This is a genomic window from uncultured Pseudoteredinibacter sp. (assembly GCF_947500695.1).
Taxonomy (GTDB): Bacteria; Pseudomonadota; Gammaproteobacteria; order Pseudomonadales; family Cellvibrionaceae; genus Pseudoteredinibacter.
The window spans coordinates 57,672-115,342 of the sequence record NZ_CANMSS010000008.1 but is presented as its reverse complement, the minus strand read 5'-3'; the positions used below and the strand labels follow the sequence as shown (position 1 = coordinate 115,342).

50 protein-coding genes (2 of these 50 cut by a window edge) are annotated in these 57,671 nt (G+C 46.4%); 34 read left to right on the top strand and 16 right to left on the bottom strand.

Going from position 1 to position 57,671, the window contains the following annotated elements; all coding sequences use genetic code 11:
- The 3 genes from Q1A08_RS14850 to cysN form a co-directional block, all read left to right on the top strand.
- Window positions 1-174, top strand: partial view of a bifunctional prephenate dehydrogenase/3-phosphoshikimate 1-carboxyvinyltransferase gene (locus tag Q1A08_RS14850; protein WP_299774280.1) — the 3' end only. The gene continues 2,070 nt to the left of window position 1, outside the view; the window shows 174 of its 2,244 coding nt (coding positions 2,071-2,244); its start codon lies off the left edge, out of view; it ends in the stop codon at window positions 172-174.
- A 129-nt stretch (window positions 175-303) separates the two neighbouring features.
- Window positions 304-1,224, top strand: coding sequence for a sulfate adenylyltransferase subunit CysD (cysD, locus tag Q1A08_RS14845; RefSeq protein WP_299774278.1), 921 nt, complete (start codon window positions 304-306; stop codon window positions 1,222-1,224).
- Window positions 1,224-2,672: a sulfate adenylyltransferase subunit CysN gene (gene cysN, locus Q1A08_RS14840; protein ID WP_299774276.1), complete on the top strand. Its 1,449-nt coding sequence runs from the start codon at window positions 1,224-1,226 to the stop codon at window positions 2,670-2,672. Before cysD ends, cysN begins: the two co-directional genes overlap by 1 nt.
- Before the next feature lie 87 nt (window positions 2,673-2,759).
- Here the strand turns inward: cysN and Q1A08_RS14835 are convergent, their stop codons facing one another.
- Both Q1A08_RS14835 and Q1A08_RS14830 read right to left on the bottom strand, forming a co-directional pair.
- Entirely contained in the window at window positions 2,760-3,341 is a 582-nt protein-coding gene (locus tag Q1A08_RS14835) for a YceI family protein (protein ID WP_299774274.1), read from the bottom strand.
- Window positions 3,342-3,377: 36 nt separating this feature from the next.
- Window positions 3,378-3,920: a cytochrome b gene (locus Q1A08_RS14830; protein ID WP_299774272.1), complete on the bottom strand. Its 543-nt coding sequence runs from the start codon at window positions 3,918-3,920 to the stop codon at window positions 3,378-3,380.
- A 110-nt stretch (window positions 3,921-4,030) separates the two neighbouring features.
- Here Q1A08_RS14830 and Q1A08_RS14825 point away from each other — a divergent pair, with 110 nt between their 5' ends.
- Window positions 4,031-4,957, top strand: a complete 927-nt coding sequence (locus tag Q1A08_RS14825) for a LysR family transcriptional regulator (RefSeq protein WP_299774270.1) — start codon at window positions 4,031-4,033, stop codon at window positions 4,955-4,957.
- A gap of 96 nt (window positions 4,958-5,053) precedes the next feature.
- Here Q1A08_RS14825 and Q1A08_RS14820 read toward each other — a convergent pair whose 3' ends face one another.
- The 4 genes from Q1A08_RS14820 to Q1A08_RS14805 all read right to left on the bottom strand — a co-directional run bounded on the left by Q1A08_RS14820 (window position 5,054) and on the right by Q1A08_RS14805 (window position 7,561).
- Window positions 5,054-5,623, bottom strand: coding sequence for a hypothetical protein (locus Q1A08_RS14820; protein WP_299774269.1), 570 nt, complete (start codon window positions 5,621-5,623; stop codon window positions 5,054-5,056).
- Window positions 5,575-6,357 (bottom strand): sulfite exporter TauE/SafE family protein, encoded by a 783-nt coding sequence (locus Q1A08_RS14815; RefSeq protein WP_299774267.1) that lies wholly within the window; start codon window positions 6,355-6,357, stop codon window positions 5,575-5,577. Before Q1A08_RS14815 ends, Q1A08_RS14820 begins: the two co-directional genes overlap by 49 nt.
- Window positions 6,358-6,360: 3 nt before the next feature.
- Window positions 6,361-6,681 carry a thiosulfate sulfurtransferase GlpE gene (glpE, locus tag Q1A08_RS14810; RefSeq protein ID WP_299774265.1) on the bottom strand — a complete coding sequence of 107 codons (321 nt, stop codon included), beginning with the start codon at window positions 6,679-6,681 and terminating at the stop codon, window positions 6,361-6,363.
- A 172-nt stretch (window positions 6,682-6,853) separates the two neighbouring features.
- On the bottom strand, window positions 6,854-7,561 hold the full coding sequence (locus Q1A08_RS14805) for a hypothetical protein (protein ID WP_299774263.1): 708 nt from the start codon (window positions 7,559-7,561) through the stop codon (window positions 6,854-6,856).
- Between the two features lie 298 nt (window positions 7,562-7,859).
- On the opposite strand from Q1A08_RS14805, the gene Q1A08_RS14800 reads away from it, so the two are divergent.
- Both Q1A08_RS14800 and Q1A08_RS14795 read left to right on the top strand, forming a co-directional pair.
- Window positions 7,860-8,546, top strand: coding sequence for a transglutaminase-like cysteine peptidase (locus Q1A08_RS14800; RefSeq protein WP_299774261.1), 687 nt, complete (start codon window positions 7,860-7,862; stop codon window positions 8,544-8,546).
- A 165-nt stretch (window positions 8,547-8,711) separates the two neighbouring features.
- On the top strand, window positions 8,712-9,131 hold the full coding sequence (locus tag Q1A08_RS14795; protein WP_299774259.1) for a biopolymer transporter ExbD: 420 nt from the start codon (window positions 8,712-8,714) through the stop codon (window positions 9,129-9,131).
- Window positions 9,132-9,227: 96 nt separating this feature from the next.
- Here Q1A08_RS14795 and gltA read toward each other — a convergent pair whose 3' ends face one another.
- A complete protein-coding gene (gene gltA, locus Q1A08_RS14790) occupies window positions 9,228-10,517 on the bottom strand; it encodes a citrate synthase (RefSeq protein WP_299774257.1) in 1,290 nt (429 codons plus the stop codon).
- 615 nt (window positions 10,518-11,132) lie between these two features.
- Here gltA and sdhC point away from each other — a divergent pair.
- The 12 genes from sdhC (at window position 11,133) to Q1A08_RS14730 (ending at window position 26,379) form a co-directional block, all read left to right on the top strand.
- Window positions 11,133-11,507 carry a succinate dehydrogenase, cytochrome b556 subunit gene (gene sdhC / locus Q1A08_RS14785; RefSeq protein WP_299774255.1) on the top strand — a complete coding sequence of 125 codons (375 nt, stop codon included), beginning with the start codon at window positions 11,133-11,135 and terminating at the stop codon, window positions 11,505-11,507.
- A complete protein-coding gene (sdhD, locus tag Q1A08_RS14780; RefSeq protein WP_299774253.1) occupies window positions 11,501-11,869 on the top strand; it encodes a succinate dehydrogenase, hydrophobic membrane anchor protein in 369 nt (122 codons plus the stop codon). Before sdhC ends, sdhD begins: the two co-directional genes overlap by 7 nt.
- Window positions 11,870-11,872: 3 nt before the next feature.
- Window positions 11,873-13,645, top strand: coding sequence for a succinate dehydrogenase flavoprotein subunit (gene sdhA / locus Q1A08_RS14775; protein WP_299774251.1), 1,773 nt, complete (start codon window positions 11,873-11,875; stop codon window positions 13,643-13,645).
- 15 nt (window positions 13,646-13,660) lie between these two features.
- Window positions 13,661-14,365, top strand: coding sequence for a succinate dehydrogenase iron-sulfur subunit (locus tag Q1A08_RS14770; RefSeq protein ID WP_299774249.1), 705 nt, complete (start codon window positions 13,661-13,663; stop codon window positions 14,363-14,365).
- Between the two features lie 972 nt (window positions 14,366-15,337).
- The gene (locus Q1A08_RS14765; RefSeq protein ID WP_299774247.1) at window positions 15,338-18,178 is read left to right on the top strand and encodes a 2-oxoglutarate dehydrogenase E1 component; all 2,841 of its coding nucleotides are present in this window, start codon (window positions 15,338-15,340) and stop codon (window positions 18,176-18,178) included.
- Window positions 18,179-18,261: 83 nt separating this feature from the next.
- Entirely contained in the window at window positions 18,262-19,479 is a 1,218-nt protein-coding gene (gene odhB / locus Q1A08_RS14760) for a 2-oxoglutarate dehydrogenase complex dihydrolipoyllysine-residue succinyltransferase (RefSeq protein WP_299774245.1), read from the top strand.
- A 91-nt stretch (window positions 19,480-19,570) separates the two neighbouring features.
- The gene (gene lpdA / locus Q1A08_RS14755) at window positions 19,571-21,013 is read left to right on the top strand and encodes a dihydrolipoyl dehydrogenase (protein ID WP_299774244.1); all 1,443 of its coding nucleotides are present in this window, start codon (window positions 19,571-19,573) and stop codon (window positions 21,011-21,013) included.
- A 265-nt stretch (window positions 21,014-21,278) separates the two neighbouring features.
- Window positions 21,279-22,445: an ADP-forming succinate--CoA ligase subunit beta gene (gene sucC, locus Q1A08_RS14750; protein ID WP_299774242.1), complete on the top strand. Its 1,167-nt coding sequence runs from the start codon at window positions 21,279-21,281 to the stop codon at window positions 22,443-22,445.
- Window positions 22,446-23,318, top strand: a complete 873-nt coding sequence (gene sucD, locus Q1A08_RS14745; RefSeq protein WP_299774240.1) for a succinate--CoA ligase subunit alpha — start codon at window positions 22,446-22,448, stop codon at window positions 23,316-23,318. It begins immediately after the preceding gene.
- Between the two features lie 163 nt (window positions 23,319-23,481).
- Entirely contained in the window at window positions 23,482-24,504 is a 1,023-nt protein-coding gene (locus Q1A08_RS14740) for a hypothetical protein (protein ID WP_299774238.1), read from the top strand.
- A gap of 64 nt (window positions 24,505-24,568) precedes the next feature.
- On the top strand, window positions 24,569-24,916 hold the full coding sequence (locus Q1A08_RS14735; RefSeq protein ID WP_299774236.1) for a rhodanese-like domain-containing protein: 348 nt from the start codon (window positions 24,569-24,571) through the stop codon (window positions 24,914-24,916).
- Between the two features lie 128 nt (window positions 24,917-25,044).
- A complete protein-coding gene (locus tag Q1A08_RS14730) occupies window positions 25,045-26,379 on the top strand; it encodes a class II 3-deoxy-7-phosphoheptulonate synthase (RefSeq protein ID WP_299774234.1) in 1,335 nt (444 codons plus the stop codon).
- Between the two features lie 57 nt (window positions 26,380-26,436).
- Here Q1A08_RS14730 and Q1A08_RS14725 read toward each other — a convergent pair whose 3' ends face one another.
- From Q1A08_RS14725 to Q1A08_RS14715, 3 genes are all read right to left on the bottom strand, one after another.
- Window positions 26,437-28,173, bottom strand: a complete 1,737-nt coding sequence (locus Q1A08_RS14725) for a bifunctional diguanylate cyclase/phosphodiesterase (protein ID WP_299774232.1) — start codon at window positions 28,171-28,173, stop codon at window positions 26,437-26,439.
- 234 nt (window positions 28,174-28,407) lie between these two features.
- A complete protein-coding gene (locus tag Q1A08_RS14720) occupies window positions 28,408-29,349 on the bottom strand; it encodes an MBL fold metallo-hydrolase (protein ID WP_299774230.1) in 942 nt (313 codons plus the stop codon).
- A gap of 13 nt (window positions 29,350-29,362) precedes the next feature.
- Window positions 29,363-30,172 (bottom strand): SDR family oxidoreductase, encoded by an 810-nt coding sequence (locus tag Q1A08_RS14715; RefSeq protein WP_299774228.1) that lies wholly within the window; start codon window positions 30,170-30,172, stop codon window positions 29,363-29,365.
- A gap of 358 nt (window positions 30,173-30,530) precedes the next feature.
- Between Q1A08_RS14715 and fadB the strand changes: the two genes are divergently transcribed.
- Window positions 30,531-32,681: a fatty acid oxidation complex subunit alpha FadB gene (gene fadB, locus Q1A08_RS14710; protein WP_299774226.1), complete on the top strand. Its 2,151-nt coding sequence runs from the start codon at window positions 30,531-30,533 to the stop codon at window positions 32,679-32,681.
- Window positions 32,682-32,753: 72 nt separating this feature from the next.
- Window positions 32,754-33,929, top strand: a complete 1,176-nt coding sequence (gene fadA, locus Q1A08_RS14705) for an acetyl-CoA C-acyltransferase FadA (RefSeq protein ID WP_299774224.1) — start codon at window positions 32,754-32,756, stop codon at window positions 33,927-33,929.
- Window positions 33,930-33,975: 46 nt separating this feature from the next.
- Here the strand turns inward: fadA and Q1A08_RS14700 are convergent, their stop codons facing one another.
- Genes Q1A08_RS14700 through Q1A08_RS14685 form a run of 4 tightly spaced genes read right to left on the bottom strand, consistent with a single transcriptional unit; the run spans window position 33,976 to window position 39,613 of the window.
- Window positions 33,976-35,187, bottom strand: a complete 1,212-nt coding sequence (locus Q1A08_RS14700) for a hybrid sensor histidine kinase/response regulator (protein ID WP_299774222.1) — start codon at window positions 35,185-35,187, stop codon at window positions 33,976-33,978.
- A 45-nt stretch (window positions 35,188-35,232) separates the two neighbouring features.
- Window positions 35,233-37,446 (bottom strand): PAS domain-containing hybrid sensor histidine kinase/response regulator, encoded by a 2,214-nt coding sequence (locus tag Q1A08_RS14695; protein ID WP_299774220.1) that lies wholly within the window; start codon window positions 37,444-37,446, stop codon window positions 35,233-35,235.
- A gap of 17 nt (window positions 37,447-37,463) precedes the next feature.
- On the bottom strand, window positions 37,464-38,495 hold the full coding sequence (locus tag Q1A08_RS14690) for an alcohol dehydrogenase catalytic domain-containing protein (RefSeq protein ID WP_299774218.1): 1,032 nt from the start codon (window positions 38,493-38,495) through the stop codon (window positions 37,464-37,466).
- 41 nt (window positions 38,496-38,536) lie between these two features.
- Window positions 38,537-39,613, bottom strand: a complete 1,077-nt coding sequence (locus Q1A08_RS14685) for a zinc-binding dehydrogenase (protein WP_299774216.1) — start codon at window positions 39,611-39,613, stop codon at window positions 38,537-38,539.
- Between the two features lie 503 nt (window positions 39,614-40,116).
- Here Q1A08_RS14685 and Q1A08_RS14680 point away from each other — a divergent pair.
- Window positions 40,117-41,175, top strand: coding sequence for an alpha/beta hydrolase-fold protein (locus Q1A08_RS14680; RefSeq protein ID WP_299774214.1), 1,059 nt, complete (start codon window positions 40,117-40,119; stop codon window positions 41,173-41,175).
- A gap of 204 nt (window positions 41,176-41,379) precedes the next feature.
- Window positions 41,380-42,222 carry a penicillin-binding transpeptidase domain-containing protein gene (locus Q1A08_RS14675; protein ID WP_299774212.1) on the top strand — a complete coding sequence of 281 codons (843 nt, stop codon included), beginning with the start codon at window positions 41,380-41,382 and terminating at the stop codon, window positions 42,220-42,222.
- Here the strand turns inward: Q1A08_RS14675 and Q1A08_RS14670 are convergent.
- Complete coding sequence (locus tag Q1A08_RS14670) at window positions 42,217-42,705, bottom strand: hypothetical protein (RefSeq protein WP_299774210.1); 489 nt, start codon at window positions 42,703-42,705, stop codon at window positions 42,217-42,219. The genes Q1A08_RS14675 and Q1A08_RS14670 overlap by 6 nt on opposite strands.
- Before the next feature lie 169 nt (window positions 42,706-42,874).
- Here Q1A08_RS14670 and Q1A08_RS14665 point away from each other — a divergent pair, with 169 nt between their 5' ends.
- The 9 genes from Q1A08_RS14665 to Q1A08_RS14625 all read left to right on the top strand — a co-directional run bounded on the left by Q1A08_RS14665 (window position 42,875) and on the right by Q1A08_RS14625 (window position 52,245).
- Window positions 42,875-43,378 (top strand): PaaI family thioesterase, encoded by a 504-nt coding sequence (locus Q1A08_RS14665; protein WP_299774208.1) that lies wholly within the window; start codon window positions 42,875-42,877, stop codon window positions 43,376-43,378.
- The gene (locus Q1A08_RS14660) at window positions 43,375-43,809 is read left to right on the top strand and encodes a PaaI family thioesterase (RefSeq protein ID WP_299774206.1); all 435 of its coding nucleotides are present in this window, start codon (window positions 43,375-43,377) and stop codon (window positions 43,807-43,809) included. The genes Q1A08_RS14665 and Q1A08_RS14660 overlap by 4 nt, the downstream gene beginning before the upstream one ends.
- Window positions 43,810-43,982: 173 nt before the next feature.
- Window positions 43,983-45,905, top strand: a complete 1,923-nt coding sequence (htpG, locus tag Q1A08_RS14655; protein WP_299774204.1) for a molecular chaperone HtpG — start codon at window positions 43,983-43,985, stop codon at window positions 45,903-45,905.
- A gap of 197 nt (window positions 45,906-46,102) precedes the next feature.
- Window positions 46,103-47,125: an NAD(P)H-dependent glycerol-3-phosphate dehydrogenase gene (locus tag Q1A08_RS14650; protein WP_299774202.1), complete on the top strand. Its 1,023-nt coding sequence runs from the start codon at window positions 46,103-46,105 to the stop codon at window positions 47,123-47,125.
- 74 nt (window positions 47,126-47,199) lie between these two features.
- A complete protein-coding gene (locus tag Q1A08_RS14645) occupies window positions 47,200-47,481 on the top strand; it encodes a DUF4389 domain-containing protein (RefSeq protein ID WP_299774200.1) in 282 nt (93 codons plus the stop codon).
- Between the two features lie 85 nt (window positions 47,482-47,566).
- On the top strand, window positions 47,567-48,055 hold the full coding sequence (sixA, locus tag Q1A08_RS14640) for a phosphohistidine phosphatase SixA (protein ID WP_299774198.1): 489 nt from the start codon (window positions 47,567-47,569) through the stop codon (window positions 48,053-48,055).
- Between the two features lie 29 nt (window positions 48,056-48,084).
- On the top strand, window positions 48,085-48,951 hold the full coding sequence (locus Q1A08_RS14635; protein ID WP_299774196.1) for an alpha/beta fold hydrolase: 867 nt from the start codon (window positions 48,085-48,087) through the stop codon (window positions 48,949-48,951).
- Window positions 48,952-49,032: 81 nt separating this feature from the next.
- The gene (locus Q1A08_RS14630) at window positions 49,033-49,974 is read left to right on the top strand and encodes a DUF4892 domain-containing protein (protein ID WP_299774194.1); all 942 of its coding nucleotides are present in this window, start codon (window positions 49,033-49,035) and stop codon (window positions 49,972-49,974) included.
- 180 nt (window positions 49,975-50,154) lie between these two features.
- Window positions 50,155-52,245: a prolyl oligopeptidase family serine peptidase gene (locus tag Q1A08_RS14625; protein ID WP_299774192.1), complete on the top strand. Its 2,091-nt coding sequence runs from the start codon at window positions 50,155-50,157 to the stop codon at window positions 52,243-52,245.
- Window positions 52,246-52,350: 105 nt separating this feature from the next.
- Here Q1A08_RS14625 and Q1A08_RS14620 read toward each other — a convergent pair whose 3' ends face one another.
- Window positions 52,351-54,597 (bottom strand): methyl-accepting chemotaxis protein, encoded by a 2,247-nt coding sequence (locus tag Q1A08_RS14620; RefSeq protein WP_299774190.1) that lies wholly within the window; start codon window positions 54,595-54,597, stop codon window positions 52,351-52,353.
- Window positions 54,598-54,982: 385 nt separating this feature from the next.
- Here Q1A08_RS14620 and prmB point away from each other — a divergent pair, with 385 nt between their 5' ends.
- The 3 genes from prmB to Q1A08_RS14605 form a co-directional block, all read left to right on the top strand.
- Complete coding sequence (prmB, locus tag Q1A08_RS14615) at window positions 54,983-55,873, top strand: 50S ribosomal protein L3 N(5)-glutamine methyltransferase (RefSeq protein ID WP_299774188.1); 891 nt, start codon at window positions 54,983-54,985, stop codon at window positions 55,871-55,873.
- 102 nt (window positions 55,874-55,975) lie between these two features.
- Window positions 55,976-57,067 carry a chorismate synthase gene (aroC, locus tag Q1A08_RS14610; RefSeq protein ID WP_299774186.1) on the top strand — a complete coding sequence of 364 codons (1,092 nt, stop codon included), beginning with the start codon at window positions 55,976-55,978 and terminating at the stop codon, window positions 57,065-57,067.
- Between the two features lie 15 nt (window positions 57,068-57,082).
- A protein-coding gene (locus tag Q1A08_RS14605) for an MFS transporter (RefSeq protein ID WP_299774184.1) crosses the window boundary here: on the top strand, window positions 57,083-57,671 show its beginning. 614 nt of this gene lie beyond the right edge of the window; only the first 589 of its 1,203 coding nucleotides appear in the window; the start codon lies at window positions 57,083-57,085; its stop codon lies off the right edge, out of view.

The following is a 57,671-nucleotide window of genomic DNA, read 5'->3' as shown; positions in this document are numbered from 1 at the left end:
GGCGAGGTCGAAAGTCATCACGATCATCGTATCGCCATGTCCTTCACCATTGCTGGCCTGCGCGCTAGCGACACCATCGTGGTGAATGATACCGCGAATGTTGCAACTTCCTTCCCGACTTTTGTCGAATTGGCTCAGACTTCCGGCATAAGCTTAGAAGTAAAGAGTCGTTAACCTTTCGGTAAAAGATTTTCTATAATGTGCCCGCCTAGGTGCGGGTACAGTTCTTTTGTAAGAGCCCCGTCCCAGCTGAAGATTATTCAGCCTGCATAGCATGAAAGATAGCAATTGAAAGAGACGACCATGTCCGAAGCAGCCTCTAAAGCGCAATTGACGCACTTAAAACAGTTAGAAGCGGAGAGTATTCATATTATCCGCGAAGTAGCCGCGGAGTTTGATAACCCCGTAATGCTCTATTCAGTGGGTAAAGATTCCGCTGTAATGATGCACTTGGCGATGAAAGCCTTCTACCCAGGCAAACCGCCGTTTCCATTGATGCATGTGGATACCACCTGGAAATTTCGCGAGATGATTGAGTTTCGCGATCAGCGCGTTAAAGACCTAGGTTGGGATTTGATTGTCCATATCAATCAGGAAGGTGTAGATATGGGAGTGGGCCCCTTCACTCACGGCAGTGCTAAGCATACCGATATTATGAAGACGGCATCTCTAAAGCAGGCCCTCGATAAATACGGTTTCGATGCAGCATTCGGTGGTGCGCGCCGCGACGAGGAAAAGTCCCGCGCAAAAGAACGTGTTTATTCCTTCCGCGATAAACATCACCGCTGGGACCCTAAGAATCAGCGTCCTGAGTTGTGGAATATTTATAACGGCAAAGTTGATAAAGGCGAGAGTATTCGCGTTTTCCCATTGTCGAATTGGACAGAGCTAGATATCTGGCAATATATCCATTTGGAAGGGATTCCAATTGTGCCTTTGTATTTGGCTGAAAAACGTCCTGTGGTTGAGCGCGATGGTGTCTTGATTATGGTTGACGATGATCGCATGCCACTAGAAGAAGGCGAAGAAGTGCAAGAAAAAATGGTGCGCTTCCGTACGCTAGGTTGTTATCCGCTCACAGGTGCGGTGGAATCTGAGGCGAATACCTTGCCTGAAATTATTCAGGAAATGTTATTGACGACGACTTCAGAACGTCAAGGCCGTGTCATCGATCACGACAGCTCAGGCTCGATGGAAAAGAAAAAACAGGAGGGTTATTTCTAATGTCCCACCAATCCGATTTAATTGCAGAAGATATTCACGCCTATCTTGCCCAGCATGAGCGTAAAGAATTGCTTCGTTTTCTAACCTGTGGCTCGGTTGATGATGGTAAGTCGACTTTAATTGGTCGATTGCTACACGACAGCAAAATGATCTATGAAGATCAATTAGAAGCTGTGCAGGCCGATACCTCAAAGCATGGTACAACAGGCGAAAAAATTGATTTAGCTTTGCTAGTCGACGGCCTTCAGGCTGAACGCGAGCAAGGTATTACTATTGATGTGGCCTACCGTTATTTCTCAACCGCCAAACGCAAATACATTATTGCCGATACCCCAGGGCACGAGCAATACACTCGCAATATGGCCACTGGAGCATCTACTTGTGACCTAGCGGTTATTCTTATTGATGCGCGCTATGGGGTGATGCCTCAAACTCGTCGCCACAGTTATATTGCCTCTTTGCTGGGCATTAAGCACTTGGTGGTCGCGGTCAATAAAATGGATCTAAAAGATTTTAGTGAAGATGTTTTTGAATCCATTAAGGGCGATTATCTGGAGTTCTCCAAAGAGCTTGCTGGTATTCAAGGTGAGCAAGGCGCTGATATTCAGTTCATTCCTATGTCGGCTTTGGAAGGCGATAATGTTGTTAACGCCAGTGAGAATACCCCTTGGTATCAAGGCCCAACTTTAATGGAAGTGTTGGAGTCGGTATCTATTGCGGAAGATAAAAACCTCGAAGATTTTCGCTTCCCTGTGCAATATGTAAACCGTCCAAATCTCGATTTTCGTGGCTTCTGCGGTACCGTGGCTTCGGGGCAAGTCGCTGTGGGCGATAGCTTAAAAGCTCTTCCTTCGGGTAAGCAAAGCAAGGTAAAAGAAATCGTGGTGCACGGTGATTCACCAAGCCAAGCCTTCGCCGGTGAAGCGATTACCATTACCCTAGAAGATGAAATTGATATCTCCCGTGGTGATACCCTTGTTAAAGCCGATACTGATGGCGACAGTATTCAAAGCAATCGCTTAAAAGCGCACTTGGTTTGGATGGCAGAAGGTGCACTGCAGCCAGGGCGCGAGTACTTATTTAAATTCGCCAGTAAAGTAAGCCCAGGGAGTATCAGCGATATTGCTCACCGCATTGATGTAAATACCCAAGAGCAGCTTGCTGCCGGTGAGCTTGCCTTAAACGACATCGCCCTAGTTGATGTGCAATTGGAGCAAGCAGTTGTTGCTGATGCCTATCAAGTTAATCGTGCCACTGGCGCTTTTATCGTGATCGATCGCCTTAGTAATATTACCGTAGGCGCAGGCATGGTAACTGAATTGCTAGAAGGCGAGGCAATTTCACAACAACAGGAATTCTCTGAATTCGAGTTGGAATTAAATGCTCTAGTACGAAAGCATTTTCCACATTGGCAAGCGATTGATCTGAGAGCAATTGCAAAGAAATAAATAGGGTGGGGCTCTTTGAGCTCCTTTCTATATTGATACAAAAAAGGCCAGCATATTGCTGGCCTTTTTCATTTTAGCTATAGATTATTACTTACGAATACCTTCAACCAACAACTCTAGCTCAACATGAGTAGAAGCCGGGCCAAGGTTATAAGTCATACCATAGTCGGCCAACTTCAATGTGGTTTTGCCTTCAAAACCAACACGATAACCACCCCAAGGATCTTTACCCTCACCGAGCTTTTCTACAGGAAAGCTGATGGCTTTGCTTACACCGTGTAAGGTTAGGGTGCCAGTTACTGTACCTTCAGTGGCATTGCTAAATTCGATCTTCTCGCTCACAAAGCTCGCTTTAGGGAAGTCTTTAACGTTTAAGAAGTCTTTGCCACGTAAATGCTTGTCGCGCTCAGCGTGGTTTGAATCGATACTTGTGGTGTCGATTTCGATGTTGATTTTGCTGGCGTTAGGTTGATCTTTGTCCCAAGTAAACTGGCCGTCAAAGGTGTTAAAGCGGCCGGTTAGCCAGCTGTAACCAAGATGTTTAATTTTGAAGTTAATAAATGCATGGGCGCCTTTAATATCTACCTGATAGTCAGCGGCGCTAGCTTGAATGCTGGCAACAGCGGTGGCGGCTATAGCAGTAAGTTTAACGAGGTTTTTAATTAACATAATGTTTCCTTAAAATAAGCGTTGGCTAAATGCGGCTTATTGTGGCCGCAGCATGCGCTTTAGGGTGTTATCTTTCAATAAAAAATGATGCTGTAATGCGGCCAAGGCATGTACAGCGACTATAAACATCAGGCTCCAGGCTAATAGCCAGTGAATATAACCGGCAATATCTTCTTGTTGCTCAAAGGCAAATGGCAGCGCTGGCACCGAAAACAAAGCGAAAATCTCAATACTGCGACCGTCCGCGGTCGATATTAAATAACCACTCACCATAATGGCCAGCAATACGAGATAAAGTAGTCCATGAGTGAGTTGAGCTGCGAGCCTTTGCCAGGCTTTATCAGCGATCGGCTCCGGACATTCTTGTTGCAGCTTCCACAATAGTCTTAATACGTAAACAAAGGCCAATACCAAGCCTATGCTTTTGTGTAAATCCATGGATGACCGATACCAGGGGTCGTAATAGCCCAGTTCGACCATGTATAGGCCCAGACCAAACAGACCAAAAATACTTAAAGCCATTAGCCAGTGCAAAAGGATGCTTATCCAGCCATAGCTCTCTATTGTGTTGCGAATCATTCTTACCTCCAGGAAAGGCGTACTTTAACCAGCTTTGGGCTTGAAGGCTATTCAATTATTTATAAAATAGATGTTCATATTTGAACAAGTTATTTGCTGGATAGGTAGAGATGGGTGGGAAGCAAGCAGAAGGTATAGGGCTGAGTCGGCGAGAAATTAGCTGGGATCTCTACCGGGTTGCCTATCAGGTTGCCACATCGGGCTCCTTGAATAAAGCGGCGAGGGCGCTGGGTACCAGTCACGCTACGGTGCTTAGGGATATTAACCGGCTTGAAGAAAGCCTGAACCTAAAACTCTTTCTAAGGCACCAGCGTGGTTATCAATTGAGTGATGCGGGTAGAGTGCTAATGCAGGGCTTGCCAGATATCCAGGAGCTATTTTCCCAGCTCGACAGTCGAATGGAGGCGGTAACAAACGCGGCCAGCGGGAAACTCAAAATTACCTGTTTGCCGGACCATGTCTCCTTAATAACCCCAGCTATCAAAATGATGCGGGAGCGATTTCCGGGCATGAGCATTCGACTGCTAACTACCGAAGATATTATTTCGCCAGCCACGGGTATTACCCATGTGTCATTACGAGCTGGCAGCGAGCCTCAGGGGGCAGACATTATTGCTCGCCGTTTGCTGAATTTCAGAATGGGGCTGTATTGTCATCGTGACTACAGTAATCAGCGAGGCATGCCAGAAACTACAGCCGACTTTGCTGAACATGACTGGCTTTTACCGTCACCCGATAAACATCACATTCCCTTCGTCAAGTATCTCGTGGAACGAGTACCAGCACAGAGTGTTGTGGTGCAAAGCAATCATTTCTCGGATTTGGATTGGTCAATACGTGCTGGAATGGGTATTGGACTAATGGCAGGATTCAAAACTAAAGCTGAAAAGAATTTGTTAGAGATTCCCTATCAGTTGCCAGAATCAGTAAACAGTGATGGCTTGTGGTTTGTCTATCACAAAAACTATATTGGCAATATTAAAATAAAGGCGCTGCAAGAATGTTTGGATATTTGCCTTGAAGAGCTTATTGCTTGAAGTCGCTTAAGTAAAGAATTAAGCAAGCAAAGTAAAACACAGCAAAAAAGGAGCTGGATAGCTCTATTTTGCGGTGTTTTGTTGTGCTGGCCGTGTCTATTTCGCAATACCTATAACAACATCTTTATAACTCTCTTGGCTGCCGTTAGGCGTGAGAGAAAAGCGACCGCTGAAAAAGCCGTCATCATTGCTCACACCAAAGCTAGCGCTGTGCTTTCCTTGTTCGTGTTCGCAGCTGTACTGACCTTCACTGAGTAAGCCAGAAAAGCTAAAGGTGATATCGCCTGAGTAATCGCATCGCCCAAAATTTTCACTGTGTCGCGTCAATTGAAAACTCTGTCGATTAATGTCAAATATAAATTCAGAAGGGTCACGTTCAGCGACTAGAATGTCACCTTGTTTATGGCTTATACCATGGCCTAAAGATGAGCGATTAAATCTGACGACCGTAAAGCCTTCATCTAATGCGTTGCGGAAGCTGCGTTGTGCAGTAAAAGATTGCTTTGCGGTTTCCCATTCCAGCTCTACAATATCTCCTGCTTTAGGGAAATCGTAAACATAGCTAACCGCAGAAAGGCTGCTGGTGAAATCGGTTAGTGCGCCAGGTTTAGTGGTAATTAGAAAAAAGATTGCAGGGCCTGATAGAAGCCAATTAAGCAAATACACAGTAGCGCTAAGCCAATGACCCGGAAAAACATGACGGGCTCAGCTTGCTGAAGGCGGTGATGCAGCTTTAAGCCAATCCAATGCCCCAGTGCAACAGGCGGTAATAGGTAGAGAGCATGCTCCAATTGAAGATCTAGGCCGACCCATATAAATGCGGCCATTTTGATGGAGACCAAAATAACCCATAAGGCAAATAGGGTATCGCGCAATTGGTTTTTATGAACGTGTTTGCTGAAAACCGTAATAATGAGAGGGGCACCAATAAGCGATGTGCCGCTGATATATCCCCCTAATATCAAAAAAGTATTGTCAATCCAGGGGTGCTGACTTCTAAAAGGCTTATTAAAGATATAGCTCAGGGAATAAGCAAAAACGATCACAAATATGATTCCGCTGAGAATATTATTGGGCAAGCTGACCAGACCTAAAACCCCAATAATTTTGGGAACAAGCATAATCCCCATAGCTTTCTTTAAGTAGTTCCAATCAATCGGACTTAAGTGTTCGCTTTGATTATTCTTAAATTTCTGTTGCCCTCGTAGGACGGTAAGGCCGCCAAAGAGTAATAAGTGCACAGAGATAATAGGGAGGTATACTTGGGGGCGGTCATCGATCAGTAATAAGAAGGGCAGGGATAAAACCGCGCCGCCAAAACCGAGCCCGGAGCGAACAATGCCGCTCCAAACAAATACTAGGGCGATTAAGAGATATTGACTTAACTCTAGGCTATCCACTGCTTAAGATTGTTCTACCCGTTGCGGAAACAAACTCCGCCAATGTTCCATTCCGCCATCTAGGCTGTAAACATCGGTAAAATCTTTTTGCGCTAAAAAAGCGGCAGCCTGTTGGCTGCTATTGCCGTGGTAGCAAATTACGATTGTACTTTGATCCGGGTCTGCAGCCATTAAAAATTCATCTAAGTTTTGATCGCTCAAATGAATAGAGCCGGGAATATGACCAAGTTGAAAGGATTGTGGGTCCCTTATGTCTACCAGTTGACACTCTCCTTCTTCTAGGCGAGCAGCAAGGTCTTTGCAATTGATATGGTGGAAATACATTGGCTTGGCCTGTCGATAAATCAGCTTGCTATTGTAGCTTCAAATCTAGGGCGAGGATAGCGAAGGAATTGGGAGGCGTTAAGTTACTGTGCTTGAGCGTGCAAGCGCGGGATGCGTTTGTAGAGGCAGGCTAAAAGAACGCTCTGCCTCAACGTGCTAAGTTTGAACCGTATTAGACGGAAGTGCCGTCAAGTAGCGCGGTTAAGTTTCTGTCTAGATCCTTAGCCCAGCGATTGATCATGCGCTTGGCTTCACCGCGGTTAAATACACTGCTCGCATTGCGAAGCTCGTGGTAGTCGGGGCTCTCTCGGCGAGATTTAATTGTGCCAAGCAATTTCCCGGTAGCGCCATCAATTACTTCTAGGATAAGAGTGGCTTTACCGGCCGAGTAAACCTTAACCTGGCGGCTGGCGCGGCCGTGCTTTAGATCTGGTCCGTTAATCACAAGGTCTACGATCTTGGGTTTCAGAATTAAGGTCTTATTGTCGCTGTTCGAGCTCAGGGCAAAGCGACTGTGCTTTGGTAAGACTTTTGGAAACTCCTCATTAAACAGCTCGGTAGCACTGGTTAGCAGTTTCTCTTCATCCTGCTTGCTGATGTGGTCCATCAAGGAATTTCTGTCTAGGTTGTAATCTCGTCGCCAGTTGCGACGAAATTTAACGCTGGCAGGATGTACTTGAATCTGACTGAATGCGCTGCTGGCCCTTGGGGATTCTTCCAGATCCTTACTGCGGTGAATTTGCAGGCGCGATTGGTCGACGATCAAAGACATCTCTTCGGTTTTGGCGGAAGCTTGTGGCTCGGCAAAACTTAACGGGCTCATCAGCCCAGCTAATGCTGCGCAGCAGATGCTGAGGCATAGAGATTTCATGGGTTTCATAGTTCGACTCCTATCACGAATTAAGCGCCAAATCTCGACAAGTGTATGGCAAAGCAGGCACTGAATGCTTCGACTGCAATCGTTGCCATAAATTCCCTTTGCTAAGGCTAATATTTTGCCCTTATTTAAAGCTCGATTGCTGGTTCTTACAACTGGCTAAGCTTGAGAAATTGAGCTAAACCTAAAACAAGTGGTGGCGCTTTAGATTTGCTTAAATTGGCCGCTACAAAGCTTAAGTATGTCATATGGAAATCCGTATTAGGACGTACTGGATCAAGCATTGTCGAAGAAACCTAGATTGAATCAAGGAGAGGACGTTTTGTCTCGCTTTAAGTACGCAATATGCAGCTTGCCGCTAATCCTGCTGCCCCAGCTGGCTACTGCGCAATATATTGATGGTATCAATGAGCACGTTTTAAATAAGGTCGAGTCGAAATACGGAAATTCAGCCAGGAATAGGGTGGCAGATTGGAAGAAGTTAATGGATCGCAATGCTGACCCGCAAAAAGCCATTAGCGAAAGTAAGAAGCTTAAAAGCTCCAACCGCTTCTTCAATGAGGTGCGCTGGGTCAGTGATCAGCGCCACTGGGGCATGGAAGACTATTGGGCGACTCCGATTGAAATGTTGGGCACCAATGGGGGGGATTGTGAAGACTATTCAATCGCCAAGTACTTTACCCTCAAGGATACCCATGTATCTACTGCGAAGCTTCGTATTACCTATGTTAAAGCGATTGAGTACAACCAGGCGCACATGGTCTTAGCCTATTACGAGACGCCCGATGCCGAGCCGTTGATTATGGATAATATCAATATGCGTATTCTTCCGGCCTCCAAGCGCAATGATCTATTGCCAGTTTATAGTTTTAACGGTGAAAACCTATGGCTAGCAAAGGCTCGCGGGAAGAAATTAAAAGCAAGTAGCCAAAAAAGCCTGCCGCAATGGCGTAAGCTCAACGAGAAATTACTTGCCGAGGTTATGTAGACATAAGTCTAAACTGCCTGTTTTTTGCATAATTGGCTTGTCAATTGACCTGATTCACCTCTATTCTAAATGGGAGCCTTGGTTCTAATTCAGTTGTCACAGCTTAATTACTGTGGGCCATAGAGCCTTGGCTTTAATACATAAAGCAAAGAAAGAGGTGATACGATGATTCGACGTAAACAGTCCTTGCATGATACTGCTGATAAAGCTGAAATCGACTTAACCCCGATGCTTGATGTTGTCTTTATCATGCTGATTTTCTTTATCGTAACGGCGTCCTTTATCAAGGAGGTGGGCATAGCCGTTGATACCCCCGATTCTACCCCTGAAAATAGTAGCAGTACTAATGAACCCATTTTGATTCAGGTGGCTGCCAGTGATGAAATATGGATGGAGGGCCGCCGGGTAGACATACGTGCCGTGCGCGCTAATGTGGCAAGGCTGCATGCCGAGAATCCTAAGGCGCCGCTTGTTATAAAGGCTGATGGAAAATCCAGTGCTAAAACCTATGTGGCTATCGCCGATGCGGCTCGTCAAGCCAATGTTTATCAGATCTCTTTACTGCCAGATATCAAGAGTTTATGAGTAACAGCTGGACCTAAGGCTAAGCAATTTACAAGAGGCAGAAACCAAAAAGCCCGAGCAGTGCTCGGGCTTTTTGGTACGCGGTAATCGCAAAGATTAGCGCTTATCCACTGGCTGGTAGTCGCGAGACTCGTAACCGGTGTACAACTGGCGCGGACGGCCAATTTTGTATGGGTTAGAGATCATTTCGTGCCAGTGTGCAATCCAGCCAACGGTACGACCAGTTGCGAAGATCACAGTGAACATATCGGTTGGAATTCCGATCGCCTTCATGATGATGCCAGAGTAGAAGTCTACGTTTGGATACAGTTTCTTCTCGATGAAGTACTCGTCTTCCAAAGCGATTTCTTCTAGACGTTTGGCGATGGCCAATAGTGGATCGTTTTCCAAACCTAGCTCAGACAATACTTCGTCACAGGTTTCTTTCATTACCTTGGCGCGTGGGTCAAAGTTTTTATAAACACGGTGACCGAAGCCCATCAAGCGGAAAGGATCCTTCTTGTCTTTTGCCTTGGCAACAAACTCATCAATGCGGTCAACGCTGCCGATTTCTTCTAGCATGGTTAGTACAGCTTCGTTCGCACCACCGTGAGCTGGGCCCCACAGAGTAGCGATACCTGCAGCGATACAAGCAAATGGGTTGGCGCCAGAAGAGCCTGCCAAACGAACCGTAGAGGTAGAAGCGTTTTGCTCGTGATCAGCATGCAACAAGAAGATCTTGTCCATAGCGCGCGCCAATACCGGGTTTACCTTTGGCTCATCGCAAGGTGTGCCAAACATCATGTGTAAGAAGTTCTCTGAGTAGCTCAGATCGTTACGTGGGTACATGAATGGCTGGCCGATATGGTGCTTGTAGCACATGGCGGCCAAGGTCGGCATCTTGGCGATTAAGCGGTGCGCAGAAATTTTGCGATGCTCTTCGTCGGTGATGTCTAAAGAGTCGTGGTAGAAAGAGGCTAGTGCACCTACTGCACCACACATAATAGACATTGGGTGAGCGTCGCTGCGGAAGCCGCGGAAAAAGCGAGAAATATTCTCATGCACCATTGTGTGGTGAGTAATGGTGTCTACAAAGCTTTCTTTTTCAGCTTTGCTCGGTAGCTCGCCGTTTAATAAAAGGAAGCAAGTCTCTAAGTAATCAGAGTGCTCGGCTAGCTGATCAATTGGATAACCGCGATGCAATAAAACACCGGCGCCGCCATCGATATAAGTGATTTTAGAATCACATGAAGCGGTGGCCATAAAGCCCGGATCGTAAGTGAAGTAACCTTTTGAAGTTAAGCTGCTAACATCGATCACGTCAGGACCGACGCTGCCAGAGTACATTGGCAGTTCTATGGTTTGCTCTAAACCGTCGACCGAAAGGGTAGCTTTCTTATCAGTCATTACGGGCTCCTATTTCTGCTGTAAATTCTGCTTCAATTTCGCAGTGTATGGCGATGCCATAATTGCTATCCGTACGAGAACAACACTGCACATTTATGCGGCCTTTTTAGTTAAAAATTCGCGAAAATTCTTCACTTTGGCTCTAATTGGGTGGACAACTATAAGCACCGGAGTGTCAAAGTCAATGATCTAAAGCGGATAAACCATGGCTTTTTCGACTTAAGTATAGTCTCTAAATTATTACAGGCTGTCTTAGGGCGCGCTTTTGCTTGCTTTGCTGCGTGTGAAGCGTGAAAACAATTTAAAGCGACAAATTCTGAGCTTTGTTTATTGTTTGTACGAATTTCTGTCTTACATGTGAACTGTTCTCAGTAAGTTCATATTTTTCTTAGACATTTGGCCATATAAACTCCTTTTCATTTGTAATTTTACAGTGTGATCTCTATAATTCCGCGCGATCTTGCAGGGGGGTAGATGGCAATAAGCGTGCTGTTTACCTATGCTAGGGAGGTGGATTCAAACGGCCTTAGGCCTGCTGAACTGTCTCAAACCCGCCCCCGAGTTTAGCGACCATAGCGTGTAGCGAAAACCGGGCATTATAGGTGTGATACAACCGTGAAAAAAAACAGACCTGTCAATCTCGACATTTCAACGATAAAACTACCCATCACCGCCTACGTTTCCATTCTTCACCGTGTTTCTGGTGTGGCCTTGTTTGCCGGCGTAGCCATTTTGCTTTGGATGCTCGATAAGAGCTTATCTTCAGCAGCTGGCTTTGCTGAAATGCAAGACACCCTGAGCAGTCCACTGTGCCAATTCATTATTTGGTTAACGCTGGCTGGACTGATTTATCACATGGTGGCAGGTATTCGACACCTGATTATGGATGCTGGTATTGGTGAAGACCTTGAAGGTGGCCAGAAGGGCGCGAAAATCGCCATTGCCGTCATCGCTGTATTGATTCTACTTGCGGGGGTTTGGGTATGGTAACTGCAGTTACAAGTTTTGGTCGCAGTGGCCTTTACGACTGGATGATTCAACGTGTTAGTGCCGTGGTTATGGCCGCTTACACAATTTTTCTGGCAGCCTTTATTGTGCTAACTCCAGAGTTGACCTACGAGGTTTGGAAAGGCCTGTACTCTACTTTGTGGATGCGTGTTTTCTCCTTAATTACTCTATTTTCAATTGCTGCGCACGCCTGGATTGGTTTGTGGGCGGTATTGACGGATTACTTAACCAACCGATTGATGGGCAACAAGGCGACTATCTTGCGCGTATTGATGCAGATGGTTCTTGGTTTGATCACAGTTACCTATGTCGTTTGGGGCATAGAGATTCTTTGGGGGGTTTAACTCATGGCGAATATGCGCACGATTTCATTTGACGGCATCGTTATTGGCGGTGGCGGTGCAGGCATGCGAGCTGCCCTGCAATTGGCCCAGTCTGGTTATAAGACTGCGGTAATTACCAAAGTATTTCCAACTCGCTCACACACGGTATCAGCGCAGGGTGGTATCACCTGTGCAATCGCTTCGGATGATCCGAATGATGATTGGCGCTGGCACATGTATGACACCGTAAAAGGCTCCGACTATATCGGTGACCAGGATGCTATTGAATATATGTGTTCAGTAGGTCCAGAGGCGGTGTTTGAGCTTGAGCACATGGGCTTGCCATTTTCTCGTACTGAAGAAGGCCGTATTTACCAGCGTCCTTTTGGTGGTCAGTCTAAAGATTTCGGTAAGGGCGGTCAGGCCGCTCGTACCTGTGCAGCTGCGGACCGTACCGGTCACGCGCTATTGCACGCCTTGTACCAAGGTAACGTGAAAAACAACACGGTATTCCTGAATGAGTGGTTCGCGATCGATATCGTGAAAAACCAAGATGGTGCTGTGGTTGGTGTGATCGCCATGAACATCGAAGATGGCGAAGTGGTTTACGTTAAGTCCAAGGCAACCGTATTTGCCACGGGCGGTGCAGGTCGTATTTACGCCTCTACCACTAATGCGCACATCAATACTGGTGACGGTGTTGGTATGGCGCTGCGTGCTGGCTTCCCAGTGCAAGATATCGAGATGTGGCAGTTCCATCCGACCGGTATCGCGGGCGCGGGTGTATTGGTTACAGAGGGTTGTCGCGGTGAAGGTGGCTACCTAATTAACAAAGATGGCGAGCGCTTCATGGAGCGTTATGCGCCGAACGCCAAAGACTTGGCTGGTCGTGATGTTGTTGCGCGTTCAATGGTTCAAGAGATCCTTGAAGGTCGCGGCTGTGGCCCAGAAGGTGATCACGTATTCTTGAAGTTGGATCACTTGGGTGAGGAAACCCTTAACGCCAAGTTGCCAGGTATCCTTGAGTTGAGTCGCACCTTTGCTCACGCAGACCCAGTTAAAGTGCCTATTCCTGTTGTGCCAACCTGTCACTATATGATGGGTGGTATTCCAACCAATATTGATGGTCAGGCGCTGACTGTTGATGCGGAAGGTAACGATCAGATTATTGATGGTTTCTACGCTTGTGGTGAAGTGGCTTGCGTATCGGTACACGGCGCTAACCGTTTAGGTGGTAACTCATTGCTTGATTTGGTGGTATTTGGCCGCTCTTCTGGCTTGTTCATTGAGAAGGCCTTGCGTGAAGGTATTGAGCATCGTGAAGCCACTGACTCCGATTTGGAAGCCGCTTTGTCTCGTCTAGATCGTGTAAATAACAAGAACGACGGCGAGAACGCTTCGGTACTTCGTAAAGAATTGCAGACCGTTATGCAGAATCACTTTGGTGTATTCCGCAAAGGCGAGTTTATGCAAGAAGGTATCAAGAAGTTGGCAGACCTGCGCGAGCGCATTGAAAATGTTAAGTTGGATGATAAGTCCAATGCGTTTAATACCGCCCGTATTGAAGCTCTTGAGCTACAAAACTTGCTAGAAGTTGCAGAAGCGACAGCGATTGCAGCGGAAGAGCGTAAAGAATCTCGTGGTGCGCATGCTCGTGAAGACTTCCAAGATCGTGATGACGAAAACTGGTTGTGTCACTCCATGTACTACCCAGAGGACAAGCGTGTTGGTAAGCGTGCTGTTAACTTTGCGCCGAAAACCATGGACCACTTCGAACCTAAAGTTCGTACCTACTAAACGGGGCTTGGAATCATGTTGAAAGTAGAAGTTTATCGTTACAATCCTGACGTTGACGCTGAGCCATCCATGCAAACTTATGAGGTGGACACTCAGGGTAAAGACCTGATGGTTTTGGATGTGCTTGAGTTGTTGAAGGCTCAGGAGCCGAGCTTGGCATTCCGTCGTTCTTGTCGTGAAGGTGTATGTGGCTCAGATGGCATGAACATCAATGGTAAAAATGGCTTGGCCTGTGTAATGGCTTTGTCCGAGTGTGTGGAAAACAACACCTTGGTGTTGCGTCCGCTACCTGGCTTGCCTGTGATTCGTGATCTTGTGATCGACATGTCTCAGTTTTATGAGCAGTACAAGAAAATCACACCTTACTTGCAGAACAGTGAGCCAGCGCCTGCTATTGAGCGTTTGCAGTCTCCAGAAGATCGTGCCAAGTTGGATGGTTTATACGAGTGCATTTTGTGCGCTTGTTGTTCAACCTCTTGCCCGTCTTTCTGGTGGAATCCAGATAAGTTCATTGGTCCTGCTGGTTTGTTACAGGCATACCGTTTCTTGGCGGATAGTCGTGACACTGCAACTGAAGAGCGTTTGGCAAATCTAGATGACCCGTTCAGTGTATTCCGCTGTCACGGAATTCAGAATTGTGTGTCGGTTTGCCCTAAGGGTTTGAACCCAACCCGCGCGATTGGTCATATTCGTAATATGCTGATCCAAAGCGCCACTTAATTGTGGGCTTTGGCCGTCTGGATTAAGCGGCTTACAAGCGGTTTACAGAAAACCTTGGGGGTTTCGGCCTGCCAAGGTTTTCTTTTGATAGAATATCGTTGTAAAAAAACAACAATGTCTTATCAATTTTCACCCAAATAGGGTTAAAATATCGCGCCTTTGATCGCTGGCTTAGGCTATCGACTAAGGCCCAATAGGGCGAAGTGGTGATTTTGTTCTACACTATTGCTCTAAATGATTAATAAGCGAATGTTTCTGCGCTAGTTTGCGCGAAATTGACGCTGATTTCTGGCGCAAAGCTCGTCTGCCGTGCTGAAGGCATACTCATTGGCGCCAGAAAACTTAAAGATCCGATGAAAAAATATTTCAGCGTAGTCACGGATCGAGTGATAAGAGCTTAAAAAGATCTAAAAGGCGCCACATAAGGTTGTCAATAAAAAAGAGCTCGCTCCTTTGGGAGTTATAAAACAGTGCGGGAACCCAGCTACCCAGCCACCTGCTGCTAATCGGCGAAAGCCAAGGGCAGGGTAGTCAAGTAAAGCCTAGCCTTTAGTGGTATGGCGGACAACGCTCCGGTGATTGTCTAATAGAGTTAAGTGCCTATGGCTATGTAATTAGCCAGGGCGATATGTTGTATCGGCTCATCAAGCCTTGCAGCACCGGGGAAGAACCGGACGAAGTGATGATGGGGGAAGTCCAAAAGACTGAACCTTGGAATAGCAAAAGCTAATGTATGTAGCAGGGGTAATCTGGGCTATGCTCAGACTATCTGTATTAGGTCGATTTATCGGCTTGGGTAACACGCGCATCGATTCGGTTTTCCGAATCAGCGACGGCAAGAACTGACGTGCTGATCGCCTTGGTGCATTACAGCTGTAGTATGGCTGTGGTGGACGATTGTAAACAATCAGAAGTAATCAGTGATCTTGTATCCCGTGCAGATGGGGCGCCCCTTTTAAAGGTGGGCAATAAATGCAAGAAAGCATCATGGAGCTACTGTGGAGCACCTCCCATATTTCTGGGGGCAATGCGGCCTATGTAGAGGAACTCTACGATACATATTTACACGATCCAAATGCTGTGCCGGAAGAGTGGCGCGGTTATTTTGATCAACTGCCTCGAGTTAATGGCGTTGTAACTCAGGATACCCCTCACTCTACGATTCGCCAGCACTTTGAATTGCTGGGTAAAAATCGTGCACGTCCGCTGGCCGCGCCAGGCTCTGGCGGTGTGGATATCGAACACGAAACTAAGCAGATTAGCGTTGTTCAGCTGATCAGTTCTTATCGTTTTCGTGGCCACAAGAAGGCAAAGTTAGATCCCTTAGGCATTATGATTCGTGATGAAGTGCCTGATCTTGCTTTGGGCTTTCATGGCTTAACACCAGCCGATTTAGATACCGTTTTCCAAACGGGTAATCTGTTTATTGGTAAAGATGAGTGCACGCTAAAAGAGATCGTCGACTCTCTTGAGCAAACTTACTGTGGCTCTGTGGGCCCAGAAATTATGCACATCACCGACTTTGCTGAAAAACAATGGCTACAGCAGCGGCTAGAAAGCGTGCGTTCGAAGCCAGTGTTTAGTGAGCAAATCAAAAAAGAAGTTTTAGAGCGTTTAACCGCCGCTGAAGGCCTAGAGCGTCACTTGGATTCTAAGTATCCAGGTACCAAGCGCTTTGGTCTAGAAGGCGCGGAAAGCTTAATCCCTATCTTGGATGGCACGATTAAACGTTGTGGCCACTTCGGTGCAAAAGAAATTGTACTGGGTATGGCACACCGCGGTCGTTTGAATACCTTGGTTAACGTCTTGGGTAAGAACCCATCCGAGCTATTCGAAGAGTTTGAAGGCAAGCGCTTGCTCTCCGATAGCTCTGGTGATGTGAAATATCACCAGGGTTTCTCTTCCAATGTGATGACACCAGGCGGCGAAGTGCACTTGGCCATGGCCTTTAACCCGTCTCACCTAGAGATTGCTTCACCTGTGGTTGAAGGTTCAGTACGAGCTCGCCAAGATCGACGCGATGATAACGAAGGTAACACTGTAGTGCCTATCGTTGTTCACGGTGATGCAGCTTTCGCGGGTCAAGGTGTGGTCATGGAAACTTTCCAGATGTCGCAAACACGCGCCTACGGCACTGGCGGTACTATTCATATTGTACTGAATAACCAGGTTGGCTTTACCACCAGTAAGCGTGAAGACTCGCGTTCAACTGAGTACTGTACTGACGTAGCCAAGATGATCGAATGTCCGATCTTACACGTCAATGGTGATGACCCAGAAGCTGTTGCCTTTGTTACTCAGCTAGCTGCTGACTACCGTAACGAGTTCCACAAAGACGTAGTGATTGATTTGGTTTGTTACCGCCGTCGCGGTCACAACGAAACCGATGAGCCATCAGCGACTCAGCCACTGATGTACCAGGTGATCCGTAAGCACAAGTCGACCCGTACCATTTATGCTGATCAGCTTGTTGCTGAAGGTGTTATGAGTCAGGCCGAAGCTGACGATATGTCGAATGAGTATCGCGCACGTCTTGATCGCGGTGAGCATGTGGCCCACGGTTTGGTCAGTGAGCCAGACTCTTCGATGTTTGTTGATTGGAGTCCATATATTGGCCATAACTGGCTAACAGATGGCAACACCGGCTATGACATGCAAGAACTGCAGGAAGTGGCCAATAAAATTGCCCATGTTCCTGATGGCATTCAAGTTCAGCGACAAGTAAATAAAATTTACGAAGACCGCAGCAAGATGGCCCAAGGTGCTCTTTCTATCAACTGGGGCATGGGTGAAACCCTAGCGTATGCAACATTGCTAGAGCAGGGTTTCCCAATACGAATTACGGGTCAAGATGTAGGCCGGGGTACTTTCTCGCACCGTCATGCGGTGGTTCATAATCAGAAAGATTCGGAAACTTATCTGCCTTTAGAAAACTTATACGCTGATCAGCCTCCTTTTGAGTTGTACGATTCTTATCTTTCAGAAGAAGCTGTGCTGGCATTTGAGTATGGCTATGCCACAACCAGCCCGAAAGGCTTGGTGATTTGGGAAGCGCAGTTTGGTGATTTTGCCAACGGTGCTCAGGTCGTGATCGATCAGTTTATTACCTCCGGTGAGCAAAAGTGGGGCCGCCTATGTGGTCTAACAATGCTGTTGCCGCACGGTTACGAAGGTCAAGGGCCAGAGCACTCATCCGCTCGTTTGGAGCGTTATTTACAGCTGTGTGCTCAACACAATATTCAAGTGTGTATCCCAACCACGCCAGCTCAAGTGTTCCACATGTTGCGTCGCCAGGCGATTCGACCAATGCGTCGCCCGCTGGTGGTGATGTCGCCTAAGTGGATTCTGCGTCACAAATTAGCGACGTCAAGCTTGGAAGAGTTGGCCGAAGGCCAATTCCAGAATGTGATTGGCGATAATCTTGAAGATAAATCTAAGATTAAGCGCGTAGTATTGTGTTCCGGTAAAGTGTATTACCACTTATTGGAAGCACGTATGGAGCGCGGACAAGAAGATGTGGCTCTGGTTCGCTTGGAGCAGTTATATCCGTTCCCAGATGAAGAGCTGAAAAACGAACTGGCCACTTATCCGAACTTGGAGGAAGTGATCTGGTGTCAGGAAGAGCCTAAGAATCAGGGCGCTTGGTACAGCAGTCAGCATCATTTCCGCCGAATTATCGAACAGGTTAATGCAAGCTTGCCATTGAGCTTTGCGGGTCGTCCAGCGTCAGCGGCGCCAGCAGCGGGCTATATGTCACAGCACATTGAAGAGCAAAATCGCTTTATTGACGAAGCGCTTAATCTCGATAAATAACACTCGGATTAAAAACTTAATTAGTAACCCAGATATTGACCGCGCCAGGGCAGGGGCCCTGGCTTAGAAGGAAAAACGACACAATGACTATTGAAATTAAAACTCCTACGTTTCCAGAGTCTGTCCAAGACGGTGAAGTGGCAACCTGGCACAAACAGCCTGGTGAAGCAGTTGCTCGTGACGAGCCCATCGTTGATATTGAAACCGATAAAGTGACCCAAGAAGTGGTTTCTCCGGTTGATGGCGTTTTAAAAGAAATCATGAAGGCCGAAGGCGACACTGTTGTTTCTGAAGATGTACTGGCCATTATTGAAGCCGGCGCGGTTGCGGAAGCACCGGCGGCCGCAGCCGCTCCTGCAGCCGCTGACGAAAGCAGTGATGGTGATGCCATTGCTAGCCCATCTGCTCGCAAGTTGGCTGATGAAAAAGGTATCGACCTGGCTACTGTGAAAGGTACGGGTAAAGACGGTCGCATCACTAAAGAAGATGTTGCTAACCATAGCGCTGCCCCAGCTGCAGCACCGGCGGCTGCTCCAGCCCCAGCTGCGAAAGCGGCAGCCGCTCCAGCTGCTGCGGCGATTAACTTGCCAGCCGGTGAGCGTATCGAGAAGCGTGTACCAATGACGCGTATGCGTAAGCGTATTGCTGAGCGTTTGATGGAAACCACTCAGGGCACTGCCATGTTAACCACCTTTAACGAGGTGAACATGGCGCCAGTGATGGCCTTGCGTTCTAAGTACAAAGATATGTTTGAAAAGAGCCACAACGGTACGCGTCTAGGCTTTATGGGCTTCTTTGTAAAAGCTGCCACTGAAGCTCTACGTCGCTTCCCTGCGGTTAATGCTTCAATCGATGGTGACGATGTGGTTTACCACGGTTATCAAGATGTGAGCGTTGCGGTTTCTACTGATAAAGGCTTGGTTGTTCCGGTATTGCGTAATGCTGAGCACATGAGCTTGGCTGAAGTAGAAAACACGATTCGCGATTTCGGTTTGCGTGCTCGCGAAGGCAAGTTGACCATGGACGAAATGACTGGCGGAACCTTCTCTATCACCAATGGTGGTGTGTTTGGTTCTCTGATGTCTACCCCAATTATTAACCCACCACAAACAGCAATCTTGGGTATGCATAAAATCCAAGAGCGCCCTATGGCGGTTAATGGTGAAGTAAAAATTCTGCCAATGATGTACTTGGCGCTATCTTACGATCACCGTTTGGTGGATGGTAAAGATGCGGTTCAGTTTTTGGTGGCCATCAAGGACATGCTGGAGGACCCAGCGCGTATCTTGTTAGAACTGTAATCTGATTGTAAACACTCTTGCCCAGTGTAAGCAGGCAACGCCTCGCACTGGGCTTTTTCATATTTAGAAAAGAACAAGTTGGGAACCATCTATGTCAGACAAATACGATGTGATTGTCATTGGCTCCGGCCCTGCCGGTTATGTTGCAGCTATTCGAGCTGCTCAATTGGGTCTGAAGACCGCCTGTATTGAAAAGTGGAAAGATAAAAAAGGTGCCGGTGTTAACGGTGGTACTTGCTTGAACGTAGGCTGTATCCCGTCCAAAGCCCTGTTGGATTCTTCGCACAAATATCACGCTGCCAAAGACGACTACCAAGCACACGGTATTGGCACAGGTGAGGTAACCATTGACGTACCTGCTATGATCGCTCGCAAAGAGAAGATTGTTAAGCAGATGTCTGGTGGTATCGCAGGTCTATTTAAATCCAATAAAGTCACTTCTTTGTATGGCAGTGGTAAGCTGCTAGCCGGCCGCCAGGTCGAGCTGACTGACAATGATGGCAATGTATCAATTCTTGATGCTGATAATGTCATTCTTGCATCTGGTTCTGTTCCGGTTGATATTCCTGTGGCTCCTGTTGATGGTGATGTGATCATTGATTCAACTGGCGCGCTAGAATTAACAGAGGTTCCAGAGCGTTTAGGTGTTATTGGTGCAGGCGTTATCGGTTTGGAATTGGGTTCTGTATGGGGCCGCTTGGGTTCTAAAGTGGTTTGCTTAGAGGCTCTAGACAGCTTCTTGGCCAATATGGATCAGCAAATTGCCAAAGAAACCCGAAAGATCTTAACTAAGCAGGGCTTAGATATTCGCACTAGCTGTCGTGTAACTGGTAGTGAAGTTAAGGGTAAAGAAGTTGAGGTTACCTTCACCGATGCTGATGGCAACGAGCAGAAAGAAACTTTCGATAAGTTGATTGTTTGCGTTGGTCGTCGTCCATACACTGAAGGCCTATTAGCTGGCGATAGCGGCGTAAACTTGGATGAGCGTGGTTTCATTTACGTAAACGATCTTTGTTCTACCAGCGCTCCGGGCGTATGGGCTATTGGTGATGTGGTTCGTGGTCCAATGTTGGCGCACAAAGGTTCCGAAGAGGGTGTCATGGTCGCTGAGCGTATTGCTGGCCAGAAGCCTCTGGTAAACTACGATATTATTCCAAGTGTAATCTACACCCACCCAGAAGTGGCGGCTGTGGGTCGCACCGAAGAGCAGATTAAAGCTGACGGCGAAGAGTACAATGTGGGTCTTTTCCCATTTGTTGCTATCGGCCGTGCAGTCGCGGCTGATCAAACTGAAGGTATGGTGAAGATGATTGCCGATGCTAAGACCGATCGCGTCTTGGGTTGCCATATTGTTGGCCCTAATGCGGCGGACTTGGTTCAGCAAGTTGCCTTGGCGATGGAGTTTGGAACCACTGCAGAAGATATTGGCATGACAGTATTTAGTCACCCAACTTTCTCTGAAGCGGTTAAAGAGGCGGCTTTGGCTGTAAATGGCCATGCTATTCATATGCCTAACCGCAAGCGTCGTAAGTAAAATAGACGCAGGAATTAGCTCGTTAAATTAAGTGCACTTGATTAACGGGCAAATGGAATAACAACAAAACAAAAGGATTTGAGGGGCTTGTCCCCGGCTGTATTCGAACTTGGCGGGAAAAGCTAGGCGGTTTTGTTTGCTCAATAGGTGACAGAAATCGCTCGAATATGGCATTTAATTAGGACGTCCTTGGCAATAATGCACAGGCGTTAAGTAAACAGAAATATGCTGTTCGCAGCATTGGATCAATTAACGGAAAAGCATCATGAATTTGCATGAGTATCAGGCCAAACAGTTGTTTGCCGAATACGGTTTGCCGGTTTCCAAAGGTGTCGCTGCAGAGACACCAGCTGAAGCCGCAGGCGCTGCCGCTATTATCGGTGGTGATAAGTGGGTAGTTAAAGCTCAGGTACACGCAGGTGGCCGTGGTAAAGCTGGCGGTGTTAAGCTGGTTGATAACAAAGCGGAAATCGAAGAGTTTGCCAAACAGTGGTTAGGCAACAACCTGGTAACTTACCAGACAGATGAAAATGGTCAGCCTGTTAGCCGTATTTTGGTTGAATCCTGCACCGATATTGACCAGGAATTGTACCTGGGTGCAGTAGTAGACCGTTCTACTCGTCGCATTGTTTTCATGGCCTCCACCGAAGGCGGTGTAGAGATTGAAAAAGTTGCTGAAGAGACTCCAGAGAAAATCTTGAAGGCTGAGATCGATCCATTGGTTGGCGCACAGCCATACCAGGCTCGTGACTTAGCGTTCCAGTTGGGTTTACAGGGCGATCAAATCAAGCAGTTCACTAAGATCTTCTTAGGCTTGGCGCAGATGTTCCAAGACCACGATTTCGCGCTACTAGAAATCAACCCTCTAGTAATCACTGATCAGGGTAACTTGCACTGCTTGGACGGTAAAATCAATATCGATTCTAATGCTTTGTACCGTCAGCCTAAGATCAAAGAAATGCACGATCCTACTCAAGAAGACGAGCGCGAAGCGCATGCGGCTAAGTGGGAGCTAAACTACGTTGCACTAGACGGTAACATCGGTTGCATGGTGAATGGCGCTGGTTTGGCCATGGGTACCATGGACATCGTTAAATTGCACGGTGGTGCACCTGCGAACTTCCTTGACGTAGGTGGCGGCGCAACTAAAGAGCGTGTTGTTGAAGCGTTCAAGATCATCTTGTCTGACGAAAGTGTTGAAGCGGTTTTGATCAACATCTTCGGTGGTATCGTTCGCTGTGACTTGATTGCTGAAGGTGTAATCGGTGCAGTTGAAGAAGTAGGCGTAAAAGTTCCTGTGGTTGTACGTCTAGAAGGTAACAACGCTGAGCTAGGCGCTAAAGTTCTAGCCGACAGCGGTTTGAACATCATTGCGGCAACTAGCTTGACCGATGCTGCTCAGCAGGTTGTAAAAGCTGCGGAGGGCAAATAAATGAGCGTATTAATCGACAAGAACACTAAAGTATTGTGTCAGGGTTTCACTGGCTCTCAGGGTACTTTCCACTCTGAGCAAGCGATTGAGTACGGCACAAATATGGTTGGTGGTGTAACTCCAGGTAAAGGTGGCACGACTCACCTTGGTCTACCGGTATTTAACACCATGCGTGAAGCGGTTGAAGCCACTGGTGCTGATGCCTCTGTAATCTACGTACCTGCGCCATTCTGTAAAGATTCTATCTTGGAAGCGGCTCACTCTGGCGTTAAGTTGATCGTATGTATCACCGAAGGTATTCCTACCCTAGACATGCTTGACGCTAAAGTTAAGTGTGACGAGCTGGGTGTACGTTTGATCGGCCCTAACTGTCCAGGTGTTATCACCCCAGGCGAATGTAAGATTGGTATTATGCCAGGTCACATTCACTTGCCAGGTAAAGTAGGTATCGTATCTCGCTCTGGTACTTTGACTTACGAAGCCGTTAAGCAAACAACTGACTTTGGTTACGGCCAGTCTACCTGTGTTGGTATCGGTGGTGACCCAATCCCAGGTTCTAACTTCATCGACATTTTGGAAATGTTCCAAAACGATGATAAGACCGAAGCGATTGTGATGATTGGTGAAATTGGTGGTACTGCAGAAGAAGAAGCTGCTGCTTACATCAAGGCCAATGTTACTAAGCCCGTTGTATCTTACATTGCAGGTGTTACTGCGCCTCCAGGTAAGCGTATGGGTCACGCCGGTGCAATCATCTCTGGTGGTCAAGGTACTGCTGATGAGAAGTTCGCTGCGCTGCAGGACGCGGGTGTTAAAACCGTTCGTTCTTTGGCGGACATCGGTGAAGCATTGAAAGAAATTACCGGTTGGTAAGCACTTTTATTGCTTAAAAAGGCGGGCTTAGCCCGCCTTTTTTGTTTTTGCTTTACAGGTTAGCGACCTTTGGAACAAACTCTGGTTTGTATAGCGCGCTAGCTATAGAATATTGCCTTGATGTATGGACGCCGGGCTGTCTATAACCTTGAGGAATATCATATTGTTTAGGCAAGTTTCATTTTTTCGGCTGTCTCACTTTATCCTCGCTCTTACACTGAGCGCTGTTTGTGGTTTGTTTGGCTCTGTCGAACTCCACGCCCAAGCCGCTAACTCTTACTCAGCTATATCTCAAACAGGCACGTCCCAAATAGCATCGTCCCAAACCTCAAGTCCACGATCAGAAGTTGTAGATCTTTGGTATTTTCAAACCCACGTACGCCACCAATTCCGTACCGATGCTATGGCCTTAATCTTAAGCTATACAAGTAAAGAGAAGCCCCGTCTGCGTTTACGGCCTTGGACCCAGCCACTAACTCAGCAGCGTGCTGTATCGGTTATCCGCAATAGACAATTTCCGATGTTTGCGACCCTGTCTGAGCACCGCCAATATCAAATCCCAGAGTTGATTCGTACGGATAGTAATTTAGTTGCTGGCTTAATGGGTTTTCGATTGTTGCTGAGCCACCAAAAGAATTTAGCAAAGCTTTCAGCTATTCAATCTATGGGAGACATACAGTCAAAGCTGCGCATCGGCTTTGGTCAGCATTGGCGAGATTACTCCATACTAGAAGCGAACAACTTAACCTTAGTGGGTACGCCGCACTACAGTAATCTGTTTCCAATGTTGGAAGCGGATCGCTTTGATGCTATCCCTAGAGGTTTAAATCAAATTTTTACGGAAGAGCAGTATTGGCAAAGCCGTTTTCCTGATATCCAGGTGTTTGAAGAGTATGCTTGGTATTACCCATATCCCATCTATCTTTATATGCATAAGGATTATCAATGGATAATGGAGCGCATCAATTACGGATTTTACAGAAGCATGCAAGACGGTTCTATGCGAGGCTTGTTTAAAAAGCATTTCCAAGAGGAGATTGATTGGCTTGAAAGAAAACAGCCTAAACTGATCATTTTAAAAAACCCTTTTCTTGAAAGTGAGCCAAGCTTCCACAATCTTTGTTGGTGGGCGCCTCGGGCTCTCATTCAGCAGATCAACGGCAAACCTCCTGCGCATTGTAATTAACGCCTTTGAATTAATATAAGGTTGGGCTAATATAGGGTTTTACGGTTTAGTTTGAGGAAACACTATGTTGCGCCCAATACCTGAATTAGTCAGCGAGGCTAGACAAGAGCTACGCTGCTTAAGTGCTGAGGAAGCTTTTGCCGAGCAAAGTGATAACGATGGTATCGTTATCGATGTGCGCGAAGCCGCCGAAGTTGCCGAGAAGCCAGCGCCAAATTCTGTACATATCCCAAGAGGAGTCTTGGAGATGAAGTTGTCTACAAGCCATCCAGATCCATCCCAAACTATCTACATTCATTGCGCTTCAGGTGCTCGCGCTACCCTTGCCGCAGAGCAACTAAAGCGCTTGGGTTATCAAAACGTAACGGTAATTACTTGCGCAATTGATGCTGTTTGTGAAAATCAAAAGTAGTGCTGAGCTACTTTGGTTCTGAAACGCCTGTAAAGACACTTTATGGGTAAATTAAATAGCACTTTGTTGTAGCTTCGAATGCGGTACAATCCCAGCCTTTGTTTATTTGATTAGCTGGAACCGCATTCATGAATTGGTCCCCGAACAGTTGGCAGCAATTCCCAATTCTGCAACAACCCACATACCCCGACCCCGAAGCTCATAAGGCGGTGCTAGAGCAGATAGCACAGCAGCCACCCTTGGTGTTTGCCAAGGAGTCTGAGCGTTTAAAACAGCAACTAGCCGATGTTGCCAACGGTAAGGCCTTTTTATTGCAAGGCGGTGATTGTGCGGAGTCGTTTCGGGATTTTTCAGCGAATCAAATCCGCGATACTCTGAAGGTTATATTGCAGATGGCCATAGTGCTGACTTATGCCGGGCGTAAGCCAGTGGTTAAAGTAGGGCGCATCGCGGGGCAGTTTGCCAAGCCAAGGTCTTCGGATACGGAACAGCGTGACGGTGTAAGCCTTGATAGTTATCGCGGTGACATTATTAATGCGACGGATTTTACCGTAGGCGCAAGAACGCCAGATCCTGAGCGTTTACTTAAGGCTTACCATCAATCGACAGCAACATTAAATCTGCTTCGCTCTATGGTGCAAGGAGGCATGGCGGATCTTCATCAGGTCAGCCGTTGGAATTTAGATTTTGTTGAAGGCAATGAACAGTGCGCTCGCTATCAGGAATTGGCGGGGCGTATTCAGGATACCTTGGATTTTATGGAGGTTTGTGGAGTTAGCAGTGAAACTCACCCAGCCTTAGCCAGAACCGATCTTTATACGTCCCATGAGGCTTTATTGCTTAATTATGAGCAGGCCTTAACACGACAGGACAGTTTTAGTGGGCAGTGGTACAACTGTGCTGCACATATGCTTTGGATTGGCGAGAGGACTCGCCAACTGGATGGCGCCCATATTGAATATATGAGAGGCATTCAAAACCCTATCGGCATTAAAGTTGGTCCAAGCGTCGAGGGTGATGACTTGATTCGTCTGGTTGATCGATTAAACCCTGAAAATGAACCTGGGAGATTAACCCTAATCACCCGTATGGGGGCCAACAAAATAGCCGAAAAGCTACCAGCCTTAGCAGCTAGAGTTGCCAGCGAAGGGCGGTCAGTAGTGTGGTCCAGCGATCCAATGCATGGTAATACAGTAACCTCTGGGAATGGTTTTAAAACCCGTTCATTTGATGAAATCTTAAAAGAAATCCAAAATTTCTTTCAGGTGCTTGAAGCAGAGGGGCAACATCCTGGTGGCGTACATTTGGAGATGACAGGGGCACATGTTACCGAATGCCTAGGTGGAAGCTACCATGTTAGTGAAGCAGATCTCGAAAACTGCTATCGCTCCCAGTGTGATCCACGCCTAAATGCTCAGCAGGTATTGGAGCTGGCTTTTAATATCGCTGACTGCTTGCGCTGAGCATAATCATAGAGTGATAGGGGGATTGTAAAGAGGTAGTAGCTTATAAATTACCCCTTACAATTGTTGGGCATTTCCCGCTTGATTAAGAACTAGGGAATTGCCCGCCACTTGTTTAGCGGCGGCTTTGAGAGGTGATAGGGCGCTAGATATCTCAAAGGCATTATTGAATTGTTTTGTTTTTACTTCTAAGGCGGCTACAGATATGCTTGTCAAAGGGAAAAAACGAGTTTCATCATAGCGGTCTTTGCATTCAAAGCCTCCAGCTTGAACATGTTCTGACAAATACAAGTCTCGGCTGATATTACTAAAACTCTGACCTACTCGTTTGAGTCGTTCATTCCAGTCCTCGCTGTTCCATAAAACTACAAAATCATCCCCGCCAATATGACCCACGGTATCGCTGGTATTATCGGCGTGACTTTTCAAGCTTTGGCCCAAGGCTAAAATAACTTCATCGCCTTTTGAAAAACCATAAACATCGTTAAACGGTTTAAAGTTATCTATGTCGAAATGGCAAACGACAAAATCACGATGGCCCGCGAGCAGTTGCTCCATGCAATCGTTAATGGGGATTAGTCCGGGTAACTGAGTAAGAGGGTTTGCATGTCGAGCCTGCTTAAGTTGCAGTTCGGTAACCTGTTTGAGCAGATCGATAACATGACCAATACCCAAAAAATTCCCTTGATCACATATTATAAAGTCATCCTCTTGATGGTATCTGGCTCTTGAGGTGACCATGCGGCTAACTTGTTCAATACTAAGCTGTGCATCTACAATCAGTGGAGCTTTTTCCATAACCGAGGATATCAACCGGCTGGCGTAAAGGTCTCGACCAAAAGGTTTGGCGAGTAGGCCTTGCAGTCGACTTCTATTGGCAATGCCTACCACCTTTGTATCTTTTACTACAGCGATCGAGTTAATGCTGGGCCGGTTAAGAAATAGCTGTACCGTTTCCTCAACCGTATTTTCTTCAAAGACATTGATTGAGTGAATTGCAAGATTTCGCGCATAAACTCCATGTCCATTGCGCCTTTCGGAGTGTGAGCGAACGACGCGGCTAAGGCGAATAGTCGTAGGTGGTCGTGCATTGGGTCGGCAGAAAAAGTAGCCTTGTAAATAATCGACTTTTAACTGGCAGAGGTACTCAAACTCTGATTCAGTTTCTACACCTTCAGCAATAACCTTGCAGTGCATGGATTGCGCTATTTCAACAAATGAGCGAACAAACTCCTGTTTGGTAGGATCGGCTTCTATGCCTTCAATAAAATGGCGATCTATTTTGACAAACTCAGGTTTAACCTGCGACCATAGTCGCAATGATGAATAGCCGGCACCAAGGTCATCTAGAGCGATGGCAAAACCCATTTCTTGATAATATTGCAGGGCCTTTATAACAGCGCCTTCGTCGCTGCCCGGATGTTGTTCCGTTAGTTCAATAACAATTTGCTCTGGGCTAATATCGTACTCTGCCAGCAGTTCTAAGGTTCTTCCCTGTTGATGATCAACTTGTTGAATGGTTTGCGGGGAAACATTGAGAAATAGTTTTCCCGGTAAAGACAAATCACAGAATCGTTCAATGGCTCTTTGTCGACATAGGTGCTCGATTGCCGCTAAGAGCCCATGTTGCTGAGCTTGCTCAATCAGTTGGGTAGGGGAGTGTAAAACACTATCTGATGGACCTCGGCTCAATGCCTCATAGGCAAATATTTCGCCACTTGCTTTGTCTATGATCGGTTGGAATAAACTATTTACCGATTTCTCTGCAATAATACTTTGTAACTCGCCACGCATATTGTTAACTCACATCAAATAGCTTCTTGCTACTAGATGGCTTCCTGCCGTCTCGCTAGCATCCAACATTAATATGACAGTTATATTTAATTTCTAATGCATCAGCTGATTGGTAGTCGGATGCATTGCTTTTATCGGCATAAAAAAGAGTACTTGAATGAATTGCTAGAAATTATTTGCTGGGGGAAGGCTGCTGGCGGAGGATAAAACTCCGCCAGCTAAAAGAAGAGTGGTCTAACGACTGCTAACCCAATGGGCAAGGCCTTGGGCGTTGATCTTTTGATCCAGGCCAATAATGCTAAGAATGTCTTGATCGCTTAGCTGGCAGTTCATTGCCCGCAATCTACTGATGCTGTCTTCGCAGATGTCAGTTTCTATTTTCTCCAGTGCTTCGCTTCGCTTTTCGGCATATTCAGCATAACAGTCGATTTGAACTATTAAATCTTCTGCTAGCTTGTTGAGCTGCTCAACCATGCCATAGTGGGTTAGATAAACTCGTTCAGCCTGAAGTGCCATCAATCGTTCAATGCTTTGCTTCCAGACTGGAGGGTCAAAATGTACTGGCGTGCTAGGAGGGAATATAAAATTTCCATCGCAGCTTTGATTAAGTGCCGGGTAGGAAACGCCGAAAGTATCGCCGCTAAAAATTCCACGACTTTCAGCGTCATAAATACAAAAATGATGACGCGCATGTCCAGGAGTATCTAAGAAGGTAAGCTTTCGATTACCAAGCATATGATACTCACCATCATTAACGCTAATGGCACGATCTGCTGGTACCGCAATGAGGTCACCGTAAGTCGCGGAAAATATTTCTTCGCCATAAACCGCAATGGTGGCATTTTTTAATTTATCAGGCTCAACCATATGCCTTTCACCGCGAGGGTGAATTAATAGCGTAGCATTGGGGCATTGTGCCATTAAGGTTCCTGCGCCTCCTGCGTGGTCTAGGTGCACATGGGTGGGGATAATGTAACGTAACTGTGCTAACTCAATTCCCAGTTCCTTAATTGCCGCAATGATGGTGGGGGCACACAGGTGTGTGCCGGTTTCAACAAGCGCTGCTTCGTCACCGTCTACGATTAAATAGCAGCTGGCTAGCCCTGGGCGCCCCATACCGGTATCAATGCAGTATACGCCATAGCCTAGGTGCTCTGTCGCTAATACATTCGCCATCTCGAAAACCCTTTTATTTTAAGTCCTGGCTGCCATCGAGCACATTTTCGGGCATGAGTGCCGCAAATTGCTGTTGCAGTTTCTGCATGCCGCCTAGCCAGCGACCGTAGTCATTGGCTTTATTTTGAAAATACTGCTTAACATTTGGGTGTGGCAGGATTAAGAATTCCTCACTGTCTATACCTTCAAGCACGCAGTCAGCGACAGTTTCGGCAGGCAACATGCCATCAATTCCCGCGACACTGCCATCGGTGCCGGCGGTCATATTGGATTCAACGGCTTGGGGGCATAGTGCTGAAACTTTGATGCCTTGGTGGCCGTGGGTTACTGCCAGCCATTCAGCAATAGAAAGCGCGGCATGTTTACTGACCGAGTAGCTTAGTGAGCCAAGTTGGGTAAGTAATCCTGCAGCAGATGCGGTGATTAAAAAGTAACCGCTGCCGCGCTCTAGCATGCTAGGCAGGGCGGCTCTGGCAGCCCAGATATGAGATTGCACGTTGATATCCCATACTTTTTGGAAGTCGCTTTCGCTGGTGTTTACGCCGCCGAGGCGCAGGATACCCGCGTTGCCGCAAAATAGATCGATATGTCCGTGGTCACTTAAGGTGCTGTTTACCAGCTCTTGTACGCCTTCCTCGGTGCCGATATCACAGACTTTGGCCTCTGCCATTGGCAGGTCTTGGCAGATGGTGTTTAGACTATCGCCATCAATGTCTGCAAGGATCAATCGCTTTGGTGATTCTTGAGCGAATCGTTGTGCCAAGGCCTTACCAATTCCGTTGGCTGCGCCGGTAATGACGATGATTTTATCATTTAGCTTCATGGTGTTCTCAATCGCTTTATTATTTTAGTTCAAAGGTTATGTCATTTTGGGCTGCTGGCAGCCTAATATGAAGGTAATTAGTGGGCTTTAGCATGTCACAGGCTTTGCCTATTCCCAACATATCATGCTGAATGGTAAATGATTCACAGAGATGATAGTTGTAGGGCGTATTATTACTAGTAATGATTCGCTGGGCCAAATGTTGGGTGCTTTTATGTCAGGCAATGTGGTCGGATTTACCATTGGCCGTTTTTGGGCGAATCCTTAACCTTGTTACACCCTAAAGTTGGGCGTGTAGCGTGCCTTTAGGCGCCAAAAGTGTTCAAACTTTATTCCATTCACAAAGTGAGGCTGATAGATGATCTTTTCAGGAAAGGCCATAACAGTAACCCAGCTAGACAACGGGTTTGCTGAGTTGAATTTCAATCTCGAAGGCGATTCAGTTAATAAATTTAATGCCTTGACCACCGATGAGTTGCGTCAAGCTGCGGAAACCTTACGTTCTGCAGATAATGTAAAAGGCCTATTGGTCACCAGTGGTAAAGACGTATTTATCGTCGGTGCAGATATTTCTGAATTTGGTAACAATTTTTCTGAATCCGAAGAAAATATTGCGGCCGGCGTACTAGAAACCAATAAGTCAGTTTTCAATGTTATCGAAGACTTACCTTTCCCAAGTGTTGCCTGTGTAAATGGTTTCGCATTGGGCGGTGGTTTAGAAATGGCTTTGACCTGCGACTACCGTGTCATGTCGACCGCAGCCAAGATCGGTTTGCCAGAAACTAAGTTGGGTATTATCCCGGGCTTTGGTGGTACCGTGCGTTTGCCTCGCGTTATTGGTGCAGATAATGCCATTGAGTGGATCGCTTCTGGTAAAGAACAGCGTGCAGATGCTGCACTTAAAGCCGGTGCTGTGGATGCTGTAGTAGAGCCTGCTAAATTGAAAGAAGTGGGTATCGCCATGCTAGAGCAGGCGGTTGCCGGTAAACTTGACTATAAAGCCAAGCGTCAAGAGAAGCTTCAGCCATTACAGTTGAACGACATCGAGATGATGATGAGCTTTGAAACCTCTAAAGCTTTTGTTGCCGGTCAAGCGGGTCCCCATTACCCAGCACCGGTAACTGCAATTAAGGTTATGCAAAAAGCCGCTAAATTGGATCGTGATGGTGCATTAGCGGAAGAAGCTAAAGGTATTGCCAAGCTGGCGAAAACCGAAGTAGCGAAGAATTTAGTTGGTTTGTTCTTGGGTGACCAAGAGTTGGCCAAAACCGGTAAAACCTGGGCTAAGAAATCTACCGCTAAAGTAGAAAAAGCAGCGGTGTTGGGTGCTGGTATTATGGGTGGTGGTATCGCTTACCAGTCAGCCCTAAAAGGCACGCCAATTATTATGAAAGATATCGCTCAAGACGGCATCGACCTAGGTTTGAGTGAAGCCACTAAACTGTTGTCCACTCGCGTTAAGCGTGGCCGTATGACAGCAGAACAAATGGCTGGCGTTTTAAATGCGATCGATCCTGCTCTTAGCTACGAAGGCATGGAAACAGCCGATATCGTTGTTGAAGCGGTGGTAGAAAACCCTAAGGTGAAGCATGCCGTATTGGCGGAAACCGAAACTAAGTTGAAAGAAGGCGCAGTACTGACTTCTAATACTTCTACTATCTCCATTAGCTACTTGGCTGAAGCGCTAAAACGCCCAGAAGATTTTTGCGGTATGCACTTCTTCAACCCTGTGCACAAAATGCCCTTGGTAGAAGTTATCCGTGGTGAGAAAACCAATGATGAAGCGGTTGCTCGTACCGTGGCTTACGCTTTGGCGATGGGTAAAAAGCCTGTTGTTGTTAATGACTGCCCAGGCTTCTTGGTAAATCGCATCTTAAGTCCTTACATGGGTGCCTTCATGGGCCTTGTTAAAGAAGGCGCAGACTTTGTCCAGATCGATAAGGTTATGGAGAAGTTCGGTTGGCCGATGGGTCCAGCTTATTTGTGTGATGTTGTTGGTATCGACACGGGTGTGAAAGCGGGCGCGGTTATGCGTGAAGGCTTCCCAACTCGCATGTCAGCTGACTATAAGAGCGCTTCTGAAGTCTTGTTTGAAGCTGGTCGCTACGGTCAGAAAAACGATGCCGGTTACTACAAGTATGAGCTGGATCGCCGTGGTCGTCAGAAGAAAGTCGCTGACGAAACTGTTTGGGATCTATTGGCTGATCACGTTGATGCTCGCCAGGACTTCGATGCCGAAACCATTGTTGATCGTTTGATGATTCCAATGTGTCTTGAAGCGGTTCGTTGTTTGGAAGAAGGCATTGCCGACAGTGCAAACGACGTTGATATGTCCCTAATTTACGGTGTAGGTTTCCCTCCATTCCGCGGCGGTGCATTGCACTATATCGATGATATGGGTGTGGCTGAGTTTGTTGCTCGCGCAGACAAATACGCTGAGATTGGCGAAATGTATCAGGCGACCGAGCGTTTGCGTGAAATGGCCAAAAATGGCGAAACCTTCTTTTAAGCCACGCTTAAAAGACCTGAATCCGAATAGCAATTGGCAGGTAGAGCCTGCCAAATAATAGGAGATTAAGACGTGAGCTTAAATCCAAGAGATGCAGTAATTATTGACTTTGGCCGTACCCCAATGGGTCGTTCCAAAAATGGTTGTTTCCGTAACCGTCGTGCGGAAGATATTTCGGCTGATTTGATCAATGGCCTATTGGCGCGTAACCCTAAAGTAGATCCGGCTTTAGTTGAAGATGTGATCTGGGGGTGTGTAAACCAAACCAAAGAGCAGGGCATGAACATCGCTCGTATGGTTTCTTTAATGACCGATATTCCTCACACTGCTGCGGCCCAAACCGTTAGCCGTTTGTGTGGTTCTTCTATGTCGGCTTTGCACACCGCAGCTCAAGCCATTCAAACCAATAATGGTGATGTGTTTGTTATTGGCGGTGTTGAGCATATGGGGCACGTTGCTATGGATCACGGTGTTGATCCTAACCCGCGCTTAGCCAAGCACGTAGCAAAAGCCGCTGGCGCTATGGGCTTAACTGCTGAGATGCTGGGCTTAATGCACGGCATGACTCGCGAGCAGCAAGATCAGTTTGCTGAGCGCTCTCATCGTCTAGCCCACAAAGCTCGTACTGAAGGTGGTTTTGATAACGAAATTATTCCAATTCAGGGCCATGATGCCAATGGTGCCCTAGTATTGGTTGAGCAAGATGAAACGATTCGTCCTGAAACTACCGTAGAAGGCCTGTCTCAGTTGAAGCCTGTATTTAACCCTAAGGGCGGTACAGTAACGGCCGGCTCTTCTTCACAGATTACCGATGGCGCATCGTGCATGATCGTTATGTCAGCGGAAAAGGCTGAAGAGCTAGGCATCCAGCCGCAGGCGGTTATTCGTGCGATGGCGGTTGCGGGTGTTGATCCTTCTATCATGGGTTACGGTCCAGTACCTTCAACTCAGAAAGCTCTAGAGCGTGCTGGCATTAGCATCGAAGACATCGATTATGTTGAACTGAATGAAGCCTTCGCGGCGCAAGCTTTGCCGGTATTGAAGGACTTAAACTTGCTTGACTGCATGGATGAAAAGGTAAACCTACACGGTGGTGCAATCGCATTGGGTCATCCATTTGGTTGTTCTGGTGCACGAATCACCGGTACCTTGTTAAATGTTATGCAGCAAAACAACGGACGCTATGGTTTATCCACTATGTGTGTTGGTTTAGGGCAGGGCATTAGTACTATTATTGAGCGTTTGTAATTTAGAAATTAAATTGCAAAAAGAAAACGGGCTTCGGCCCGTTTTTTTATGCTTCGGCTAGAGTATCCTGTGGGATGCTTATCGTGAATCGGGAGCCATTACCAACTTTTGATTCTAAGTCGATTGAGCCAGCGAGCTTTTCTGTTACCAAGGTGTAGACAATATTCATGCCGAGTCCAGTGCCGCCTTGTCCTCTCTTGGTGGTAAAAAAAGCATCATAAAGTTGCTCTTGAACATCGTCATCCATTCCCTGGCCATTATCCTCGAACCTAATTAGCACACTGTCTTGCTGTTTCTCGGCTCCTAGAAGAACGGTTCCTTCTCTTTTTCTCTCGAAGGCATGTAAATATACATTGTTAAGCAAATTGTTGTAAATCTGATAAAAAATGCCCGGAAAACTGGTGATATCAAGATTGCATGGAATTTCGTTCTTAACGACTATATTGCGCTCTTCGAATGCCTTTTTAAAACCACTAAACGAATCATCAAAGTTGCGATACAGGTTGAACTTAGAGCTCGCATCGTGATGCTCCTCTATCGATACCTGCTTAAAAAAGTTAACAAGATCAACAGCCTTTCTTAGGCTGCCCAGCACTGTCGTATTGAGGTTGTTAGTTTCGGAAAGAAAATTAAGCAGTTCAGATTGGGTAAGATCACCCTTGTTTAGCGAGTTCATTATCTGCTTGGTTGAAGATTCAAGTGCAGAAACTCCGGTAATGGATACCCCAATAGGAGTGTTTAGTTCATGAGAGATTCCCTTAACCATTTTTCCTAATGCGCTCATTTTTTGTGAGCGGATCAAATGCTCTTGCGCTGACTGTAATTCTTGATAATTCTTCTCAAGAGTCTCATTTTTACTGCTGAGCGTTTTTTGAAGATGGCTAAGTGTGGTGTGCGTCTTAATTCGGGCCAGCAGGATCTCTGAGCGAAATGGCTTAGTAACAAAATCGACTCCGCCTACCTCAAAACCTTTGATGATATCGTTTTCTTCTTTTAGAGCGCTCAAGAAAATGACTGGAATATCTTTGGTTTCTGCTTTACTTTTTAATGCCTGACAGGTTTCAAATCCACTCATACCTGGCATGGTAATATCCAAGAGAATAAGGTCGGGTATCGATGACTCGACGGATTTTAGGGCCATTTCTCCGCTAGTGGAAATCCTAACCTTGTAGTTTCTCTCGCTTAGCAGCTTTCTGACCAGTTTTAGATTGTTGGGGTTATCGTCCACAACCAGTATTTCAAAACATTCGTCACTCATAACAATCAATCTACTTGCCAAGTTTTAGTAATAGTACGTTCTTCGCTATATCGTGGTACAGCCTTCAAGCGAATCTATCAGTTTTTCAAACTCAAATTGATCCAGAAGCTCTTGTACAGAGCTTGCAAGTTCACTATCCGAAGATTCTACTTCTTTCGTCATCTCGGATAGGTGATCTATATTTCCTGAGTGTAGAGATTCGAGGAACTCAGTGATCCAGGGTTCCGGCATGCTGCGCAGTTTACTTAAGTCGGTGCTGTCTGTAGTGGCCGCCTGTTCTTCGATTTCATCTGATTCTGGGTAAACAAACTCCAGTCCAAGATAGCTGCGCATTGCCTCATAGATCTCATATTCCTTATAGGGTTTAAGGATGATGTCGTTACAGCCAGAGCTTTGCACGTTTCTAATTTCTTCTGCTGTCACACTCGCTGAAACAGCAATGATGGGGGGAACCTTGTTAAGCCCCATATTTCGAATTCGCCTAGTTGCTTCCCATCCGTTCATCTTTGGCAGCATTATGTCCATCCAAATAAGATCGGGCATTAGCGTAGGAACAAGCTCTAAAGCTGACTCGGCGTCGACAACACTGTGAATCTCCATGTCGACTCGTTCCATTAGGCTGCTCAAAAGCTTGGTGTTGTTGGGTTCGTCTTCTACGATGAGGATTTTCTTTGATGGTTGGCCGGGTTTTAGCCCGCTGACAAACATTTGCTCCCGAGTTCGATGTTTGAATTCAGCTTCGTCATCTGGGTTTTCTAGTGTGATTGTGAAGCTAAAATTGCTGCCTTTGCCATATTCAGACCCTACCTTTATTTCGCCTCCCATAAGTTCAACATAGCTTTTGCTTATGGTTAGGCCTAGACCGGTGCCTTCTTTACTTGCCAATCCGCTTTCAGTCTGCACGAATGGGCTGAACAGCAAGGCGATTTCATCTTGTCGAATACCTTGTCCGGTATCGATGACTTCAAAACGAAGTTGCTTCACTTCTTGTTCGTCGCTTTGTACTGCGCTGACATTAATGTCGACTGACCCATCATGGGTAAACTTAATGGCATTGCCGGCTAGGTTTAAGATGATTTGACGTAATTTAGTTGTGTCTGCGTAGATGTATGCCGGTACTGAATCACAAATATCGTATTTGATTCTCGTATTGTTCTTTTCAGCTTTTTTAGTAAGAAGCATGCAGAGCGAGTGTATGAAATTGCGGGGCTCTAGGTTTTCTTTTTCCAGTGTAGTCTTGCCGGATTCAATTTTCGATAGGTCTAAAATTTCATTGATTAGAGCAAGCAAGTGATTTCCACTTTGGTTCACAATACTCATGTACTCATGGTTTTCGTCGCTCAGGTCTCTGCCTTGCAATATGATTTCGGTAAATCCGATGATGGCATTAAGGGGGGTTCTGAGTTCATGAGACATGGATGCCAGAAATTGACTTTTAGCTCTGTTGGCGCTTTCGGCTTGTTCTTTTGCTGATTGTAGAGCGTCATTACTCTCGGTAAGCTCTTGAGTGGCCGCTGAAATTTCCTCTTCTAGGTGGGATCTGTAGCGGTCAAGCTCTAGCTCATTGAGCTTGCGTTTGCTTATATCTTGAAATACGCCAATTAGATCTATTTCACGGTCGCTGGTAGAGTCGCCGTTCAGTAAAAACCACTTTTCACCATCGCCTTTTTTCTTGAGACGAAACTCAACTCCAGTCTCTGTAGTTTGTGTTCTTTCTAGCGTGAAAAATTCCTTTACTTTGTTGAGGTCATGTTCGTAGATAATGTCAAAAAATGATTCAATTGAATTGTCAAAAGCACCTTCTTCGATATTAAACATAGAGTATACATTTTCAGACCATCTCATTTTCTGATCTGATTTGATAAACTCCCAGCTCCCCATGTTTACTGCTTTTTGTGCTAGGGCGTATATTTTTTCGCTACGCTGCAAAGCTAGGTTGGTTTTCTTAATGTCGCCCACTTGCTGCTCAACCAAGGCGGTGAGTGTGCGCTTGTTCTCTTCTAGAGTTTCGGTTCTCTCTTCAACACGCTTTTCCAACTCTCCATAAGCGCTTAAGAGCTTTTTACGAGTATTGATTCGTTCGGAAGACTCTTTTCGTAGTTGAATTCTTTGCCCCTTCACTTGCTCGTTAAGGCGACTGAGCTGTTGGTGTTTTTGAGCGATTTCTTCCTCTTTCTGCTGCAAGGCATCAGCCAAATACGACTCAGAGTCAGTATCTGCATGGTCAACTGTAGAGCTACTAGTGGGTGTGGAAGACATTTTTTTGCCTTAAATTCCTAAAATTCAATTAGGACGGTTTCTACATGCTCTGCAGAGTTGCTATTAAGAGTGGGAAGATATTCTTCTAGCTGCTCGAAGTCGCATCGGTGTGTGGTTAACATACTTGGATCTATACGCAATTTTTCGATCAGTCGTAGCATTCGGCTATAGTTCTCACTGCCAGTAGGGCAGTTGACATTCTGTATGTTGATATCTTTGGATTGCGCGGCCAGCATGAGTTCTAACAGCTCTCCATCGGCCTCTTTGGGGTGTTCAGTTCTGATGATTGAGCCGCCAATGCGCGTCAGATTGATGCACTCTTTAAGTCCTTCAGCGGTACCGCTGCAATCAATGCTAGCATCTAACCCAACACTATTGGTGTAATCCATGATTGCTTCGTAGCGCTCGCTGGGGTTTTGAATGCTGCTATCAGCGCCAAATTCTTTGGCGTATCTTAATTCGTGTGTATCTTCATTTACCATTGCAAAGATATAGCCGGCACAACTTAAATTTGCGCAGGCGATAGTCATTAAGCCGTATGGACCGAGTCCCGACACACCCACTATGGAGCCAACGGGTAAACAGGCTTTATCAATGGCATGCATGGATTTGGCGAGCAGGTGCGGTGCATAACAAGCTAATTCATCGGACACTGATTCAGGTTGTTTCGCTAAGTTTGCCTCGGCATTGTTAATGAACATGTATTCCGCAATACAGCCGCCAGCCTCGTGGTGAACGCTGGTGCGTTGGCAGTTTGACGAGTAACCACGCTGGCAATCATTACAAACATAACAAGGCATATTTGCATTAAACACTACTTTGTCACCAACGCTAAAACTGCTAACTTCTTCACCGATTTCCGTGATGACTCCGCATGCGGCTGAGCCTAGACCTTGAATTTTTGCGTCAGAGCTAAGCTCTAGCTGTGTCAGTAAGGCTGCATCTACCTTGACTACGGCATCGAGGGGCTCGAGTTCACGATAATGGGATATTTCGCGAATTGAAAAAGTGTCAGATTCAGTGAATGCCTTTCTAAAAGTCTCGCTCATTTGACGCTCCATTTGGTAGTGTGGTTTGGTTAAGATGGCGTTTAGTAGGCATCAAAGAAAATAATTGGTTTGACTATGTTGTCTTCCTTTTTCATCATCATGTGGAAGGCTTTACCGATTTCGTCAAACTCAAAACGGTGAGTCGTGAGCATAGTGGGGTTGACTCGTTCTGTTTCAATGAGTCTTAGCAATCGTTGCATTCGCTCCTTTCCGCCAGGGCAAAGCATCGTTGTTATGGTTTTGTCAGCCATGCCAACACCCCAGCCTTCTCTTGGGATGGGTACCGTTTCACCTTTGCCGTGGTAGCCAGAGTTGGAAACCGTGCCACCTGGCTTTGTTGCCTCTATGCACCATCCGAAAGCTTTGGGGCCTCCAACACATTCCAGTGAGGAATCTACACCTTTGCCTTTGGTGATTTTCATGATCTCGCTAATGGGATCTTCATGTTCAAAGTTAATGATGGCATCAGCTCCGTACTCCAGGGCAAAGTCCAGTCGTTGTGGAATTTTGTCGATTGCAATAACCTGTCCTGCCCCTAAAAGGCGTGCGGCTGCCAGAGCCATTAAACCCACGGGACCAACACCAAATACGGCGACGGTTCCGCCTTTGGGGATGTTTGCACCTTCAGCGCAGCCAAAGCCAGTTGGCATCATATCGGCCGTATAAATTGCCACTTCCTCTGAGATGGAGTAGGGGATTATTGTCAGATTTGCATCAGCGCGATTAACGTGAAAGAGTTCAGCAAAGGTGCCGTCTTTTGTATTGGCAAACTTCCACCCTCCAAGAGCTTCATCGCCACATTGAGAACTGTAACCAGATTGGCAGCTGTGGCAGTGATAACAGGGAGTGATTGCATTGACGACAACTCTATCACCCGGCTTCACAGTTTTCACTCCGCTGCCGACTTGCTCAACTATGCCAGTACCTTCGTGCCCTAGGGTGTGATTAAAGCGTTCACCAATGGCACCATTAACCGTATTACAATCAGAAGTGCAAATCATAGCGGCAGTGGAGCGTACGATAGCATCTAGTGGGCCCGGAGCGTGAGGTACTGGCTTGTCCATCGTTTCTACATTGCCAATACCCTGCATGACAAATGTTTTCATCGTTTGTGTCATTTCTTGCTCCCTAAGCTGCATCCAGGCTACTTTTTAAGAATTTATAATGTCTAAAAATCTGTGAGTTGAATCATAAAAAGTTGCGAAAACACCATGTGCAAATTAGTTGATTCGACAAACTATGGATCGATAATTGAGGTTTATGACATAGCCAAAATTAATGTCCATTATTAAAAATATAGGACGGATTAAATTTATGTCAAAATCGATTTTTGGCTTATTTTACTGTGGTTTATATCCGCAGTTACCCTGTGGAAATACCATGGGGCTGCAGTTGGTTTTGGGCTTTTAAGAGCTTTCATTATCTTTTTTGATAGAGTTTGCAGCTGCTGTGATTTGAACTGATCGTAATTTACGGCTTAGTGCTACTAATTGACCTGGCATTGGTATATGTTTGTATGATTAACTGGCCAAGTTGAAAAGCTTTCCAGGGATCTAGAGAGATCAATCAACTTTGAAAATTCGAAATAATAGAAAGTAGAAGCTTATTATTGAGGGGTAAAATGAAAAATATTTTGGTGTTATTGTTGTCTTTAGTGGCCAATAGTCTTATGGCGGATTCATTAAGTTACGCACAAAGAGTAGTAATCCCGTCAAAGGCTCTTGGAGATGATCGATTGCTTCAAATCAGTTTACCCGATTCCTATTCTAAGAGCACTAGATCATACCCGGTAATCTATTTATTACACGGTCAATGGGATACGCTTCCAGCAGCAGCTACTTTGTCGATGTTGGAAAGCTCACTGCCTGAATTTATTGTAGTGGGTATTGAAGGTCGAGGACCCGAGCTCAAGCCCGCTGGTAAGCAGGAGCGAAGTAATTTTTACCAGTTCATTTTGAGTGAGCTGTTACCTTATGTGAAGGAAAACTACCGTACAGCGCCTTATAGTATTTTGTCCGGCCATTCAAATGCTGGGCGTTTTACTGTCGATATGTGGCTGCATGACGGCGAGGCTTTTAATGAGTTTTATGCTTTTAGTCCCTCTTTAGATGATGCTTATTTAAGTAAGCTGATTATGGCAGAAAACTTTGACGCTAATGGACGCTCGCCATTAACCTTGACCATGGCTGATGAGGGTGAGCATATGTTGAGTCCTTTCCAAGAAATATCGAAAAAGTTAGCCACTTTGCCTGAGGGCAGTTTTAACTCTAAGCACTTCCCTGAAGAAAGTCACAGTACTACACGCCATGCCTCACTTCGCTTTGCCTTGAGCAAAAGCTTTGCTGTTTGGAATCCAAGCAGAGAGGTGAAGAAGGCAGGTTTGGCAAGCCTGCAAGCCCACTATAATGGGCTGCTAGAGAAGTATGGGTTTACTGAAGATATACCGATGGAGACATTGCAGCGTTTGGCAGCTTCCTATGCAATTTCTGAGGATGCAGATAAGCAGGCCAAATTGCAGCCTGTGCTAAACTATTTTGTAAAACAACAAGGCCACTCACTCAAGCCAATGGTAGAGATTGCCCAGTTTTTATTGGCAAATAACTATCAGCAAGGTGGCGAGAGAATGCGAGCTTCATTATGTGAGATGGATAGCAAAATCGAGTTTTGTGGAGCAAAGTAGAATTCAGGTCGTGCCCCTATGTTGATTTAGTTGCAGCTTTGCTTAATGTTCACTTTGCAGCCCACTGGGGCAGGCCTCCTCGCCTGTAACGCTTTTCTATTGTTAGTCATGGTAGTGTCATATAATCCGAGTACAAGGTAGAGTTCGTTTGTCTTGATCAACTAATACGAAGAGCGCCGCTGCACGGCTCGGTAATGATCCAATATGTTGCAACTTAAGTTAATAGGAATCCTGGTTCTGCTATGTGGCCTGTGCTCACAGGCTGCGATATCTGAAACATCAGTGGCTGATAAGTCTTGCGATGAATCCTGCAGTTTTGTGCTGCTAAGTGAAGCTGACGGTAAATTTCACTTCAGTAACCGTCAAAGAGCTGAGCAACGTTTCACACCTTACTCAACCTTTAAGGTTGTGAATACTCTCATTGCTTTAGAAGAAGGGCTCATCACAGGCCCCAGCCATACTTTGAAACTTAACCAGAATCGCTACCCTGTTGAGAAATGGTGGCCTCAAAGTTGGTATCAAACTCCATTAAGTATTCGTGAGGCCTTCCATGCTTCGGCGCTACCGCTATACCGTCAATTAGCCCTTGATGTTGGGAAAGACTCGATGAGTGCACGCTTGCAAGGCCTTCACTATGGGAATGGTGATATAAGCTCTGGATTAGATAGCTTTTGGCTTAATGGGAGTCTACAGATTAGCGCTGTAGAGCAGCTGTGTTTTCTTAGGCGCTTGGCACGTCACGAGCTGCCACTGAAAGATGAAACTTTTACGATCTTTAATCGGGTTATGGAGGTTGACCTTGAAAAAGAGAGTAAGAGCTTTGCCAATGCCATTCGAACTTTTGGACCTGATGTTAAACTGTTTGCAAAAACAGGTGGCGGCCCAATTCGAAAAGGGCGCTATATAGGTTGGTATGTTGGCTATCTACAATCGGCGAAATCCAATTACTATTTTGCCCTTAATATGGAAGCGAATAGTTTTAAAGCTTTACAGGGCGCGCGCAAAACTATGCTGATTTCTCAACTTAGAGGTATAGGGCTCTTATAGACGGACCGTTAGCGCCCTTTGCTGCAAAATTGCAGCGGCTATAACTGAACTTAGCATTGGGCTGGTGGCAATTGCGAGTGCAGTGCTAATCATTGTGTACTCGCTAAAACTCAAGACGCTCCCGACAATGGCATGACGCGCTGCCAAATAATATTGGCAGCAGAAGATTAGCATTATACCGATCCCCCGCAAGTAATCCTTTGCAAGCAGTAGTTTTGAGCTGTTTTCATCTCGTGTTATTTTCTTGGTGCTTCTCATCGCTGTGAACAAAGCCGCAGCTGCAAGCAGTGTCAGCAGATAGTTTGCGCTCAATAAATGATCGATGTTGGCTAATCGAACGAGTGAAACAGAGATAAAAATCAACGGCAGTATCGCCAGCTGTTTTAGGCTAGCGCTTCTCGCTCGGCTTTGCCAAACGGAGAAAGTCAGTAATAGTACAAATAAAGGGAATACCCAGACTGGGGTGCCGCTTAGTATATTCATATTGTTAGCCTCGTTTTCAGTATGGGCTCAGTTTACAAAGCTAAGAAAACGGCAATCAGTGCCAAAAGTCATTTTGGGCTAGGGCATAAAACTCGCTATACTCTGATACGACAATAAGGCAGCCCGGCTGCCTCATCTCTTGAGCGCCAAAATAGGAATAACTAGGCTTATGGCCGTTGATATCGTTTTAGTTAAAAAGCTCAGTAAGCTGATGGTAACTGCCAATAAAGGCGATCACTTCCATCAGCTAGGTTTGGAGTTTACCCATATGGAGACGGGTGCCTGTGAAATGCGCCTACCGTATAGCGAGCGCCTAGTCGGCAACCCAGATACCGGAGTGGTGCATGGTGGAGCTATTACCGCTTTGCTGGATACCTGCTGTGGTATGGCTTGTGCGTCGGTTTTGGAGGATATTGGTCTGACACCAACCATGGATCTTCGCATCGACTATATGGGAGTGGCAGAGCCGGGTCAGGATATCTATGCCCGTGCTGATGTTTATCGTAGCTCACAAAGTGTCTTATTTGCCCGCGGGCGTGCTTACACCAAGGGCCAGGAAGATCGCCCCGTTGCCCACTGTATAGCTAACTTTATTCGCTTAGATGAGGAGGTTTTGAAGAATTTAAGTGAACAGTTTAGACCCTTCCTCGATGCTGTGGAGATAGACGAATGAGTGCCATTTCAAAAGCTTGTGAGCAGGCCAGAGCAGAGTGGAAACCTGAGCTAATTATTGAACAAATTCCATACGCCAGGCTGCTTGGCATCGAAACCCACAATATGGGTGATGAACTATTTTTTGTGCTGCCTCCAAGCAAGGGTAATGTAGGCAACCCAACCCTGCCGGCTCTGCATGGTGGGGCGATCGGTGGCTTCCTGGAGCTATCGGCCAGTTTGCACCTGATGATGACTCTGCCTACTCAGGTGACACCTAAAGTCGTGGATATTTCGGTAGATTATGTACGCCCTGGGAGGCTTGAACCCCTTTATGCGCTGTGCACCGTTGTGCGCCAGGGGCGTAAACTGGTGAATGTCTCGGTAAATTGCTGGCATAAAACACGCGATGAGAGTGTAGCCACTGCGAGAGCTCACTTTTTAGTCGATTGAGGCGATTTTTAGCCACCCTTATCTTGTCTTGAAGGGGCCTCTTAAATAAAGAAGGGGCCCTTGCAAAGAATCTCTTTGATCCGCTCTTCTTCCCCTTTAAAAGTCGAAATTGAACCCCATAACAGGGTTTATACACCTTAATGGTGACTCGACTGACCAAGGAGAATGCTTAGATGAGCGTTGATGCACAAAAACAAACCATGGGATTCCAGACCGAAGCCAAGCAGCTGCTTCACTTGATGATCCACTCTTTGTATTCCAATAAGGAAATCTTCCTTCGCGAGCTGGTATCTAATGCTTCAGATGCGGCCGATAAACTGCGATTTTTGGCGCTGTCGAACGGTGATCTGTATGAAAATGACGCCGAGCTAAAAATTCGAGTTGAATTTGATAAAGAGGCTAAAACCGTCACTATTGCTGATAATGGCATTGGTATGAACCGTGACGATGTGATCGAGCACTTAGGCACCATTGCTAAGTCAGGTACAGCTAACTTTCTTTCGAATCTTTCCGGTGATGAAAAGAAGGATTCACAGCTGATTGGCCAGTTCGGTGTTGGTTTTTATTCGGCATTTATTGTCGCCGATAAGGTTGAAGTTTTTACCCGTAAAGCTGGGGAATCCAGCGAGCAGGGCGTGCACTGGGAATGTGACGGCGAAGCGGAATTTAGCGTTGAAAATATCGATCGAAGCGAGCGCGGCACAACAGTTGTCTTGCACCTAAAAGACGATGCCAATGAGTTTGCTGATGACTGGCGTTTACGTTCGGTAATTAAAAAATACTCTGATCATATTTCTTTGCCAGTGGAAATGCTTAAACAAGAATCGCCGGCTGCGGAAGATGGTGAAGAAAAGACTGATAGCGCAGACGCTCCAGAATATGAGGTGATTAATACCGCGACGGCCTTATGGACTCGCTCTCGTAGTGAAGTGAGTGATGAAGAGTACAAGGAATTTTATAAACACATCTCCCACGACTTTGCAGATCCCGTTAAGTGGAGCCACAACCGGGTAGAAGGTAAGTTGGATTACACCAGCTTACTGTATATTCCTGCCAAAGCGCCTTTTGATATGTATAACCGTGAAGCAGCGCGTGGCCTAAAGCTATATGTGCAGCGCACTTTCATTATGGATGATGCGGAGCAGTTCCTGCCGATGTATCTGCGCTTTGTAAAAGGTGTTGTTGATTCTAACGATTTATCATTGAACGTTAGTCGCGAAATTTTGCAGAAAGACCCAAATATCGATGCGATGCGTTCTGCATTGACCAAGCGCGTATTGGACACCTTGAGTAAAATGGCGAGCAAAGAGCCTGAGCAATACGCTGAATTTTGGACTGAGTTTGGCCAGGTGCTAAAAGAGGGCCCGGCGGAAGATTTCGCCAATAAAGAGAAAGTTGCTAAGCTGTTTCGCTTTGCGAGTACCCACACAGATAAAGCCGATCAAGATCAATCTCTTGAGGCCTATATTGAGCGTATGCAAGAAGGCCAAGACAAAATTTATTATGTGGCTGCTGAGAATTTCAATACCGCGAAAAACAGCCCTCATTTAGAGGTATTCCGTAAGAAGGGTATTGAAGTATTGCTGCTAAGCGATCGTGTAGATGATTGGCTAATGAGCCATATGATGGAATTTGAAGGTAAGCAATTCCAGGATGTCGGTAAAGGAGCCCTAGATCTAGGTGAGCTGGAAAGTGAAGAAGACAAGAAAGCTCAAGAAGAATCGGAAAAGCAGTTTGAGTCTCTCATCGAGCGCGCCAAAGCTGCTCTGGAAGGGCGTGTGGATCAAGTGCGCATCACCCACCGTTTGACCGATTCACCGGCTTGTTTGGTGGTCAATGAACACGATATGGGTGCTCAGATGCGACGTTTATTAGAGCAAGCCGGACAAGATGTTCCAGATAGCAATCCGAATCTAGAGCTTAATCCTGAGCATCCGCTAGTTGTGAAGTTGGATCAGGAAGCCGATGAAGATCGCTTTGCTGATCTGGTGGGCATTTTATTTGACCAAGCCAATTTGGCTGAGGGTGGGCAATTGGAAGACCCTGCCAATTATGTGCAAAAGCTCAATAAACTCTTGTTAGAGCTAAGCCACTAAGCTTTTGCTATAGTAGCTTTTGTTGTAATGCACTCAATGCGAGTTTATGCATTGGGTGTATTTCATAAAAATGACCGACATACTAGAGATCAGTGGCGTGGCTTCGCGAGTAAAATCGCAATGACAGCGGCTGATTAAAAGCGGGCAAGCAATAAGCTCGTATTTAAAAATACAAGTTAAAAGGTTGGTAAGGCGTTATGACAACACCACAACAGGTAGCGGTTCTTGGCGGCGGCAGTTTTGGCACAGCCATTGCTAACATCGCGGCAACTAACGGCCATAAAACCTTTCAGTGGATGCGAAACGAAGAGCAGGCTGCTAAAGTTCAGCAGGCTCGTGAAAACAGTGATTACCTGCCCGGCTATAAATTAAGCGACAATTTGTGTGCAACGGCCGACCTTGCTGAAGCTGTTAGCGCCGCCGATGTGGTCTTTATTGCCATACCCAGTAAAGCGTTTCGAGAGGTGGCTCGTTTAGTGTCACCGCTTCTAAAAGCTAGAACAATGGTTATCAGTACCACCAAAGGTATTGAGCCTACTGGTTTTACTTTGATGAGCCAAGTCCTGGAGCAAGAATTAAGTGATGCCCGCATCGGTGTTTTGAGTGGGCCGAATTTTGCTAAAGAGATTGTTGCCCATCAACAAACCGGTTCAGTGATTGCCAGCTCGGATGATGAGTTGATAGCCTGTGTTCAAGAATTGCTGTGTTCCAGTACCTTCCGTTTGTATGCCAATAGTGACTGCTATGGGGTTGAGCTTGGCGGTGCGCTGAAAAACATCTATGCCATCGTTACCGGTTTGGCAACCGCCCTGGGCTGTGGCCACAATACTATAGCTATGTTATTGACTCGTTCATTGGCTGAAATGGGGCGTTTCGCTAAGCATCTGGACGCCGACCCTATGACATTTTTAGGTCTGGCCGGAGTAGGCGATTTAATTTTAACCTGCACTTCAGATTTAAGCCGCAACTATCGTTTAGGTATGGCGATTGCTCAGGGTAAGTCTCTAGAGCAGGCGGAAAGTGATATTGGGCAAGCCGTGGAAGGTGTTAATACCTTGCGATTGGTAAAGCAAAAAGCCGATGAGCTTGATGTCTATATGCCTTTGGCAAGCGCTTTACATGGTATTTTATTTGAAGACTACAGTATAGCTGATGTCGCTGACAAGCTAATGGGCGGCGAACAAAATACTGATGTTGAATACTCCCAAAAAGATTTTTAACTCTTTCAAGCGTAATTGATAGGTCAGATAATTTAATCTTTTTTAACACTAAGACGAAAATCAAAAGGTGCGATATGAGTGATTCCCCAAACGAGCATAAATATTCACTATTGGGCGCCGAGATCTGGTTACGTCTCGCTTTTATGGTGATTTTCGCTTTAGCTTTGAAGCTGGCTATTGTGGTTTTGACTGCTTTTGTATTGGTGCAATTTATCATTGTGTTGTTTACGGGAGCCGTTAATAAGTCACTTCTAGCTGTTAGTAAATCCACTTCTGAATTTGTACTGCAATCTTGGTTGTTTCTGAGCTTTGCGAGTGAAGAAAAACCCTTTCCATTTCGTGATTGGCCATCTTAATTGGATTTATACTACGGTATAGTAGTGAGCTGCAATGCAATAATAGCTACCTTATTTAGCTTGCCAGGTAACGGGGAAAGGTGAAATGCGCTTGTATATATTAAGGCATGGGCAGGCCTCATATCAGGCTGCAACTGATGCCGAAAGGGAGTTAACCGAAAGAGGAAGATCTGAAACCCAAGCTATTGTTCGCCAGTTTTTAGCAGGCGCCGAACGGCCTATCACTATTGTGAGCAGTCCTTATGTAAGGGCCCAGCAAACTGCCGAAATTGCTGCCAAAGAGTTAGCTTTTGATGCAGCTTCAATAGAAAAGATTTATCAGTCTCCTTGGTTAGAGCTACGCTCCGAAAGTGCGCCTGATCAGGCTATTCAGAAAATATCAGAGTGGTTTGCTAGCAATAGCCAGCGGGATTTACTGTGTGTGAGCCATCAGCCTTTGGTGGGGCAGTTAATCAATAGTTTGGCAGATCTGAGTCCTGGGCGATATATGATGGGAACCAGTGCCTTAGCCTGCTTAGAAGGTGAAGACTGTTTGCCAGCCTGTATGGACTTGCTGTCTTTGCAGCAGCCGTAGTCATAAAAATTCAAAACGTAAGGCATGACATGAAAGAGCAGTTAAGTCGTGGTCGAGATATACACTTCGATGTTTTTGACCGTGTGATTGCGGCTCAAGAATGGGGCAAGCCAGGTGGTCGAAAAGTTCTGGCGATTCATGGCTGGCTGGATAATAGTGCCAGCTTTGCGCCAATGAGCAATCACTTAGAGGATGTCCACTTTATCGCTTTGGATACCGCAGGGCATGGTCACAGCTCCCATATAGCTCCTGGTTTAGCCTATAACATTTGGCAAGATATTGCAGATATCTTCGCGATAGCTGATAGCCTAGGTTGGCAAGAGTTTAATCTGATTGGTCATTCCAGAGGCGCTATTATCGCAGCACTGGCAGCGGGGACCTTTCCAGAGCGAATTAAAGGCTTAGGTTTAATTGATGCTTTAGCACCGCCGCCAATATCGGCGGAAGATTCTCCAGCCCAATTGGCTAAATCAATTGTCGATGTGGCCCGTCGACAGGATAGAGCAACAAGTATTTTTAACGATGCCGATGCGGCTATAGTTGCTCGACAAAAAGGCATGCACAAGATTTCAGAGCAGGCCGCTCGCCTGATTGTCGAGCGGGGTATTAAGCCTGTCGCTGGTGGTTATACTTGGAGTAGCGATCCACGATTGATGTCCGCTTCGGCGTTTAAACTCAGTCAGGAGCAAATTGAAGCTTTTTTGGGGCGTATTTCCGCCAGCTGTTGTTTAATCGCAGCGAGCTTGGGCTTGCAAAAGTACATCGCTAAGCAAGAGGGCTTGCTAGGTAAAATTAGCAATATCGAGAAGCATTTATTTGATGGTGGGCATTTTCTTCACATGGAAGAGCATCAATTTGATATTGCACGCCTAATGGATGCTATTCTAGAGCCCTAGGCTTCGGTTTGATACCCAAATTGCAGCTCTAAACTCAAACTGCGGTTCTAAACTTAAACTGCAGTTCCAGAAAGGGACGCCATGAATATATTAAAAGTGTCGGCAAAACAAAACCATCTTAGCTTGGTGTTTAGCTTTTTGCTAAGCCTGTTGTATGTGGGCAACCTGCAGGCTCAAGACTGGATCGATCCTGAAAATAGCAAAGTGAGCCGGGTAGTCTACGACTCAAAAGCTGAGACGCAGCAATGGCTGCTGCCCCTAGGCCCTATAGAGCGCATCGATGGTTTGTGGCAGCCAGAGCAATCGCGCCAACTTGAGGGAAAGCTGCGACGTCGTACATTAGAATTTAGAGCCGAGAACAGTGAGGCTGGTTTATTCAGGGATTATGAGCAGCTACTGAAAAAACAAGGCGCCCAGCTTTTATTCAACTGTCTCGGACGTGATTGTGGCCAGAGTAATAATTGGGCCAATCGATACTTTAATATCTACCAGTTATACGGGCGTGAAGACTCTCAGCGATTAAGCAGCTACTTTTGGCAGTCGAGTGGGCTGGATCATTTTGCACTGTTGTATTTGGTCAGGCGTGGTAATCAGCGTATTTATCTTCAGCAGGAGTTACTGAGCCTAGCAAGTGATCCTGCTGGTACGGCGGTGCTACCCAGTAAAGAGCAAGTTTGGAAGCAGTGGCAAAGCACGGGCTTGCTAAGACTAAGTCAATCTACGGGTCAACTGGATCAGCAGGGGGCATTGCTCCCGGCTTGGCTAAAGCTGATATCAGAGTTGATGCGAGACCACCCTAAAGCTAAGTTGGATGTTGTCGGCCATTCCTATGCCTTGCCTAGTTCCCGGTCAAATACAGAGCCAGCGGCTAAAGCTCAAGCAGATACGATGTTGCAAACCTTGAAGGCTGGCCTGTTGGCGGCGGGAGTGTCAGAAGGGCGCATTCAGCTTCATAACTTGGCAAATTTGGCGCCTCTTAACTCCCGTTTAGAAGGGGCTAGATTGGATTTGCTGTTACATTAATAGCCCTGCTTAGAACTTATGAGCTGTTTTTAAGCCTAAAAACAGCTCTACTCAACGTCTTTCCCTCGTTTTAAACCCTTTCCGTTCCTAATTCACGCTCGCATTCACTGAGGTGGCTTGACCTTGCCTCGTTATAATTTCATGTAGTCTAAAAAAGCGATAACAAGAAGCGAGAATGTTATGAATAAATACCTTGGGGCCGCCATTGTTTATGGCGTCAGCGCATTATCTGCGGCGGTATCTTCTGCCGCCGAGCAAGATCCGTTTATGTGGCTAGAAGATGTCGAGGGCAAAAAGCAGTTGGACTGGGTCGCTCAAAAGAATGAGCGAAGCCTTGCAGAAATTAAGCAATATCCTGGCTTTCAAGGCCTGGTCGATAATGCTCTGGAAGTCTTAGACAATAAAGATCGCATTCCTTATGCCGGTCGAAATGGCGATTACTATTACAACTTCTGGAAGGACGCTACGCATCCGCGTGGTATCTACCGTAGAGCTACGTTGGCTGAGTACAAGAAAGATCAGCCTAAGTGGGAAACGGTATTAGATATCGACGCTCTTGGTAAAAAAGAAGAAGTGAACTGGGTCTATAAGGGCATGAGTTGCCTGCAGCCGGAATATACCCAATGCATGGTAGCGCTTTCACGTGGTGGTGCGGATGCGGTTGAGTATCGAGAGTTTGATTTGCTCAGTGGCAAGTTTATTAAAGATGGTCTGTATCTTCCGGAAGCTAAGTCTCGCCTGACTTGGATTGATAAAGATACCTTAATTGTGGGTACGGACTTTGGTGATGGTGAGAGCCTTACTGACTCAGGCTACCCACGGGTTTTAAAAATGTGGCATCGTGGCAAGGGCTTTAAAAACGGTAAAACCGTTTATGAAGCAGATAAAGCCTCGGTTTCCGCCGCTTCTTATACCATGGGCAAGGGTGCCGAAAACACCGTATTTATTCACGATGCTACTGACTTCTACAATGCCAAAACCTTCGTGTACAACGAGGGCAAGCTTCTAGCGGTTGATGTACCTAGCGATTCCGATGTTGAAGGCTTGTTTAAAGGCAATGTTTACCTCTTGCTGAAATCTGATTGGGAGCACCAGGGTAATAGCTTTAAGCAAGGCTCTTTGCTTTACTCAAGCTTGGCGGATATTAAAGCTGGCAAGGCGAGCTTTAAACTGTTCCAGGCTCCGAGTGCTGGGAAAACCATTAAGGGTGTGGCGTTTACCAAAAACAGTTTGTTGATCAGCTGGTTGGATAATGTACGCAGCTCAGTAGTGCGTTATACGCCAACAAAGAAAGGCAAATGGCAAGAGCATCGCTTAGAACTCGATGATAAGGCCGTTGTTGGATTAGTTGATGTTGATGATCGTTATGACGATTTTCTAGTGAGCTATTCAAGCTTTATCGAGCCGTCTACGCTTTATCAATTTAACGATGGCAAAACAGGCAAGGAGAAAATTAAATCTACGCCGGCCATGTTTGATGGCTCTAGTTATAAGGTTGAGCAATATAAGGCTAAATCCAAGGATGGCACCATGGTGCCTTACTTTGTGGTGATGGATAAAAAGCTCAAGTTTAATGGCAAAAATCCCACCCTATTGTACGGCTACGGTGGCTTTGAGATTTCTCTTTTGCCTCGCTATTCAGCAACCATTGGTAAAAACTGGTTAGAGCAGGGTGGTGTCTATGTGCTGTCGAATATTCGCGGTGGTGGTGAGTTCGGCCCCGCTTGGCACCAAGCGGCGTTGAAAGAAAATCGCCATAAAGCCTATGAGGATTTTGAAGCAATTGCGGAAGATTTGATTGGACGCAAGATTACTTCATCAAAGCACTTGGGTATTCAAGGTGGTAGTAACGGTGGTTTGTTAATGGGTAATGCCTTTACCCGTCGTCCAGATCTTTACAATGCTGTGGTCTGCCAGGTTCCGCTATTAGATATGAAGCGCTATAACAAGCTGCTTGCTGGCGCGAGCTGGATGGCGGAGTACGGTAATCCAGATATTGCTGAAGAGTGGGATTTCATTAAAACCTTCTCGCCTTATCACAATGTCAGCAAAGATAAAAAATACCCTAAAGTATTTTTTACCACGTCGACTCGTGATGACCGAGTACACCCAGGTCATGCTCGTAAGATGGTGGCACTTATGGAAAGCCAAGGTCACGACGTGTTGTACTTTGAAAATATCGAAGGTGGCCATGCGGGTGCGGCAGATGTTAAGCAGCGCGCCGAGCTTAGTGCGCTAGCCTATGCCTATCTACTAAGCCAGCTTAAGTAGTAGATACTCAGCTTATACGCCGTTCAGTAAAATTTGTTTTAGTAGTAGATTTAAAAGGGGCTTTTTAAGCCCCTTTTTTAATCACTTATTTTAAATTCTATACGTTTAGTATTTGAATTTATGGACTAGGCCCTGCAGCTTACTTGATAGACCAGCTAACTCTTCGCTGGCCGCTGAAATTTGGCCTATTGAACCTCCAGATTCGGCCGACATAATATTGATTTCATCGATGCGTTTGCTGACCTCTTCGGCGACCTGGCTTTGCTGGTTAGAGGCCGATGCGATCTGCGAGGTCATATCGGCTATTCGGTCTACCGCATTCGCAGCGCCTTGTAATCGTTCTGAGGTTTCCGTAGATTCCGTAGAAATACGATTGGCCAGATCCACGCTTTCATTCATGGCATTGCCGGCTTCTTTTGCGGCTAAAATTAAGCCTTCAATAACCGACGATATTTGTTCGGTAGCGGCTTGTGTATGTCCTGCTAGGCTGCGTACCTCCTCAGAAACTACGGCAAAGCCTCGGCCATGCTCGCCAGCTCTTGCTGCTTCGATTGCTGCATTGAGTGCGAGCAGATTAGTCTGATCGGCAATGCCGGTAATGGTTTGCAATATGCCAGCTATCTCATCGGTGTTGGCTTGTAGAGTTTCGATTTTCTTCTGGCCGGCACTGATTGAGTTGGCCATGGCCCTTACATTTTTTGCCGCATCATTTACGGCGGTAGAGCTGGCATTAACTTGAATGCGAGCATCATTTGCTGCCTGAGCAGTCGACTCGGTAGTGTTGGATACTTCATTAACTGACGATGACATTTGCTGCACAGAGGCAGCAACGCTTTGGGTTTTTTCTGATTGCTTAGTGATCGTGCTGCTGGTCACGTTGGTGACCGTAGCTAGCTCTTCTGCCGCAGAGGCTTGCCGTTGTGAGGCGCTGTTTATTTCGCTGATGATCTTTCTTAAATTTGAAGCCATATTCTGTACGGAGCCATAAACACATTCGTGGCTGTCGATCTCTTTCATTTTGATGGTTAGGTCGCCATCGGCGATCTTTTGCGTGATGCTTTGCATTTCTTCTGGCTCGCCACCCAAGGGGCGCATCACTGAGTTGCTTAAGGTCCAAGCGACAATCGCGATGAGTACAACGCACAGGAGTACCGTTGCAATTAACAGTAATTGCAATTTATCAACTGCGGCCATGGCTTCAGCCTCATCGATTTCAACTAAAATCGACCAGTTAAGTCCGTCAAAACCCAGTGGTGAAAACGCCGACAGCACTGGATTGCCATTGTAATCCCGAATAACTTCGGCACCACTTTGCCCGCGTGCAGCAAGTTCGGTAGCCTGAGTTTGAACCGCACCTTTCCCAGGGTTTCGAGAAGAGCCTACTACCGAATGGTCGATAGGGCTTAAATAGGAGTCTGATCGCATCAAATTATCTGGACCAACGAGGTAGCTTTCTCCCGTTTCGCCAAGCCCTGAGCGTTCCGTCATAATGGCGTTTAGCTTGTCGATAGGGAATTGAAAAATTAAGGTGCCGATGCGCTCGCCCTGGGAAAAAATCGGCTGAGCGATAAAGCCTGCTGGCGCGTTAAAAGAAGGAAGATAGGTTTTAAAGTCGATAAAAATTGCCGACTGTCGTTCATTGGCTCTCTCGGAGCTGCGCAAGGCATCAGCTAAGCCGCTGTTGGCGTATGGGCCATTAAGTAATGACGTCGCAAAATCCACCTCCTTGTATACCGAGTAAATAACATCACCCGCTGAATTAATAAGAAATATATCGTAGTAGCCAAAACGCTCTAGATAATCGCGTAGATAAGGGTGAATGCTTTTGTGTGCATTATCGTAGTCCGAAAAGATATTGGCCTCATCCAGTAGGTGCTTATTACCAACTGGGTTGGGATTATTACTGATATAAGCCTGTTGAAGGTCAATGGCATTGGCTGAAAGGGGAGACAGTAAATCGTCCACATTCACTTGGTTGTTTGGCTCAAGCTCCTTGAGTTTAGGCAGGAAGTGTCGGCTGTAATATTCGGCCAGCTCTGCACGCGTATTATTTAGCTGGCTTGATTGACTATCGGGTGAGCGAATATCGTCGTAGGCCTCTGAGAGCTCTTTGGTGGCATTAACAATTAGCTCGCTGCGACTCAAGGAGGCAATTTGTTGAGCTGAATTATTTAAATAGTTAACAACGGATACTTTTTTAGTTTCCCGCAGAGATTCTAGCTGCCGAAAGGTTTGCTGTGTTAAAGAGTCACTTGCTTGAAAAAGGGCGAAACTTGCGACGGCTAATGCGGGCAGCAGGCCAACAAGTAGAAGGTTGCTAAGGATTTTGTTTTTAAAGCCTAGTTTTAACACGAGGTATCCCTCCGGCTTGGCATAAGCTCTTACAGGGCTGCCGCTTGGGCAAGCCGGTTATGAATGATGCCGAGCGATCCGAGGTGGGGGCGGGCAGTTCATTCCATTGAAGGGTATAAAACCAATCATTTGTTACTGCCCCAGATTGATACCTTATCTAAAGGTTTAGCAAAATGCTGGGGCTTTACAAGCTGAGAGGAGGCTTTAAGTGACGCTTTGCCGGTGATCGATCTATGGTAGAGCAGGGGATTATTGAGCACACAAAAAGTGTGTGCTTGCTGGGGTAGGGGCTGTGGGCAACTTTGAGACTCAGGTCAAAAAGCTTATGCTTGATCGCCAATTCCCGTACAATGTTGCCCCTTTGCCTCGTAAGAACCTTTTTCAAATGGCTGTTGAACAAGAACTGTACACTATCAGAGATTATATTCGTTGGGCCGCATCGCGCTTTAGCGAAGCTGAGCTGTTTTTTGGTCATGGTACAGACAATGCCTGGGATGAAGCCACAGCTTTGGTATTGCAATCTCTTCACCTTCCTTGGGACTGCGATAAAGATACCCTATCAGCAAGGCTAACCTTGAGCGAACGTGAGCTAATCGTTGAGCGAGTCGGGCGACGTGTAAACGAGCGTTTGCCGCTTGCCTATTTGACTGGCCAAGCCTACTTCTGTGGCCTGTCTTTTGATGTTAATGAACATGTACTGGTACCACGATCGCCGGTAGCCGAGCTTATTGAAAATGGTTTTGAGCCCTGGTTAGCGAGTCCGCCTAATTCAGTGTTGGATTTGTGTACCGGCAGTGGCTGCATCGGAATAGCTTGTGCCTATGCCTTTGAGTGGGCAGAGGTGGATCTTAGCGATATTTCGCCTGAGGCGATTAAGGTGGCTGAAAAAAATATCCATCGACACCAACTGGAAGATCGCGTTCGTGCTGTCGAGAGTGATTTGTTTGAAGGCTTGCAAGATCGACGCTACGATTTGATCGTCAGCAATCCGCCTTATGTTAATGCCGAAGACCTGTCTACTATGCCAGCGGAATACCAACAAGAACCTGAAATTGCTTTGGGTTCTGGGGCTGATGGCTTGGACTTTACTCGTCGATTGCTCAAAGAGGCAGCGGCCAGGCTTAATGATGGCGGCGTGTTGATTGTAGAGGTGGGCAATAGCTGGCCAGCACTTGAACAGGCATTTCCCGACGTCGCATTTACTTGGCTAGAATTCGAGCGCGGTGGCCATGGTGTATTTATGCTGCTCAAAGAGCAGCTTACTCAAATAAAGTAACGGGGCCTTCGCTGCTGTAGCGATTTAGAGGCCTTAGTTTTATAAAAGACGACCTTTTAGAGTCGTATGCATAGCAATTGAAAGTTCAAGGTAATAAATCTTATGTCCGGTAATAGTTTCGGAAAATTGTTTACGGTAACTACCTTCGGCGAAAGCCATGGTTTAGCTTTGGGGGCTATCATTGATGGTTGCCCTCCGGGATTAGAGCTATCGGAAGTCGATATACAAGGTGATTTGGATCGTCGTCGTCCAGGTAAAAACCGCTATGAGACTCAGCGTAAAGAAGCTGATGAAGTTAAGATTCTGTCGGGTGTTTTCGAAGGTAAAACTACCGGTACGCCGATTGGCTTACAGATTATGAATACCGATCAGCGCTCTAAAGATTATTCCAATATTAAAGATTTGTATCGCCCAGCTCACGCCGATTACAGCTATATGCAAAAGTACGGCGTGCGTGATTATCGTGGTGGGGGCCGTTCATCTGCACGAGAGACAGCAATGCGTGTTGCCGCGGGTGCCGTGGCTAAAAAGTACTTGGCGCAAGAGTGTGGGATTCAGGTGCGCGCTTATTTGTCCCAGTTAGGCCCGATTAAAATTGAAAACTTTGATTGGGAGGAGGTCGAAAACAATGCCTTCTTTTGCCCCGATGTAAATAAGGTCCCTGAGATGGAAACTTATATGGCTGGGCTAAAGGGTAACTCTATCGGCGCAAAAATTTCAGTTGTCGCCACGGGTATGATTCCAGGCTTGGGCGAGCCTATCTTCGATCGTTTGGATGCTGATCTAGCTCATGCCTTAATGGGGATAAACGCCGTGAAAGGTGTTGAAATTGGTGCTGGTTTTGATTGTGTTGAGCAACTTGGCACTGAGCATCGCGATGAAATAACCCCCGAAGGCTTTTTAAGTAACCGTGCCGGTGGTGTTTTAGGCGGTATTTCAACAGGGCAGGATCTTATCGCCCATATAGCGCTCAAACCAACCTCCAGCATGCATATTCCTGGTCGCAGTGTGAATGTGCAGGGTGAGCCTGTTGAGGTGGTGACAAAAGGGCGCCATGATCCTTGTGTGGGAATTCGAGCTACCCCGATTGCTGAAGCGATGATGGCATTGGTGTTAATGGATCATTTGCTGCGTCACCGTGGACAGAATGGTTCGATAAAGCACGATATCCCTGTCATTCCGCCGCAGGCCTAAAGGTCGCTGATCAAAATGTTCGATAGGTATAGGGCGCAAGCAGCGGCTTCTTCTAGTCAGGATACTCCGTACTGGCGCCTATCGATCTTCTATTTCTTTTATTTTGCGGTATTAGGAGCCTTAGTTCCCTTTTGGGCTTTGTATTTACAAAGTCAGTCCTATTCCGCTCAGCAAATCGGTTATGTCATGGCCGCACTGGCCATATCTCGCATTGTTGCGCCCAATATCTGGGGGTATCTAGCTGATAAAACTGGCCAGCGTTTACGCATAATCCGCTGGGGCAGTTGCTTGGCAGCGCTCTGCTTTTTAGGTGTTTTTTGGCAGAGCAGTTACCTCGCAATGTTTGCTGTGGTTATCGCTTATAGCTTTTTTTGGAATGCGGTACTGGCTCAGTTCGAGGTGGTCACCCTTGATCACCTAACGGAAAACACTGAGCAATACAGTCGCATTCGCCTATGGGGTTCAGTGGGTTTTATTGTGGCGGTTATGCTTTTGGGGGCTTTATTTGATGCCTTTTCTATTGCTTTGCTGCCCATGGCCATGCTGCTTTTGTTGTTGGCGATTTGGTTATCGAGTTTAACGGTCACGGAGGCACAGCCCCGCT

Coding starts and splice junctions, on each gene's coding strand:
- Q1A08_RS14675 (WP_299774212.1), top strand. CDS start 41,380: ATGTTGCAACTTAAGTTAATAGGAATCCTGGTTCTGCTATGTGGCCTG.
- Q1A08_RS14735 (WP_299774236.1), top strand. CDS start 24,569: ATGTTGCGCCCAATACCTGAATTAGTCAGCGAGGCTAGACAAGAGCTA.
- Q1A08_RS14770 (WP_299774249.1), top strand. CDS start 13,661: ATGTTGAAAGTAGAAGTTTATCGTTACAATCCTGACGTTGACGCTGAG.
- Q1A08_RS14695 (WP_299774220.1), bottom strand. CDS start 37,446: ATGTCTTCCACACCCACTAGTAGCTCTACAGTTGACCATGCAGATACT.
- Q1A08_RS14650 (WP_299774202.1), top strand. CDS start 46,103: ATGACAACACCACAACAGGTAGCGGTTCTTGGCGGCGGCAGTTTTGGC.
- gltA (WP_299774257.1), bottom strand. CDS start 10,517: ATGACTGATAAGAAAGCTACCCTTTCGGTCGACGGTTTAGAGCAAACC.
- prmB (WP_299774188.1), top strand. CDS start 54,983: ATGGCTGTTGAACAAGAACTGTACACTATCAGAGATTATATTCGTTGG.
- lpdA (WP_299774244.1), top strand. CDS start 19,571: ATGTCAGACAAATACGATGTGATTGTCATTGGCTCCGGCCCTGCCGGT.
- fadB (WP_299774226.1), top strand. CDS start 30,531: ATGATCTTTTCAGGAAAGGCCATAACAGTAACCCAGCTAGACAACGGG.
- odhB (WP_299774245.1), top strand. CDS start 18,262: ATGACTATTGAAATTAAAACTCCTACGTTTCCAGAGTCTGTCCAAGAC.
- Q1A08_RS14765 (WP_299774247.1), top strand. CDS start 15,338: ATGCAAGAAAGCATCATGGAGCTACTGTGGAGCACCTCCCATATTTCT.
- cysD (WP_299774278.1), top strand. CDS start 304: ATGTCCGAAGCAGCCTCTAAAGCGCAATTGACGCACTTAAAACAGTTA.
- Q1A08_RS14630 (WP_299774194.1), top strand. CDS start 49,033: ATGAATATATTAAAAGTGTCGGCAAAACAAAACCATCTTAGCTTGGTG.
- Q1A08_RS14680 (WP_299774214.1), top strand. CDS start 40,117: ATGAAAAATATTTTGGTGTTATTGTTGTCTTTAGTGGCCAATAGTCTT.
- Q1A08_RS14805 (WP_299774263.1), bottom strand. CDS start 7,561: ATGAAACCCATGAAATCTCTATGCCTCAGCATCTGCTGCGCAGCATTA.
- aroC (WP_299774186.1), top strand. CDS start 55,976: ATGTCCGGTAATAGTTTCGGAAAATTGTTTACGGTAACTACCTTCGGC.
- sdhD (WP_299774253.1), top strand. CDS start 11,501: ATGGTAACTGCAGTTACAAGTTTTGGTCGCAGTGGCCTTTACGACTGG.
- Q1A08_RS14835 (WP_299774274.1), bottom strand. CDS start 3,341: ATGTTAATTAAAAACCTCGTTAAACTTACTGCTATAGCCGCCACCGCT.
- Q1A08_RS14635 (WP_299774196.1), top strand. CDS start 48,085: ATGAAAGAGCAGTTAAGTCGTGGTCGAGATATACACTTCGATGTTTTT.
- sixA (WP_299774198.1), top strand. CDS start 47,567: ATGCGCTTGTATATATTAAGGCATGGGCAGGCCTCATATCAGGCTGCA.
- Q1A08_RS14670 (WP_299774210.1), bottom strand. CDS start 42,705: ATGAATATACTAAGCGGCACCCCAGTCTGGGTATTCCCTTTATTTGTA.
- cysN (WP_299774276.1), top strand. CDS start 1,224: ATGTCCCACCAATCCGATTTAATTGCAGAAGATATTCACGCCTATCTT.
- Q1A08_RS14825 (WP_299774270.1), top strand. CDS start 4,031: ATGGGTGGGAAGCAAGCAGAAGGTATAGGGCTGAGTCGGCGAGAAATT.
- Q1A08_RS14730 (WP_299774234.1), top strand. CDS start 25,045: ATGAATTGGTCCCCGAACAGTTGGCAGCAATTCCCAATTCTGCAACAA.
- Q1A08_RS14725 (WP_299774232.1), bottom strand. CDS start 28,173: ATGCGTGGCGAGTTACAAAGTATTATTGCAGAGAAATCGGTAAATAGT.
- Q1A08_RS14660 (WP_299774206.1), top strand. CDS start 43,375: ATGAGTGCCATTTCAAAAGCTTGTGAGCAGGCCAGAGCAGAGTGGAAA.
- Q1A08_RS14665 (WP_299774208.1), top strand. CDS start 42,875: ATGGCCGTTGATATCGTTTTAGTTAAAAAGCTCAGTAAGCTGATGGTA.
- Q1A08_RS14645 (WP_299774200.1), top strand. CDS start 47,200: ATGAGTGATTCCCCAAACGAGCATAAATATTCACTATTGGGCGCCGAG.
- Q1A08_RS14690 (WP_299774218.1), bottom strand. CDS start 38,495: ATGAGCGAGACTTTTAGAAAGGCATTCACTGAATCTGACACTTTTTCA.
- sucC (WP_299774242.1), top strand. CDS start 21,279: ATGAATTTGCATGAGTATCAGGCCAAACAGTTGTTTGCCGAATACGGT.
- Q1A08_RS14700 (WP_299774222.1), bottom strand. CDS start 35,187: ATGAGTGACGAATGTTTTGAAATACTGGTTGTGGACGATAACCCCAAC.
- Q1A08_RS14685 (WP_299774216.1), bottom strand. CDS start 39,613: ATGACACAAACGATGAAAACATTTGTCATGCAGGGTATTGGCAATGTA.
- Q1A08_RS14720 (WP_299774230.1), bottom strand. CDS start 29,349: ATGGCGAATGTATTAGCGACAGAGCACCTAGGCTATGGCGTATACTGC.
- Q1A08_RS14795 (WP_299774259.1), top strand. CDS start 8,712: ATGATTCGACGTAAACAGTCCTTGCATGATACTGCTGATAAAGCTGAA.
- Q1A08_RS14715 (WP_299774228.1), bottom strand. CDS start 30,172: ATGAAGCTAAATGATAAAATCATCGTCATTACCGGCGCAGCCAACGGA.
- sucD (WP_299774240.1), top strand. CDS start 22,446: ATGAGCGTATTAATCGACAAGAACACTAAAGTATTGTGTCAGGGTTTC.
- Q1A08_RS14830 (WP_299774272.1), bottom strand. CDS start 3,920: ATGATTCGCAACACAATAGAGAGCTATGGCTGGATAAGCATCCTTTTG.
- Q1A08_RS14625 (WP_299774192.1), top strand. CDS start 50,155: ATGAATAAATACCTTGGGGCCGCCATTGTTTATGGCGTCAGCGCATTA.
- sdhA (WP_299774251.1), top strand. CDS start 11,873: ATGGCGAATATGCGCACGATTTCATTTGACGGCATCGTTATTGGCGGT.
- glpE (WP_299774265.1), bottom strand. CDS start 6,681: ATGTATTTCCACCATATCAATTGCAAAGACCTTGCTGCTCGCCTAGAA.
- htpG (WP_299774204.1), top strand. CDS start 43,983: ATGAGCGTTGATGCACAAAAACAAACCATGGGATTCCAGACCGAAGCC.